Genomic DNA, 57,671 nt, shown 5'->3' on the forward strand with positions numbered 1-57,671 from the left:
GCCCGATTGGGAGTGCAAAAGTGCACCATCAATTCTATAATAGCAAGCACCAGCCGCAAATATTTTTAAAGATTTTTTCGGAGTAAACACTAACCTATTGATAACCAGAAATTACCACTGCGTAAATATTTTCAAGAATTTTTGAAATACTCCATCACATGCATCTTTAAAAGCGCTTCCTGCTTCAAAACGTCTCCTGGTGGCAGTGCGCGGTTCAATTTAAAATGTGGCCAGCCATCCTTGTCCGCGTACTCAAAAGCATAGTAGCCGGAAAGACTTAGCACCCGGCAAATACCAATATGCATCAGATCCTGTTTTTGCTCTTTTGTAAACCTTTTGGCGCCCTGCCCCAGCTCTTGCACGCCGATTAAAAACAGTACTCCATTCAAGTCTGCCGGCTTTTTACCCACCAGCATTTCCAGGTTTGTCAGCAGTTGCTCCCACTGCATGTCCAGCGGCTGGTCTTCATCTATATTCATTCTTGTAACTTTACCTTTATATAAGAATCCCAAAATTGCGAATTATACATAATAACCCTGCTTCCGCGATTTAATTCCTTTCAATCGTAGTTAGATAAGATCAACAACCAGCATACTGCCTGCGTCACGGGGAAAGTCATTGACTGCTTTTTCCTAACTTTGGCTTTTGCGCTATAAGAATAAGTACATTGGAAGAACATACCATTTCAAACCATAAGGATTACCTGTCGACATTAAATGAACCGCAAAGAGCCGCGGTTTTGCATGGCGAGGGGCCTCTAATGATCATTGCGGGCGCGGGTTCGGGGAAGACCCGGGTGCTAACTTACCGCATTGCGCATCTGATAGAGAATGGAGTAGACCCTTTTCGGATACTTTCGCTGACTTTTACCAATAAAGCTTCCGGAGAAATGCGCCATCGGATTGAAGCCGCGGTAGGAACCGAAGCCAGAAATATCTGGATGGGCACATTCCACTCGGTTTTTGCTAAAATATTGCGGATAGAAGCCCGATACCTCGGTTACACCAGCGATTTTTCCATCTACGATACCGACGATTCCAAATCATTGCTTCGCAGCATTATAAAGGAGTTTAATCTGGACGATAAAACTTACAAGGCCAATGTTGTTTTTAACCGGATTTCAGGCGCTAAAAACAGGCTGATCTCTGCGGATGACTACATTAACAACCCTGTCATCCAGGCAGATGACGACGCTGCGAAAATGAAAGAGATCGGAAGGTTGTATAAAACATACGCAACCCGGTGCTTTCAGGCGAATGCGATGGATTTCGACGACCTGCTTTTCAATACCAACATTCTCTTCCGCGATTTTCCCGACGTACTATATAAATATCAGCACAAGTTCAAGCATGTGATGGTCGATGAGTTTCAGGATACCAACGTTTCGCAGTACCTGATTACCCGCAAACTTTCTGCGGTTCACAGGAACATTGTCGTGGTGGGGGATGATGCCCAAAGTATCTACGCTTTCCGCGGTGCGAACATTGAGAACATTCTGAATTTTGAAAAAGATTTTCCCGATGTAAAAACCATCAAGCTGGAACAAAACTACCGGTCGACGAGCAACATTGTCAATGCTGCTAACTCGGTCATTGCCAGGAATAAAGCCCAGCTTGAAAAGACGACTTTTACCCAGAATGAAGAAGGCGCGCTGATCGATGTCATCAAGGCGGGCTCTGATAATGAGGAAGGAAGGCTGGTAGCGACGGCGATTTTTGAAGAAAAAATGCAGAAGGCGCTGCGAAATGAAAACTTCGCGATCCTCTACCGGACCAATGCGCAGTCCAGGTCTTTTGAAGAAGCGCTGCGGAAGCTGGGAATCAAGTACCGGATCATTGGCGGCCAGTCATTTTACCAGCGGAAAGAAATCAAGGATCTGCTTGCATATCTGCGGTTTACGGTGAATCAGCGGGATGAAGAAGCTTTCAAAAGGATCATTAACCTGCCGAAAAGAGGGATCGGCGATACGACCGTCGCGAAAATTGCGGTGGCGGCTTCTGAAAATAATCTTCCGATCTGGGAAGTGGTGGCCAACATTGGGCAATACGCGAGCGGCCGGACGATCGCCCCGATCGAGCAGTTTGCTACATTAATTAAAAGCTTCAAAATCCAGGTCGAAGAAGGAAAGGATGCCTACAAGATTTCGGCGCATATTGCCAAAACCTCCGGGATTTTGCGGGAATTGTATGAAGATAAAACCGTCGAAGGTTTGTCGCGGTATGAGAACGTGCAGGAATTATTAAATGGTATCAAGGAATTTGTTGACAGTGAGGCCAATGAGGACAAAACATTAAGCGCCTTTCTGCAATCGGTTTCGCTGCTGACCAATGCCGATGAGCCGGACGATAATAATGATCACGACCGGGTGACTATGATGACCATTCACTCCGCCAAAGGTCTGGAATTCAGGAATGTATTTATTGTAGGGCTGGAAGAAGACCTTTTCCCAAGCCAGATGATGCTCGAAAACAGGCAGGATCTGGAAGAAGAAAGAAGGTTATTTTATGTGGCGATTACCCGCGCCGAGAAAAAGCTGTCATTTTCCTACGCCGAGAGCCGCTATCAGTGGGGCCGGATCAAAATGTGTGAGCCGAGCCGGTTTTTGCTGGAAGTAGACAACCGCTTTCTGAATGTTTCGAAAATGGTGCAGAATGCCCTCGAACGCGACACAACGCCGCCAGTTACCTCATTTGCGAGAAACCTGATCCAGAGAAAACCTTCGGAACCGGCCCGCGCAGTCAGTCCGCAGTCGGCACATACGCCGTCTACTGATTTCGTCCCGAGCGATACTTTCGACCTGGCCGAAGGTGACAAAGTGGAACATTTGAAATTCGGTTTTGGAGAAGTGGTCAAAATGGATGTGAATGGTACGGACCGGAAAGCAACCGTCAAATTTAACCTCGTGGGAGAGAAAACATTGCTGCTCAGTTTTGCCAAACTGAGAATTCTTAAATAAATCTACGGGAATAGTTATAGTAAGTTGTTCAGCCGCTTTCTAGTTATTATTGCCCTGAAACTTCAACAAATAACACAAGTAAAAATTATGTTTTTAGATACCGATATTCTACAAATAAATGACCGGGGAAGTGACATTGACACTGTAAAAGAACAAGTTGGCTATTTTGAAAATGGTTTTCCGTTTTTGCAGCTTTCCAAAGCGGCTACGGTTGGCGATGGAATTATCAGGCTGACCGACGAAGAAATTACGCAGCTGATCAGTGATTTTGATAAAAAAGCGTCCGAAGGTGAAATTGCATTATTGAAATTTGTCCCCGCTTCCGGTGCCGCTACCCGCATGTTCAAGTCTCTTTTTGGGTTTCTGGATGCCGGAAAAAAAGACAAATCCGTAGAAGAATTTTTTGCGAGGCTGCGCGACTTTGCGTTTTATGATGACCTGAAAACATCGCTTGCAGCAGACGGAAATGACATTGAAACGGCCGATGAAGAAACGATTGTTTCGTATTTTCTGACAGGTAAAGGTCTGGGTTACGGCGAATTACCAAAAGGTTTGTTGAAATTCCACAACTACGAGGACCGCTCGCGGACGCCGCTGGAAGAACATTTGGTAGAAGGAGCGAAGTATGCCAATGCTGGCAGCAATGTTCAAATCCATTTTACAGTTTCGCCCGATCACCGTGATAAATTTGAAAAATTGGTCGTGGAAGTTTTACCGAGTTATCAGTCTGAATATGGCGTGCGGTACATTGTTTCTTTTTCGGAGCAAAAAAATTCGACGGATACGATCGCGGTAAATCCGGATAATACGCCTTTCCGGGAAAAAGACGGGAGCTTACTTTTCCGCCCGGCGGGTCACGGTGCGCTGCTGGAAAACCTGGGCCAGCTTGATGCCGATATTATTTTTATTAAAAACATCGATAATGTTGTCCCTGACAGGATTAAGGACGATACCATTACGTATAAAAAGGCTCTGGCGGGGATTGTTTTGAAATACCAAAAACAGGTTTTCGATTATTTGGAAAAACTGGAATCAGGCGCTGATGCAGCATTGCTGGCAGAACTGGACACATTCTTCAAAAATGAATTATGCGTAATTCCTCCTGCTGAATTCGAATCCTGGTCAGATGATGAAAAGAAAGCTTATTTTATTGAAAAACTCGACCGTCCGATCCGTGCCTGCGGGATGGTAAAAAACCAGGGCGAACCAGGTGGAGGACCTTTCTGGGCAGAGAATGCGGATAAATCTTCTTCTTTGCAGATCGTCGAATCGGCGCAGGTGGACGTAGACAACGAAGCCCAAAACACCATTTTCAAAGAATCAACCCACTTTAATCCCGTAGATCTGGTGTGCGGCGTGAAAAATAGCAAAGGTGAATTGTATGATCTGAAAAAATTCCGCGATCCTTTGACCGGTTTTATCACCGCAAAATCAAAAGACGGAAAAGATCTGAAAGCGCAGGAATTGCCAGGTTTGTGGAATGGTGCGATGGCTGATTGGAATACCTTATTTGTAGAAGTGCCGCTAATCACATTCAATCCGGTGAAAACGGTGAATGATCTTTTACGCGAGCAGCACCAATAGTTTTAAAAGTAAATCCAAATAAAAAACCGTCCGAAGTGATTCAGACGGTTTTTTATTTGGATTAATATTTTCGGATCATGGTATCGGCAGTACTTTGCTTTCTTTAAATGTGGACAGGATCACCATCGTCTGCGTACTTGCAACTTCTTCAATTTCATTGATTTTTTCCAGCATCAACTTCTGGTAAGTACTGATATCTTTTGAAATAACCCTTAAAAGAAAATCACCGGTACCAGTAATATGGTGGCATTCAATCACTTCTGGTATTGCATGGATCTTTTCAACAAAAGATTCAGTAACTGCTTTTCTGTGACCTACCAGTGAAATCTGAACGAAAGTACTTACGCCCAAACCAACTTTTTCTGGCTCTAACTGAGCGTGATAGCTTTTAATGATCCCCGACTGTTCCAGTTTTTTAACACGCTCCAATGTTGGCGCAGGAGACAGGCCTATTTCTTTGGAAAGTTGTGCATTCGTTATTTTCGCATTCGTTTGAAGGATTTCCAGTACTTTACGGTCTATCTGGTCTAACTTAATAATGGCCGACATTTCTCTATGACTAAGGTTTATACTAAGCCCATTTTAGGACGCTGCAAAACTAATTAGTTTCCCGAAGAATCGTATAATTTTATACTGGAAATTTGTCAAAAAATAGAATTATAGTAGGTTAAAAATGAATTTAGTAACTAAATATTAGGTCAGCGCTAGTTATAACGCATTAATAACAACTCGTTTAAACCGCGTAAGTTTCGATTTTCGACAAAAAATCCTGGTAAGTCATTGTGATTCCTTCCTCCAAATCAATGCTGTGTTTCCAGCCCAATGCATGCAGCTTGCTTACATCCATTAGTTTCCTAGGAGTACCATCTGGTTTGTCAGAATTCCAGTGAATTTCGCCTTCATATCCCACCACATTCTTGATCATTTCCGCCAAAGATTTGATGGAAACATCCGAGCCGACACCGACATTGAGGAAGCCTGGTTCGTCATAATTCAACATTAAATAGTAGCAGGCGGCGGCCAGATCATCGGCGTGCAAAAACTCGCGTAGGGGAGAACCTGTACCCCATAATTCAACAAAAGGCTTATTTTCTTCCTTGGCCTCGTGAAACTTGCGGATCATGGCAGGCAGTACGTGAGAGTTATTCAGATCATAATTATCATTGGGGCCGTACAGGTTGGTCGGCATCACCGAGATGAAGTTGCTGCCATATTGCGAGCGGTAGGCCTCACACATTTTGATACCCGCAATTTTAGCGATCGCGTAAGGTTCGTTGGTCGGTTCCAGAAGTCCGGTCAGCAACGCATCTTCCTGCAAAGGTTGCGGTGCCAGTTTTGGATAGATGCAGCTCGAACCCAGGAACATGAGCTTAGTGGCACCGTTTCTGTATGCGCTATCAATTACATTGTTCTGTATCAGCAGGTTATCATTCAGGAATTCGGCGCGATAAATGTTGTTGGCCATGATTCCGCCCACTTTTGCGGCTGCAAGAAAAATATATTCGGGCTTTTCAGCTTCGAAAAATGCCCTGACAGCAGCCTGGTTTCTCAGATCGAGTTCGGAGGAGGTTTTTAATATAAGATTAGTAAATCCTTCTTGCACCAATTTGCGGTGAATAGCAGAGCCCACCATCCCGCGATGCCCGGCGATATAAATTTTAGAACTTTTTTCCACTGGGTTTGTTTAATTTTGTGCTTTGATAATCAATATAGAAAAAACCAATTCGTTACAAAAGTAACAATCTTGCTCTGAAGAAAAATCCAATTCGAATGCAAAGAGTTATTCTCGTCTCGGGCTTTTTCTCCCTGTGCCTGGCAGCCGCAACTTCTGCACAGTCGGTCCAAAAGGACACGGCTCCGCCTGCCTGGCTTCCCAAAGAGATCGTCAAGAAAGATACCATCAACCGCTCCAAAGACTTGAAATCGTTTGTTTCAGGTCTCGATCCGGTGGTAGGCGCCTCATTACCAGGCTCGAATAATAAATCTACCAGCCTGTCCACACTATTCGGTGAAACCATTCCCGACCTGGGTTTGAGGGTGAAAGAATACAAAAGCCAGAAAAAAGACCGTAAAGCCAAAAAGGAAAGGACCCGACTTGCAAAAGTGCAATATAAGGACATTCCGATGGTGGCCATGTCGGTGAAATACGGCAGTGGCGACCGGGCGACGGTTGAATCATTTCACGTTTTGAAAGAATACAAACCGATGAGCCAGTATGTGCGGGCTACCGAGACACGCTGGTATGATAAAAAGGGTAAAAAGCTGAGCTCGGCGCTGGTCAAGGAAACACAGCATGCACTGCCGCTGCACGGTTCTTATAAAAAATACAGCGGTGAAAATCTGATTGAGGAAGGCTATTATTATATGGGTGTGAAGGATGGCCGCTGGGTGAAATATGACGCCAAATATAACCTGATCGATAAAACGGTTTGGGACAAAGGTTTTCCCGCGGAATCGCGTATAACCTACTACGATTCAGCACATACGCAGGTGAAAGAAGTGGTGCCGGTAATATTCGGTGAGGTGGAAGGGGAGTATCTGTCGTTTTACAAAGAAGGTCAGCTGATGACCAATGGTAAATACGACGAAGGCAAAAAAGTAGGACGCTGGGTAGATTATTATCAATTTCGCCGCCAGCGTAAAAAAGAAGTACAGTACCCAAAAACCGGCTGGGATGAAGATTTCGAGCCTTTTGTGTTGAGGGAGTGGGACGATAAAGGCAAGCTGCTGTACGATTACACCAAAGATCCCCGTGCCTCCGTGGAGGAAGAAGAAACCGAAAATTAACGGGGCACATTCATTTTTCTATGCATTTACCTCTCCTCCGGTCTGTCAGAAATAATCGCTGGCTTGTATTTATTTTTTGCATTATCCCGGTCTTGATCTACATCTGGGTTTTTAATGCTATCGCGCTGAATGTCAACTATGTCGCCTTCGACGACATTATGATTTTGGGGATCATACCGGAGTTCGACAATGCTACATTGCTCCGTCGCTGGCAGCTGCTCACCACACTTTTTCCCGAGCACCGCCTCGTGTTTTCCCGCTCGGTCATCCTTACATTACATACGATTTTCGGTCAGGTAAATCTGGTCTGGCCCATGATCATTGCCAACATTTGCTGGGCTTTGTGTGCGGTGGTTTTTTACAAAGCTTTTCGCAAATTGAAGATTTCACGCTGGTATTTTGTGCCGGTCATGTGGCTTTGGTTCAACATTCAGTCTTTTGAAAATATCTTCTGGGCAGTCAGCTCGCTTTGCAATTTCGGCGTGCTGCTCTTTGCTTTGACCGCACTTTATTTTGCGGTCTATCATCCGCAAAAACCCATTTATTCGCTTCTTTTCGCGGTTTTAGCCACATTTACTTATGGAAATGGTTTGATGGTTTTGCCGGTTGTCGGTTTGACTTACCTGCTCGCCGGTTACCGGAAACAGTTTGTGATCACATTGGTTACGACCGTCATCGTCGCCCTGATATACTTCATCGACTTTACGCCCATCACCCAAAACCTCGATTTTAAAAACCCTCAACAAGTCAAAGAAGGCTTTTTCGGTTTCTTCGGATTTGTAGGTTCCATCGCCACATTGACTGCTTATAACACGCCAACATTCAGGCTATATCTCGCATCTGCCGCAGGTATGCTGATGATTTTTGGTCTACTGGTTTTATTCCGGAAACAGTATCTGCCCGTCTGGAATTCGGTTTGGTTAAAAGCGAGGTATACCAACCAAAATGCTCTTTTCGCAGCTGCTATTGCCATTTTTGTCGCGATCACCGCCTTGATTTTAACCTATAAAAGGATCCCGACCGATACTTTCGAAGGCATGTTCAAAGGGCGCTACCGGATGTATTCCACGCTCTGGTGCCTGGCGCTTTATTTCGGGTTTCTCTCGGTGAGCAGTGAAAGTGTTATCAGAAAAGTATCGCCAGTAATATTACTGGTTGCGATTTTACTAAACTTCGTGATCCTGCAAACCAACTTTGCGGATGCCGTCAACAACCGCCGCTCCGCGATTGCTCAGGAGTTCAATGCACGTTATAACGCAGACTGGCTGGGCGTGAGGATGTTTTCGATGGACCAGAAATACTATGAAAAGATCAGGTCGTACTACAAATCTGCCGACCCCGTGGCGGAAGGCTGGAACCCTCAAATGATGTCTGAAACAATTCCTTGTGACAGCATTTACGCGCCAACCCTGATCTCAAAAGTAGGTCCGTACATTACCATTAATTTCGAAAACGACTTTTTTAAAGCAAAAAGAGACTATTCCGACGGCGCGTATATTTTATTGAAATCAGCGAACCATACCTATGTTTCTGCCCAAAATCAGCCTGCGGTGCCTTTAAAAACAACATTACGCAGGGGGATGTATTTTTCAAAAGGCGCATTTGGCAGTTTCCACGAAGCCAATGTAGAGCCGGGTACTTACAACATTTACCTCCTTGTACGTCGGGATGGAATGAATAGAATTTATTGTACCGGCAAAACCTGGGAGGAAAAATAGCGGGTCAGTATTTGTTGTGAATGTCAGTCAGAATGCGCTCCACTTCTTTTCTCACTTCGGAAGTCGGCTTCACAAAATTATTATTCATAAAACTGAACACCAGCGTCTTACCTTTTTTGGTAATCAAAAATCCGCTTAGGTTATAAATGTTGCTGAGGCTTCCGGTTTTTGCAAAAATAAAGGGCGTTTCTCCTTTAAACACATTTTTCAAAGTACCATTTTGGCCACCAGCCGGCAGGATTTTAAACAACCTTTCACGCGGTACCTTCACGTATATTTTTTGCAAAAGTGCAACCATTGTTCTGGGCGTGAACAAGTTATACCGGCTCAGTCCCGACCCGTCTTTCCAAACCGGCTTATCCGGTAAGTCGCTCAAATGATGCTCGATCATGTGAGAAATGGCTTTTTCAGTATTCAGCGGAAGTTTGTTCGCAGAGGCATAAAGCAACATTAATTGTTCAGCCAGCATATTGTCGCTGGCGTGCATCATCTTTGTATAGAGCGAGTCGGACGGAATACTATACACGGTTTGCACATCAATGTCCAGCGGAATGTTGATCAGCTTGATCTCTTTTTTCAAGGTGTCGCTCAGCAAATCCAGGGCGAGCTGGTTCGTCATGCGCACTGGTACTTCCTGCGTCAGTCCCTGCGGCACGCCCAGTTTTGAATGATGAAACACATTCTGCAATTCCTCCCGGGTTACACCAGAAGAGGCCGTATCCAGTAAAAGTGATTTTTTCCAGAATTTCGGACTTACATTGAACTCGTTGGAACCCAGACCATTAAACTGGACAATGTTGCCATAAACCGGCAGCGGCGTGACCTCCGGCTGGTAATAGTCATTGAAATCATCCCACGCCCAGCCTGGTCCAAAGCGCTTGTTTTCAAAGTTATAAGGTGTAAAAAACATGGGCTCCTTCCTGCTTTTCAGGAAATCCAGCACTTTACTGCGAGGTAAGTCAGGATGCAGCAGCGAGGGGTCGCCGGTGCCACGGAGAATCAGTAATTCGCCCCATTCGAGGTATTCCAGGCCGGGAATCGAATCGCCGAGGGCAGAAAGTCCGGCGTAAAAACTGAACAATTTGGTGTTGGAAGCAGGGACGAAATACTTGCTGTCCTGGTAAGAAGCCAGCGTTTTTTTGTCGCCGAGGCTGGATAATGCTACGCCGGTATGCTCCTGGCTGAGGACTGCGGAATTTTTGATTTCTTTTTTTAAATAGTGTGAAACTGAGCAACCTGACAAAGAAATGGTGATCAGCAGAGCAAGTAGCGTGCGCATGGAAGCTGTTTAAGATTGACCAAAAATCAAAGTAAGTAATATTTTATGAAGCTAAAACGCAGCGAAATCACATTAATTTGCAAAGGTTTTAAAACACACTGCAAAAAATAATTCTCGTGGTCGATCTGCATTCGGTCCTTCGGCAATATTGGGGCTACGACACATTCCGGCCTTTCCAGGAGGACGCGATCAAAACTGTTCTTAATGGTCATGATGCGCTGGTTTTACTGCCCACCGGCGGAGGGAAATCGGTGTGTTTTCAGGTGCCGGTGATGGCGTCGGAGGGCGTCTGCATAGTGGTTACCCCGCTCATAGCGCTCATGAAAGACCAGGTGGAGCAGCTCAAAAGACGCGGAATTTCGGCCACCGCGATACATTCCGGCATGAGTAAAACCGAAATTGATATTGCGCTGGACAACTGTATTCACGGTAACACCAAGTTTTTATACGTGTCGCCGGAGAGGCTCCGGACCGACATTATGATTGCCCGGGTGAAGCAAATGCAGGTTTGCCTGCTCGCCATCGACGAGGCGCATTGTATCTCCGCCTGGGGTTACGATTTCCGGCCTTCGTATCTTTTAATCGCCGATTTCAGAAAATTATTGCCGCGCGTTCCCGTGATGGCACTGACCGCCACTGCCACCGAAGAAGTACGCGCTGACATTCTGGATAAGCTGGAAATGAAGCATGTGCGGGTTTTCAAACAATCTTTTGCACGGCCTAATTTATCCTACTCCGCATTTCACGAAGACAGCAAGGACGCGAAACTTTTGCAGGTTTTGAAAAACGTCCCGGGTACCGCCATCATTTACGTCCGTACCCGAAAAAAAACAAAGGACCTAGCCGACTGGCTCTCCAGACAAGGTATTTCAGCCCAAAGTTACCACGCCGGCCTGCCTTTTAAAGAGCGCTCCGACCGGCAATCGGCCTGGATCAAAAACCAGGTGCGGGTAGTGGTGGCGACGAATGCATTTGGTATGGGTATCGACAAACCGGACGTCCGTGCCGTGATCCATTTTGACCTGCCAGATAACCTGGAAGCTTATTACCAGGAAGCGGGCCGGGCAGGGCGGGATGAGAAAAAGGCTTATGCAGTGGCGATTTTCAATAACATTGATCTTGAAGAACTGGTCAATAGTGTGGAGCGGAAATATCCGCCGGTGGAGACGTTGCGGCGGGTATATCAGTCGCTGGCCAACTATTATAAAATTGCGGTCGGCGCGGGTGAGATGAGCAGTTTTGATTTTGACATTCAGGCATTTACCGGAATTTTCGGGCTGGCGGTAAATGAAACACATTATGCCTTGAAGCTGCTGGAAGAGGAAGGTTTTGTGCAGCTGAGCGAGAATTTCAATGAGCCTTCGCGGATACATTTTCTGGTCGATAACCGCCAATTATACGATTTCCAGATACGCTACCAGGAAATGGATTCGTTTATCAAATTGGTTTTGCGGATGTATGGCGGCGAACTTTTTACCGAGTATGTCCGGGTTTCTGAAACCGAAATCGCACAGGTCTTTTATGCGCCCGAGCAGGAGATTATTCAAAAGCTGAAATTTCTGGCAGAGCGGGAAATCATTGTTTACGAGCCCAGAAGGGACAAACCGCAGCTAACATTTCTGACACCCAGGTTCGATGCGGCGCTTTTGCCGCTGAATATTTTTGAAATAGAAAAAAAGAAGGACCGCGACCTGAAAAAAGCGCAGGCAGTCGTCAGGTATGCGTCGCATACGCACATTTGCAGGACTTTGCTTTTGCTCGAATATTTCAATGAATTTGACGCAAAACCCTGTGGAGTGTGTGATAACTGTCTGAGAAACAAGAAAGTCGACGCGCAAAATGACCAGGTTCTTGCGGAGGAAATCGTTCAACATTTAAACAAAGAGCAGGCTATACCACCGCGGGCATTGAGAAAGATTTTTGAGCATGTCCCGGAACAGATTTTTTTGAAAACATTGCAGGATTTGATCGACGAAGAAATTATTCTTTACGATTCGTCCGGCAAACTCACCCCGATTAACAAAACTCAACATTGAAAAAAACAGCGCTCAACTTCGCACTATTCTTCCTTTTTATTTCAACATTAGCTCACAGTCAGGAGATTGCAGGGCTGGAATTCAGTAACTACGGCGGGCTTTACCGCGCTCCCTACAATCCCTCGGTCATCGGCGGGCCCAAGCACAAGTGGCAGATCAACATCGGTACGATCGGCGGGAGCATTAATTACCGATACTTCCGGTTTATCGGTGAAAATTCCCTTTTATACCCCTTATTGGCGCCACGTTCCACAAAAGAATTGTACGGCCGGTCACGCACGATGGGTTCTCTGACTTACAAGGACCCAATTTATTTGGCGAGCGAAATCCGCTGGCCGTCGGCAATGATTTCGCTGGGTAAATACCAGGGACTGGCGCTGGCATTTCGCACGAGAGGTTATGCCAAAGCGTCGAATGTGCCCGAAATGATCCAGAATCTGTATTTCTATCGGCTCGATACGGGCGGTACGCCGGTGGTGAGCAACCAGTCGTGGGGAAATTTCAATATGGTTCAGCAAAGTTATTCGGATGTCAGTTTGACTTATGGTGCGCAGCTGCTGGACTTCGACGCGCATAAATTAAGGATCGGGGCTACCGTGAAGCGTGTTTTCGGTGCGCGGATCGGGTATCTCACCGGCTCGGCGGGCAGTTATAGTTTGAGCCCGGTTTCGGCCGGATCGGAATCCAGTCAGTTGACTGTCAATGATCTTTCGTACGAAGTAGGTTACAGCGCCCCGACACGTAAAAATGGTCTGGGAAATCTTTTCAGTTCGGATAAAACCGGTGCTGGCTGGGCGTATGACCTGGGTTTTTCTTATGAGCTGGGTAAATATTGGGGTAAGGATAAAGAAGTATATGACGAAAGTCCGGAATATCTGATCCGGCTCGCGGCGTCGCTCACGGATGTGGGTAACATTAAGTACCAGACATCGGATTCAAGATTGGTCAGGGGCACGCAGGCTACCTCGGTCATCGGCCAAAAAGAGCTGGAAACCATCAGCGACCGCGGTCCGCAGGGTTTTATCAGTTTGTTACCTTCCGATATGGATACCACATTTAGCAAGAAGGTGCAGCTGGCGCAGGCCGTGCATTATGAGGCAGATATTCAACTGGTTAAAGGTTTTTTTCTGAATTTATCCAAAACACAACGGTATAAAAGCCGGGCTGCCGAGCCTTTGGATGTATACATGCCGAATACTTTCACGATCACGCCACGGTTTGAAGATGAGGATTCGGATTTTGCATTCCCGATCACATTTATTCAGGGAAATAACCGCCCTTCAATCGGTGCTATGGGACATTTCGGGCCGGTATTTCTGGGATTCAGCAGTGTAAACGGTTTGATGAAAAAAGGTGGTGCGCGGGGAAGTATGGTATATCTGGGTTTTACTGCCTGGAAATTGAACAGAAAAAAAGACAAGGATTAATATGAGGAAAAAGTCTACCCTGCTTTTCATCTGGCTTCTTTTGCCGCTCGGGCTGCTTGCCCAGCATGAGCATCAAAACCATATTGCTGCAAAAACCACCGGTATCGAACCACAGCCTTTACTTGCGCAAGCATTGCGTTTACAGGAGGCGCTGGCATTTTCTGGTAATGCGTTGTCGCCGGGTGATTCCAAAAAATTAAAGCAGCTGAGTGACAAGCCTTTGTCGAAAGAAACGGTCGCCGGGATCCAGGACATTCTGGATCCTTATTGTTTGAATGTAATCGATATTAATCCCGAGGGCCGCGTGAAAGTGGAGCGCGGCGCGGCGAAACCCACATTAATCCAGGGTGGGTGGACAAGTTTTCTGGTGCGGGTCAATAATGATGCTGGAATTACCGCCAAGCTGGAAGCTGAAAGTGCCAATTCCGGCAAGCCATATCATTCTCCGTCTTTTGATCCCAAAGTAAAAAAGGAAAATGAGGTGACCGCGGGGCAGATCGCGAACCGGTTTCTGGATATCAGAATGTATACCAACAAACCGATGCTGCCAAATTTGTCCGGCCTGAAACTAGAATATGCGATCGTGCAGATTTATTCCAAAGATGCCGGCCAGCGCGAGGCGGAGATAGCTTATAACATTGGAAAGGGCTCGCAGGACATTGGTTTTCGGAATGCTACCCACATTTTATTTGAAGCAAAACCAGCGGTAACTGTTAATTTTCACATAAAAGATCAAGATGGCTCACCTGCGATGGCTTCATTTGTCATCACCGATGGTCACGAGCAAGCCGCAGGAAGATTCAAGAAAATCTACCCGCTCCCGTCCCGCCGACTGGCCGCCAGCGACGAGTATCCCGACTTTTTCTTCCAGCCGCAGATTTACAGAAGAGACGGCGAGCACGTGCAGCTTCCTTCCGGAAAATACAAAATCACATTCACCCGCGGCCCGGAATACATTCCACAGGAAAAAGAAATCAATGTTCCTGCTGGTGCCCAAAGTTTCGATGTAACATTTGAACTGAAACGCTGGATCCAGTTGACAAAACTGGGCTGGTTCAGCGCCGATCACCACATTCATGCGGCAGGTTGCAGTCACTATGATAGCCCGACCGAGGGCGTCGACCCGAAAGATATGTACCGTCAGGCGCTGGGCGAAGATTTGAATATGGCTGCTAACCTGGCCTGGGGACCGAGCTGGTACCATCAGAAAACTTTTTTTACCGGAAAAGACCTTCCGCTTTCCACCCAAAAAAATGTGATGCGCAATGATGTGGAAGTTTCCGGATTTCCTTCGTCCCACGCCGGGCACATTGTTTTGCTGAGGATCAAGGAGGATGATTATCCCGGTACGACCGAAATTGAGCAGTGGCCGAGCTGGACGGCGCCAATACTTGCATGGGCAAAGTCGCAGGATGGCATTGTCGGTTATGCGCACTCGGGCTGGGGCTTAGAGCCGCAAACGCAGGTGGATAAGCTGCCCAACTACATTGTCCCGAAAATGGATGGAATCGGCGCCAACGAATACATTGTGACGGTGACTCAAAATCTGGTTGATTTTTTCAGCGCGGGAGATACACCCGCGCCCTGGGAGCTGAATATGTATTACCACACATTGAACTGCGGTTTCAGGCCGAGGCTCAGCGGCGAAACAGACTTCCCGTGCATTACTGACGCGCGGGTAGGGCAGGCGAGGAGCTACTTCAAGCCGGAAGGCGCGATGACGTATGACAATTATGTGCAGGCGATCAAAAAAGGCCGGAGCTATGTGTCCGATGGAAAATCGCATATCATGGATTTTACGGTCAATGGTCAGGAAGCGGGCGTAGGAGAGAGTGAATTGTCTTTGAAAAACGGCCAAAGTGCATCAGTAACCGCAAAAGTCGCTGCTTATCTGCCTGCTCAGCAGGATACTACCGGCGAGAAAATTGCCAAAACTTCGATTGTTTTTATGCCTTATTGGGACATTGAGCGTGCGCGGATCGCCAAGTCGAGGAAAGTGCGGGTTGAGCTGATCGTCAACGGAGAAGCCGTGGATACGACGGAAGTTACCGCAAATGGTGAGGTTACGGATGTCAAATTCAATTATCAGTTTAAAAAATCGGGCTGGGCAGCAATGCGTGTTTTTCCTAGCTCACATTCCAATCCGGTTTTTGTAAAAATTGATAATAAGCCGGTGAATGAAAAAAAGAGCGCAGAATGGTGCCTGGCAACTTTGGAACAATGTTGGAAAATGAAGGAGCCGAACATCCGGCCGGAAGAAAAGAAAGCTGCGGAAGCAGCTTATGATAGCGCCAGAAAAGTGTACAAGGCGCTGATTGATGGTTCGGTCGCTGGAAAGTAGGGATTAAAGTCAGGTTCTTTTTCTTTCAAAAAGCCCGCCGATCCTGCTGAACATTCGTTTTTCAAACTCCCAGAAAAACGAAAATTTTCCCCAAATCCAGCCCCATGCGAGCAGAATACCCTGATATAGCGGAAGGATAATAACAATGTTGACAGTCCACCGCAGCCAGGCGGGCGAATTATTCGTGAGGCCAATCAGCTCAAAAAGAAGGCGTTTGACATATAAAACTGAAAAACCGGTACAGGCAAAAACGGCCAGGATGATTACCACATCCCAGGCATTTTTAACATTCCAGCGCTCTTTCAGTTTCTGGATCATACATGCTATTCGTGCAGGAAACCGAGGTTTTCGGGCTTGATAATGTCCGCATCCAAAGATAAAAATTCTTCCCAGAAAGGATCGTTCGGGACGCCAGCTTTACAGATCAGCGGCTCTTTCTTGACAGGATGCTCAAAATAAAGTCGACGGGCGTGCAGATTAATGTTACCATCAGGATTCCCTTTTGGATAACCATATTTGACATCGCCGCGGATCGGACAATTCATAGAAGCCAGCTGCACGCGAATCTGGTGCGGGCGGCCGGTGACCGGCATTACTTCCAGCAAATGATGTTTGTTGATCTCTCCCAGCCAGCGGTAACTTAGCTCTGCGCGCTGTGCACCCTCTTTTTCATAGTCATAAGCTGTGGTCACATTCCGCTTTTCATCTTTCAGGAGCCAATGTACCAGCTTACCTTTTTTCTCCGCCGGCCTGTTTTTCACCACCGCCCAGTAGGTCTTTTGTACATCACGTCTGCGGAAAATTTCATTCATCCGTTCCAATGCCTTGGAGGTCCGCGCAAAAACAACCAGCCCACTCACAGGACGGTCAAGCCGATGCACAGTGCCTAGAAACACGGCTCCAGGCTTGTCGTAAGTTTCCTTAATATATTCTTTCGTGATGTCCAGCAGACATTTATCTCCCGTAATATCGCCCTGAACCAGCACACCCGGCTCTTTATTGACGATAATCAGGTGGTTGTCTTCATAGATCACATGAAGTGATTTCTTTGCCATTTGATTAGTTCTTTACTTTTAAAAAGGTCAATACGACTCCTGCTCATTTGGGAACGACTTGCCTTTCACATCTTTGATATAATTGGAAATGGCATCTGTCATGATACCATTCAGGTCGGCATAATGACGTAAAAACCTCGGTTTGAATGCCTTATTAATGCCCAGCAGATCGTGCAGTACCAATATCTGCCCGTCTGCATATTGTCCGGCGCCAATCCCGATCGTCGGGATTGCCACACTTTCGGACACTTTTTTCGTCAAAGCCGCAGGTATTTTTTCCAAAACCATGGAAAAACAACCCACTTCTTCCAGCATTTTGGCGTCGTCCAGCAACTTCTGCGCCTCTGCTTCCTGCTTGGCGCGGACAGTATAAGTACCAAATTTATAAATCGATTGCGGCGTAAGTCCCAAATGTCCCATCACCGGCACGCCCGCGCTCAAAATCCGCGTAATTGAATCCTTGATTTCCAGCCCGCCTTCCAGCTTCACGGCATGTGCGCCGGATTCTTTCATAATCCGGATCGCCGAATTAAGTGCCTCACGGGAATTTCCCTGGTAAGAACCAAAAGGCAGATCCACCACTACAAGTGCCCTTTTTACAGCCCGCACCACCGAAGTAGCGTGATAAATCATCTGGTCAATCGTGATCGGAAGCGTGGTTTCATGCCCTGCCATCACATTAGAAGCCGAGTCGCCAACCAGGATAAGCTCCACGCCGGCAGCGTCAACAATGCCCGCCATAGAATAATCATAAGCAGTGAGACAAGAAATCTTCTCCCCACGATTCTTCATTTCCTGAATGATATGGGTAGTAACGCGTTTAATATCAGGGGTGTGGATGGACATGGGGTTGGGTGGTTGAGTTATCGATGCATCAGCCAATTCTCCGGATTCAGCCGGGAGGTGTTTTTCCAGATTTGGAATTGGAGTTCGGAGGTACCGTCGCTGTCGGTGGCCACGCGGCCTATGTTTTCGCGGGCTTTAACCTTCTGGCCGGCACGTACGGTGACGCCATTCATTTTTGCGTAAATGGTCATATAGTTACCGTGCTGGATCGCGACGACATTGCCCATGCCCGGCATTTCGGTCACATCGAGCACTACGCCATCATATACAGAACGAACCGGCGACCCGGCAGTAGTCTGAATGTCGACGCCCAGGTTGTCTACCATCACACCTTTCAAAACTGCGTGCGGTCTTTGACCAAAGTGTCCTGAAACAAAACCATTTACCGGCCAGGGTAATCTTGATTGGGAAGCTGTAAATGAAGACGCCAATGTGGTTTCTTCCTCACTCATCCCGCTGGAAATGACCGGCTCCTCTTCTTCTTTCGGCGCTTCCACCACTTTCGCCTCGCCTTTTTTCTCTCTCTCCGCATTTTCGCGGGCAAGTCTTTCGCGTTCTGCTTTTCTGCGGGCTTCGCGCTCTTCACGTTCCTTGCGCTCACGTTCCAGACGCTCACGTCTTTCGCGCTCCGCAATCCGGCGAATGTTGGCTTCCAGCAAATCGGTAGCGCGCTTGTTCTCAGCAATTTGCTTCCGGAGCTCCACTTCTTTTTGTGAAAGCTCCTGAATCACTTCATTTTGCTTGGTTTTCAAACCTTCCAGTTTGGTGTTTTCGGTTACCCGGGTATCCAAAACTGTTTTTTGCTGACTTTTCTTACTGGTAATGCGCTGGCGTTCAGCTGCAATCTGATTTTGCAGCACTTCTATTTCCTTTACCTGGTCCTCACGGGCATCGGTATACTGTTTGAGATACTTATATCTTAAAACAAATTGATTGAATGTTCCGGAAGAGAAAAGAAAAACGAGCTGATTGAAATAGGTATTTCGTTTGGATGCCTCGTAAATCATGCGGCCGTATTCTTTTTTAAGCTTATTCAGACTGCTGTCAAGCGCCATCCGCTTTTTTTCCAGCACCCTCAATTCCTTATCCAACAAAGCCAGATCGTCGGTGAGCAGGTCGATTTGCTTTTTGTAGGTGTTAATTTGCTGGTTTAGTGCTTTTAATTGACCCAAATTGACATTTTTCTGCGAGGAAGTTTGCTTTAAAATGTTTTGTATTTCCCTGATTTTGCTCTGGTTTTCGCTCTTTTCACGTTCGAGCTGCTCGCGGGATTTTTGGGCGAATGCACCGACGCACCCCAGCAGAATGAATGTAAAAACTAAAAATAAACGGCGGTAACCAGGGGTAAGAAAGGGCATATTAATTGGTTCTTGCGGCCAAAATACAACTCACGGCGGGCAAAGTTAATCAGACTTTCTGTATTTTACCTTTTACGCTTGTAGCCCGATGGTACTTTAAACGGAAATCCGGGATTCTCATTCACCAGCTCCACTTTGTTGTGTTTGATCCGCATATTGGTTTCATTCACCTGCTGGTCTTTCGCCGATTTCACATTCAAATGAATCATGCTGGTAAATGGAAATAGGAAGCTGCTGACGTCTTTGAAATCCTCGTAATCGAGCGTAAAGGTATTTTGGGTAGGTACTTCGGTAGCTTGCAGGCGGGACAGTTTCAGGGTACTTTCCGAGATGTAATTGTCTACTTCCAGCCTGTCTTTCACCTGTTTAAGAATATAAAAATCCTTTTGTTTCACAAATCGGCTGTCGGGTTGCTGCTCGAAAGGCAGGTTACCAATGATAACGGCCTGCAATAATTCGAAGTTGAGGTCGAAATTGTATTGTTTGCTTAGTTGGGCGTAGTTAAAGACAAAATAATCGCGGTGAATTTTGTCCATAAAAATGATGGAATCCCGCGTAATGATGCCCCGGGCCACTTCCAGGCCCACACCCGTCACGGAAATCCAGATCGTACTGTCCTGTTTCATGCGGATATTGACATTGGTATTGTCGAAATCCTGGTTTTTACTTTTAAAAGAAACCTTCGATTTGGCAACCAGATACTTGAAATCCAGCTCTTTGATCTTAACCGGCGCCACTGCTTCCTCGTCTGCGGCCGGTTTGGTAGAGTCCAATGCGGTGGAACTTTCGGCCACGACGGCAATGGTAGAATCGATGGATGGATTTTTTGAAAGACTTTTTGAAGAACGTTGTTTATGACAGGCTGTCAACCAAATGAAACAAATGGCCAACATTCCGATCGTCAATCTATTGCTCATGTAGTGCACCCGTAGCTATTTTTTTGTCAAGAAGTTCGGTGGTTTCACCCATCCTTTTGGCCTTTTTCCATTGAGCAACCGCATTATCCCGTTCTCCCAGCTTGAAAAGCACATCCCCGTAATGCTCAACAATCGTGCCACTCACGGCATTACTGTCCAGCATCGCTTTTTCGAGATATTCCTTGGCCCTCTTGTAATCCTTGCGAATGTAGAGCACCCAGGCGTACGTGTCCAGGTAGGTGGAGTTGTTTTGATGCTGCTTCACCAGCTTTTCCGACATTTTCAATGCTAAATCCAGCTTCTCTTTCCGCATGGACAAAAAGTAACTGTAATTGTTCAGCACATAATCATTATCGGGATTCGCTTTGAGGGCGAGCTCGTACGCGCTGTCCGATTTTTCATTGTCTCCCAGGAAGTTATACGCATCGCCCAGCTGCGCATTGATCATCGGGATCAGGTCGGGCTTATCGCCAACCAGTTTCAGGCTTTCTTCAAAAGAGGAAATTGCCTGTTTATAATTCTTTTTCGCCAGCTGTGCCGTTCCATTTGAATACCAGAAAATACCTTGATTCGGAAATAGCTCCAAGGCTTTTTCCGAATGTACCAGCATGCTATCAATGCGGTTCAGGTCTCCGTCGAGTTGCAGGATAGCGCCCCACATCCGGAAATCGGAGCCATCGATTTTTGCGGCTTTTACATACAAATCCAGCGCTTCTGCTTTCTTATTTTGTTTTACCAGCAGGTCAGCGTAAATAGTAAGTGCCTGCATTTCATTGGGATGCGTCTCCGAAAGCTGCTTAGCCAGAACCACCGCCTCGCTAAATTCGGCATCCGTTTTCAGCATGCTCAGATAACCTGTCAAAACCCTGATCTTAGGATCCGCGTCCAGATTTGGATTGGCAAAAACCAGCTTTAATTCCTGGTTACATTTTTGCACATCACCATTTCTACGGTAAATATCAGCCAGCAGAACATGCGCTTGCGCCTCGTCCGGATTGATTTTCAATGCTTCTTCCAGCGGAGCCACCGCTTCCACCACGCGATCATTGGCGATCAGCAGCTCAGCCATTTCCACGCGGTAACTTACCTCCGTAGGCTCGGCGGCAATCAGTTTTTTGGCCTCGGCTAATGCTTTGTCCAGGTTGTTTTGCCTCAAATACAGCTGCTGCTTCTGGTGGGTCACCTCTTCGGTCACGCCCATCGCTTTTTCCAGCCTGTCGTAAGATTCTATTGCTTTATCAAATTGATCATTAAAGACATACACCGCAGCCAGCTCAACTGCGTACTGAATGTTCTCCGGATTTTTGGTCACCAAAACCTGGTAAATCTGTGCTGCTTCGGGGTATTTTCTGCGTTTTGCGTAAAGTTCAGCGAGTTGCTGGGCGTAGAATGTATTGTCTTTGGCGAGATCATAAGCCTTTTTGGAAGCAGCAATCGCATCGTCAAATTTTTCGAGCTTGATCAGTGCTGTGGCGACGAGATAGTGGCTGGCGGCATCCTGCGGGCTGGCCTCTACCAGTTTCTGGAAAACAGGCAGCGCTCGCTCAAACTCGTCCTTCATCATAAACTTCATCCCTTCCGCCACCAGCGTTTCCTCTTCCAGGCGGAAAGTCGTCGCCTCACTTTTGGCAGGCTGCTTCTCCCGCTCTTTGCTGCGACGCTGCGCACTGGCGGGAAATGCTAAGAGCATCGCGGCCAGACAAGTCAGAAGGGTTAGTTTTAAATATTCGGTCTTCATGTTTTAATCTTTTGCCATCAGATACTGAGACTTGACCGGCTATATCTGTGTAAATACCAAAGTTACCATTTTTTGTCTGTGCGACTTGCCCAAACGCATACGTAAATAAGAATACTAACGTGGAAATTAAAGGATTCTTACAATAATTTTCAATCAACCCGGTACTGCTTTTTCCCAAAGCCCGGAAGGCCCGCGGGGCTTAAAACTTCCGCCCTGATTTCCACCTCTGTCGCGGCGTCGGTATTGTAATAGCTAAGCCGGGCTTTTCCGTTTTTATCTGTTGTTAACATCGGTGACCAAAAAATAGTTGAGCGGTAGTCCGGGATTTCGCCTTGTTGCGCAGGTGATTGATAAACAGGCGAGTAAAACTCCCGGGGCACATTAAATCCGGCAATTTTGGTTACCAGTACACCAGGCACAATGTCCTGCGAATAATCGTAATTCTGGTTTCCCCTTTTAGTCAAAATTGAAATCACCCCGTTTCCGCCGCGGCTCCCGAAAATCGCCGCCGCCGGACCTTTGAGCACATCGATGGATTCAATGTCGAACACATTGATGGCCGTCGCCAGATTTTTATCCCCGGTCATCCCATCCACCACAAACAAAGGTTCACCCCGGTTTCCGCGGATCGAGACGGTCGCATTCATACCCGAACCCGTCACCATCACCCCGGCCACGCGTCCGGCCAGCATATCCAGCACCGTCATCGCCGACGAGGCCATTTGCGGCGTCACTTTTAATGTCGCGTCCGCATGCCCGTAAATTTTCCTGGAATCACGCTCTTCCTGTTTCTTCGCTTTGATGGTGACTTCCTTCAATAACCGTTCCCTGCTCTCACGGATCTTTCGTGTAAACTCCTGATCCTGAGCCGCGCGCCTCAGATATTCATCCAGCTTTTGTGCTTCCACCGTCACCGGATAATAGGGGATTTTCACCAGCGAAATGGTGGGCGCTTTAAATGGAGTCAGTATAAAAGAAAGGTTCTGGTTGCCCTTTTTATTCATGCCTTGCAAACGAAGCTGCAGAGAATCCGCGAAAACGAGGTTATAAATCGCAAAGCGGCCGTTTTCATCGCTTTCCGTAGTCAGGAATGTGCTGAGGCTGTCATTGCTTACAAAAGCCGAGAGCGTGATTTTTTCCGTCGGCTTTTTATTATTTCGCCGCACTTCACCGGCGAGGGTTATACCTTGTTCTACAAACCGTTTGGGCTCAGGCAGCGAATCTTTCAGCACATCTTCCCAGCGAAACCGCGTCCAGCCCTGCGTCATCATCAGGTAATCCATGTGTATTTTCCGCTCCGTTTTTTCTTTGTCAAAATAATGGGCAGGCTGTTCAATGTTGCCTTTCAGGTCTGAGGAAAGAAGTAAGTAGGAGGTAATGTTCTGATCTGCGGGTTGCTGCAAAATCTGATTCCCGTCAGTAACCGCTACTGAAAGATGCGTTTGAACCGGCTTGCCTGCCGAGTCCGTCACCGTAATCTCAATGTCCGATTTTTCGCGGGGCTTATAGTTTGTTTTGGAAGGCGCTATGTTCACGTTCAGGCTGCGGCCGTGGTCGATGAAAACCAGCCGCTCGCACACCGGTTTATTTTCTTCATTAAACAATGTCAGATGTGTGATCCCATCGGGCAGCTCGGTCGTGGGCAAATTCATCATAAGTCCGCGATTGGAGATTTTTCCTTTGGCTACAAAAGCGACAATGCCCCTGGAATGTCCCACCACATTGACCGGAATTTCGGTCTTGCCCGGAATTTTGGCATAAGCAATCACCCTCATTTTCAGTGGATTTGATAAGTTATCCACGATCATGGTGTACCCGCTTTGCTTCACTTCCGGGAATGTCAGCGGTGTAAGCGCGCCATTTTCACTCCGCATAAAAGCAGAATAAACCTGGCCTTCCTCCGCCTGAAACTGAAACCGCCCCATGCCCAGAAATTCACTCCGAAAAGAAGCGACGGTATCTTTTTTCTGATTCAGCACAAAACCATTTACATCCTCGCCCAAACCGCTGGCATTCACCGCTTTAAAAGCAATGCGGGTACTAACACCGGAAATGAGCTCGCCGCCTTCGGGGAAAAATTGGAAGTCGATCTTGGGTGAACCTGCCACCGGCGATTTTTCATTTTGGCCAAAAACATAAATGGGTTTGTGGAAAAAGAATTCCTCCGAAAAATTGGTCATCCAGTTGGTATAAGCGCGGACGGTGTAGGCACCATTTGGGATAGAATCGGCCAATACAATATCACCGTGGCCGATGCCGCCCAGGAGCTGGACGTTTTTTGTACCAAAACTTTTGCCCGTCCGCTGATCGATCAGGTCCACATATAACAAGTTGCTCGCGCTGTCGGCCGTATGTAACGCACCTTCCACGAGATAGGCTTTGAACCACAGGGTATCACCGGTGACATAATACGGCTTGTCGAGGTGCAGGTAAGCTTTTTCGGCCGGGAAAACGTGCCGGTAGGTTTGCAGCTTGGTGGAAATGTATTCGGTAAAATCGACATCAAGCCACTGAAATGATACCAGCAGCGCAGAAATCAGTGCAAAACCCGATCTTTTGAATAATGTGCTAACCCGCATTTCTGAGTTCCGTTTGAATGTTTGTAGCGATATGCAATTTTCTTACATAAAGAATCCCGGTTACCGATTTACCCGCCTTACCACCAAAAAAACCGGGTAACTAATTACCATAAACAGCAGGGCAAACTGGCTGCTGGGCAAATCCTGAATGATGGCGCCGATCAGAAACGCGATGGATAAAATCAACATTAATATGGGCAAAAGCGGATACGCAGGTACTTTCCACGGACGTGGCAGATCAGGCTCTTTTTTTCGTAAGGCCAGCAGCGAGGCAAATCCCGAAGCATAACCCAGGACGAAAAAGAAGGTGGCAATGTCGGAAAGTTTCTCGCAGGCATCTTTGCCGATCAGGATCAATGTCACTGCTACACAAGCAGTTATCAGCATCGCCACCGCCGGCGTACCACCATGGTTGACGCGGGTACCGGCATTGATAAACAGCCCGTCGCGACTCATGGAGTACAAAACCCGGGGGTTGAATAACATTTGCGCATTGACAATTCCGAGGATAGAAATCATGAGAAAAAGTGTCACGATCTTACCCGAACCTTCCCCGAAAATCAGCCGGATTGCGTCGGCGGCGGCAAGTTTGGATTGGGCCAGTTCGGTCATCGGCAGCACATGCAGGATCGCCAAGTTGCATAGTAAGTAAATGGCAATGATTAGCAGCACGCCGCCTATCATAGATTTCGGGAGATTTTTGGAAGGATCGCGGTCTTCTTCGGAAAAGTAGGCGGCGGTATGCCAGCCATCATAAGTATAAAAAATGGCTTGAAGTGAAAAAACCACGGGGGCGATCCAGCTTCCGGTTTCGATGATCTTGCTGGTAGTGAGGGCAGTTTGCTCGGGCGTCACTTCACTTCCGTAGATGTAGCAGATCGCGACGAATAGGAAAAGCCCGATGCCTTTTAAGACACTCATAATGTTCTGAAAGCTACTCGCCAGGGCCAGCCCAATCCAATGTATTCCGGTGAGAATGATGAGGATAGCAGCCGCAACGTAAGCTTCATGACCAGCCAGCGGCGGGATCAGCAATGCCAGATATTCGCTCATGGTATACACCCCGAAACCTAGCGCCGAGCAGGTACCAAGCCAGCTGTTGATACCGACTACAAATCCCGCGTAATTACCAAAAGCCCGCTGCGCGTAAACATACCAGGCGCCTGCTTTTGGCACCGAAGTACCCAACTCGATTGTACATAATGTGCCCAGAAATGCGTACAAGCTCACTGCAACCCACAATGTCATGATCAGCCAGGGTTCGCCGAGCTGCGCGGCGATAGGTCCTGGTTTTCGCAAAATCCCGGTACCGATGGTACCGCCAACTGTGACCGCAATACCGAAGCCGACACCCAGAATTTTCAGCAGTTCATTTTTTTTCGCGGTGGGTTGTTCCATTCAGGAGTGGGAAATGTACTTTCCGAAAATAGGAAAAGTTTTTCTTTTTGTAACCCCTATATTAGCTAGCGGATATTTCTCGTAAAATATTGTTACGGCTGGGCATGTTTTGGACAAAGAATATTTGGATTATACATGTAGTTGGCTGGATTTTATTCCTTAGCCTTCCGCTCACCATCATGTCGCGCGAGCCAGAGGATTCGCAGCTGCTGATGGTACTTACCTCCATCTTTTTCTGGCTGTTTTTCCTGATCTACGCCTTCATTTTCTATTTCAATCTGCACGTGCTGATCCCGCAGATTTTTCTGAAAAAGAAATACCTTTTATACACAGCCCTTTTCGTCGGAGGTTTTGTACTGACTTATGTGTCCCAGCCTTTTGAAAATCTGATTTTCCAGAAATTCAGCCGCAGCAGCATGCAGTATCGGCCCGAACCTGGCCGACCGCCGGGCTTGGAACCGCGATTTGAACAAAATCCTCCGCCACGACCTGAGCAGCCCAGCGCATTTCGGAGGCCGGCACCCCGTGTGGATTTTGTGAGCCTGATCCTTTTTGTGGTAGTGTGGGTGGTTGCGATGGCGCTGAGTTTTTCACAGCAGTGGAGGCTTTCCGAGAAGCGGGTGATTTTGTCGGAGGCGGACAAGGCGCAGGCCGAATTGTCGTTTTTTAAAGCACAGATCAACCCGCATTTTCTTTTTAATACTTTGAATAACATCTACTCGCTGGCGGTTACCGGCAGTGAACATACGGCGCCGAGTATTCTGAAATTGTCGAGAATGATGCGGTACATTACCGATGAGGCGAGCGGAAATTACGTACCGCTGGATGAAGAAGTGCGCTCGCTGGAAGACTACATTGACCTGCAAAAATTGCGGTTGAGTAATAAAACGCGGGTGATTTTTGAAGCGGGTGAACTGACGATGCATGTTAAAATTGCACCGCTGATTTTGATGACGTTCGTGGAAAATGCATTTAAATATGGCGTCAGCAACCGGAATGAGTCGGAAATTAACATTCGGATCAAATCTTCTGAGAAGGACATTTCATTTTTTTGTCAAAATCAAGTTTTTGAGAAAAAGACAGATTTACAGCGTACCGGAATCGGGATCGCGAATACCCGCAAGAGGCTGGATTTTTTGTATCCCGATCAGTATGAACTGGACATTCGGGAGGCGGACGGATTTTTTACGGTAAACTTAAAACTTACCAAAGTATGAAATGTATAGCCGTTGACGACGAGCCGCTTGCATTAAAAATCTTGGAAACCTACATCGCCTCGTTTCCAACATTGGATCTGATCAAAACCTTTGACGACGCAATCGAAGCCGTCGGTTTTTTAAACAGCAAAGTTGTCGATCTGCTTTTTATCGACATTAATATGCCCGATCTCTCCGGCCTGGACCTGGTTTCGCAGCTGGACGAAAAGCCGATGGTCATTTTTACGACAGCCTATAAAAATTTTGCACACGAAGGTTTTGAGCTCGAAGCGATCGATTATCTGCTGAAACCGATTGCGTTTGAGCGTTTTGAGAAAGCGGTACAAAAAGCGGAGGAGAAATTTCAGTTTAAAAAGTCGCAGCAGGGCTCCGGTAAAGATTCGATCGTCGTGAGGTCGGAGTATAAAATGGTGAAGATCCTGCTGGACGACATTGAGTACATTGAGGGGATGGAGGATTACATTAAAATCCATTTGAAAAATCAGGGACATTCTGCGACGAGGCATCCGGTTATGACCTTAATGTCTTTGAAAGGGATTTTGGAGACTTTACCTCAAAACCAGTTCAGCCGGATACACCGCAGCTACATTGTGCCCGATGCGCTGGTGATTTCTATCCAAAACAAAAAAGTAAGGCTTGCCACCCAAAAAGAACTGCCTGTAAGTGACAGCTACCTGGGCTTTATTGAAAAGTGGAAAAACCGGTAATTCACCGGGACATTCGCCGGATTGACCGACACACTCGCCGCTTTCCGCAACAAACCGGGATGTAAATGCGATTTGGTATTTACAATCATGAACTGTTGCAAATATGGAACGTAAAGAATTTTTAAGAAGAGGATTTTCTGCATTGGGTCTCGCGGCGATCGTCCCGATGATCAGCTGTTCAAGCGATACCGTAGACCCAGAAACCACGGACACAACAACCGGCAGCACCTCGGGCTCTACGACCGGAACAACCACCGGAACCTGCACCTCAACCCCGTCGGAAACCGAAGGTCCGTTCCCGACCCACTCGCCTTCAAGTTATGTAATTACAGACATTACCTCCGACCGGCAAGGAACAAAACTGACTGTAAAAATTACGATTCAAAACAAAAACAACAGTTGTGCCGGTCTGGCCGGGGCGCTGGTGGATATCTGGCATTGCGACGCGGCCGGCAATTATTCGGAGTACGGCGGCTCAGGGATGCAATCGACGAATTACACTTCCGCGCACTTTCTGAGAGGCCGGCAAACTACGGATGCAAACGGACTCGTCACATTTTCAAGCATTTACCCCGGCTGGTACTCGGGCCGCGCCACGCACATTCACGTGCATATTTACAATGCCAGCGGCAAATCGCTGCTCGTGACGCAGATTGCATTTCCCGAGGATATCAGCAAAGTGGTGTATGCCCAGGGCGTCTACGCAAGTCACGGCCAAGCCGATACCACCAATGCGCGGGACAATGTGTTCAGCGACGGCTATGCATTGGAGCTGGCAACGGTAACTGGCAGCACGTCAGCCGGGTATGAGCTGACGCACGCGATTGTGGTAAGTGCCTAGTAAAAAGCCAAAACTTATGCTGACCGAAATCGACGCGCAAATTTTCCTGGAAAGCCAGCGGGGCTGTTTTCAAACAGACGGCTTCCGCAGCTTCCGGACATTTAATTTTGAGGAATACGAAGCTGAGGGCCGGGAGCCGTTTGGAAAGTTGCTGACATTCAATGACGAAACATTGCTTCCGGGACAAAGTCACATCTTTTCGGTGGCAGAAACTTGCAGGATCATTTTACTCCCGCTGGTAGGAGGTATTGAGGTTGCACTGGGCGATTCAGCAGCGTTACAATTCGTAGATTCGGGCGAGGTGCTGAGTTTTTGCGCGTTGCCAGGGGAACATTACAACATTTCCAATCCGTACGCGGAGGAAGCGATCAACTACCTGCAAATCAGGATTGAATGTAATGAAACCGATCAGCTACATAGGCTTACCAAATTTGATCTTTCGAACAAAAATTTCCTTCTACCTGCTCATAGCGGCCGAGAGCGTGAGGCGAGTGTTTACATTGGCAAATATGACGGCAGGGAAGAGGGTGTTTTTATTCCAGACGCTCCAAATCGCCGTATTTTCGCTTTCATCGTCGAAGGTGCCTTCGAGTTCCAGAACAGATTATTAGAAAAACGCGACGGGTTATCTATCCGCAACGCAAATGAAATCGAGTTCGAAGCGCTTTCTAATGATGCGGTGATTTTGGTTTTGGAGGTGTAGCAGTTTGTGAGGATTAATCCCTGCCTTATAGATTTGACCTTTACAGACCAATTTGAATTTGACCTAAAAACAAAGAAGCAGAAGCCGTTTCCAGCTTCTGCTTTTAATATGAGTTTCCGGGAGTTTTACAGAACTGCTTCTGCCAAAACCAGCACCTGGTTGTGAAGTACTTCAACAACCCCACCGTCGATCAGGTAAGTTTGCTTTGCAGCGCCTGTATCCACGACTACGTCGCCTTTTTTCAATGTACTTACCAGCGGTGCGTGGCGGTTAAGAACCTGAAATTGTCCCTCTGTACCCGGCAATGTTACCGCATTTGCCTCACCAGCAAACACTTTTTTATCTGGGGTAATAATTTCTAAATGCATTTTTTTAGCTGTTAGCTTTTAGCAATGAGCTGTTAGCTGCTTCTTTACAAACTAACGGCTTGATATATAGCAATTAGCGAGTTGCTTCTGCCAGCATTTTTTCTCCTTTTGCCTGCGCATCTTCGATGGTTCCAACGAGGTTGAAAGCCATTTCAGGAAGGTGATCGTAAGCACCGTCCATGATCAGGTTAAAGCCTTTGATGGTATCATTGATATCCACCAATGTTCCTTTTAGACCTGTAAACTGCTCGGCAACAAAGAATGGCTGAGAAAGGAAACGTTCTACACGACGGGCGCGGGATACAACCAGCTTGTCTTCGTCAGAAAGTTCTTCCATACCCAAAATCGCAATGATATCCTGCAATTCTTTGTAACGCTGAAGAATGTTTTTCACACGCTGCGCGCAGTCGTAATGTTCTGCACCCAAAGTTTCAGCATTCAAAATACGTGAAGCTGAATCGAGTGGATCCACAGCAGGGTAGATACCTTTTTCAGAAACTTTACGGCTTAGTACGGTAGTAGCGTCCAAGTGGGCGAATGTAGTCGCCGGAGCCGGGTCAGTCAAGTCATCCGCAGGTACGTAAACCGCTTGTACAGATGTGATTGAACCACGTTTTGTAGAGGTGATACGCTCCTGCATCTGGCCCATTTCTGTTGCCAGGGTAGGCTGGTAACCTACCGCAGATGGCATACGTCCCAAAAGGGCCGATACCTCAGATCCCGCTTGTGTAAAGCGGAAGATATTGTCAATAAAGAAAAGAATATCACGACCTTGTCCTTCGCCATCTCCGTCACGGAAATACTCAGCCATTGTCAATCCTGAAAGTGCCACACGTGCACGTGCGCCAGGAGGTTCGTTCATTTGTCCAAAAACGAAGGTTGCCTGTGAGTCTTTCAAAGTGTTATAATCCACTTTTGAAATGTCCCAACCGCCTTCTTCCATGCTGTGCTTGAACTCTTCGCCGTATTTAATGATACCGGCTTCGATCATTTCACGCATTAAGTCATTTCCCTCACGGGTACGCTCTCCAACACCTGCGAATACCGAAAGACCGGCATAAGCTTTTGCAATGTTGTTGATCAATTCCTGGATCAATACGGTTTTACCAACACCGGCACCACCGAATAATCCAATTTTACCTCCCTTTACATAAGGCGCCAGCAAATCGATCACCTTTATACCTGTGAAAAGTACTTCGGTAGCCGTAGCAAGTTCTTCAAATTTAGGAGCTGAGCGGTGAATAGAAATACCGTTGGTAGAATCAAGCGGGGTCAATCCGTCGATCGCTTCACCGATCACATTGAATAGACGGCCTTTAATTCCTTCGCCAATCGGCATTCTGATGGGTGAGCCCAGTGGCCTTACGTCCATGCCGCGCTGCATACCTTCGGTACTGTCCATCGCGATCGTACGAACACGGTCCTCGCCCAAATGCTGCTGGGTTTCCAGGACAACTTTCTGACCGTTTGGTTTGATGACTTCTAACGCATCAAGGATAGCGGGAATGTTGGTGCTGTCCTCAAACGATACGTCTACAACTGGTCCAATTACCTGCGTAATTTTTCCTATGTTTGTCGCGTTTGCCATTATATAATTTGGATTATCTCAGGTGAGGTTATTTTCAGACCGCAAAAGTATGGGATAATTTGGTTAGTACCAATAGTTAGCAGGCTGAAATATTGGATATTTTTTAGAAAAGCGGTATGTTTTTTGCAATTTGTAAAAAAGGTTAAATTTGAATTTGCACAATACATCGGGAATTATGAATAATCCGCTTTTGGAACGTATCACTTTTAATCCCAATCAATGCGGAGGCAAGCCCTGTATCCGAAATATGCGGGTGCGGGTAACGGACGTGCTGGAACTGCTGGCCAACGGATTAACCGCAGAACAGATTGTTAGCGAAGAACTGCCCGATCTGGAAATGGAAGATATCACCGCTTGCCTCCTCTATGCAGTTATAAAGCTGAATCACCCAGTTTTGCAGGCGGCTTAATGATTATTCTCGACGCCCAGCTTCCACCGGCTCTTGCTCCCTGGATTTTTTCCAATTTTCAAATAATTTGCTATTCAGCCGCTTTTCTCAATCTTTCTAATGCTGAGGACCGCGAGATTTTCTTTCATGCAAGAGAAAAAAATGCGATTGTGATAACCAAAGATGACGACTTTGTCACGCTCTTAAACCGGCACGGCAGTCCTCCGAAAGTGATCTGGTTAACTTGCGGAAATACCTCAAAAGGCCGGTTGATGGAAATTTTGACCGCCAATCTGAAACAGAGCCTCGAACTTCTCGAAATAGCTGACCTGGTGGAAATCACCGGTCGTTGATATGTATCTAACATTATTATGAAGGAATTTTTTTTCTGGAAGGTTTGGTCTCCCTCTGAACGCAGGATGACCGTTGGTGCCTTGATATTGCTGTTTTTCTCGATCCTGTTTTTTGCTTTTTATGTGCGGGATCCTTTGCAGAATGTGATCAACTGGAATGTCGTCAGCGAAATGTCGGACATTTCGACGGCGGTGGATGTTTTGCGTTTGGGTAACTGGCAGTACGGGGTTTCGATTCCTTCGCATCTGGTGACGGAGAGCTTTATGGCCTCCGTGATGGAGCTTGATTTTGTCGCCGTAAACCTGTTTTGGGTTTTTGCGCTGGCGGGATTAACGTTGATTTTGACGGCTTTAACAACGATGCCGCGTTTCTGGTATCTAGCCGGAATGATCGGTTTTATACTTTTTCTCGCGTTTTCAAGGATGGAGACGCTGGGTGTTTTCGGTGAAGGCCGCTTTTTGTTTTTGTTGGTAGTCATCCTTTACAGCGCAGTCACTTATTATTTTCACGCATTTCGCGCGGATCTGGGAATTGCTGCGAGGGTAGGAGGCATCGCCGCAGTTTCTATATTGATCGCACTTTTGATTGCATTCGGGTCGAAATCAGCGGTTCCGGCTTTGGCTGCTGCGGCTTATTCTTTTCCACTTTGGTTATTTCTTACAGTTATTTTTTTGCTGATCAGCGCCACCGAAATTATGGCGGGGCTGGTTTGGCTGAGCAGCAGCGGATCATTTAGCAAAGGCAAATCGGGGCTGGTTAACTTTATTGTTATCAGCGTATTGTATCTTCTTCTACTCCTTTTAATTTATTTAAAAAACACCCGCCAGATCGACTGGAATTTAACATTAATCAGCCCGGTATTTCTGGCATTGGCTTCGGGAGTTTTAGGCCTTTGGGGTTTTCGCAGGCGGGCCGATTCTACCGGAACGATCATTCCTTTTCGCAGCACCGGCTTTTGGCTTTATCTGGGAATGTTCCTGGTCGCTGCTGCATTTACTGGATTTATTGCCGCCACTGCCAATGATCCGGTTTTAGAAACATTGGAAGATGTCGTTGTTCAGGGCCAGCTCGCGATGAGCGTCTTATTCTTTTTCTATATTCTGGTCAATTTTTTTCCGCTTTTTCAGCAAAAACTGGCGGTATATAAAGTGTTGTACAAACCGATGCGATTCGGATTGACACAAACCCGGCTTTTTGGTTTTGCAGGCGTGGTCATTCTATTTTCAGTTCAAAGATTACTTCCAGTCAATCAGGCAATTGCCGGATATTTTAATGGCTTGGGTGACTTGCATACGGTGACGGAGGAATTTACTTTGGCGGAGCAATATTACAAGCTCGCTTTGCAGCAGGAATTTCAAAATCATAAATCCAATTACGCCCTCGCCTCCCTAGCGCTGAAACAAGGCGACCGAAATGCAGCGGCTTATTATTTCCGGCGGGCGCTTTTGAAAAATCCGTCACCGCAAGCCTATGTAGGTTTGGGTGGTATTCTGACGCAGGAAAATCTGTTTTTCGACGCGGTGTACAGTTTACAGGAAGGACTTCAAAAATTTCCTGAAAATGGCGAGTTGCTGAATAATCTAGGCATGCTGTATTCCAAAACGAATGTTGCAGACTCGGCCTATTATTATCTGGATAAAGCAGAACGAAACTCGGTGCTGCCAGAAATTCCTGCGACGAATCTGCTGGCAATCCTTGCAAAAAGTACCAATCAGACTTTACTGGATTCGCTGGCTTCCGTCAGTAAAAAGCGTGATTATCTTTCCTGGAAGGCAAATTGGCTCGCTGTCCAAAACCTGACGCAAAAATTTACAAAGGAAACATTCGACTCAAAGGCTATTCCGGCAGATTCTATGCTGAGTGTTTCAGCATTGTCTTACCTTTTAAACTACGCCACAAATCAGGCCCAATTTGATGAATCGCCAGCAACCTTTTTACCCAAACTCGCCGTCAAAAATCCGATACTTTCACAAGATTTGACATTTGCGGCGCTCTATCCGGAGTTTTATAGTGGTAGTAAATTAAAGGCTTTGGAAACAATGTCAGCCTGGGCCGCGGAGGATGATCAAAAGAGTGATTTATACAATAAAGTGCTGGGACATTGGCTGTTGCAGTTAGGTTTGTATGATAAAGCCCTGGAACCCTTGTCGCTGGTCGAAGGCATTGAAGGTACGATCGGAATGGCCGTCGCAAATGCTTTGTCCGACAAAAAAGAAGTGGCAGTTATATTGCTGGAAAAAGTGCGTGAAAAGGAGCCTAATGCGCCGATTGAGCAATTAAAGACAACATTGTTTTCAGGAATAAAACCTAAATCGCCTGCCGATTCCTTGCTTCAAATTGCAGCTAAGACGCCTTCGGACAAAAATTTCAATAATGCTGTTTTGGCAAATCCTTTTAAGTCGGACGTAGTTTATGCTGCCTCTGAATTTTACAGAAACAAAAAGCAAACTGCCAAGGCTTACCAGATTGTGCTGAATGCGCTGAGGCTGAATGAATTTTCGCCGGAAATCTGGGCGGAATATGCTTATCTAAGCCTGGATCAGGGTTTGGTGGGTCAGGGCGACGAGGGTGAAGCAAAAGTAAAGCAATATGCATCACCAGCCGACTATCAGCAATTTATCAGCCGCTATCAGCCTATGCGGGCACTTATCGAAAAACAAAGAGCAGAATTTCAGTGATTTGATATTTTAGTTTGCACCTAAATGCTCAAAATCAATGGCACTCGTATGGAAGTCTAACTTTACGCATTCAGAAATCAGGATTTTTAGAGGTAAGGTTGTCGCCGGCCTGCTGAAAATGAACATTTGGAAAAGCTCAGGTTATGGCGAGCTGGATGGTCATCTTTTGAGATTCAAGGTAAGAGGATTCTGGCAACGGCGGGTCGAAATGACTGACATTGACGGACAAAGGATTTTAGGCGAAATTAAGCTTCGCTTCTTTAATGGTTTGGCGACCATCGGCTACGAAAACCAGGAATATCAGTGGAAATACAAATCCTGGCCGCGCAGAAACTGGGCTGTCAGAAATGAAAACGACATTGCCGAATTCAAGGTGAAAGGTTTTTGGCAAACAGAAGGTGAAATCGAAAATAACGAAATCCCGGCAGCGGTGATTCTTGCATCCTTATTTATACACTTCCATTTCAGAAAAGTAGCCGCCGCGACGCACTGATAAATATTTATTCTCCACCCGAAAATTCCTTTAAATGAAAATTATCGAAACAAGTGACATTGCAAAAAAGTATGTCATGGGCAGCGAGGTCATACAAGCTTTGAAATCCGTGACCATTTCGGTGAACAGAGGGGAGTATGTCGCATTTATGGGGCCGTCGGGTTCGGGAAAATCGACTTTGATGAACATTATCGGCTGTCTGGACACGCCTACTACCGGAAGATACATCTTAAATAATAAGGATGTAAGTGACATGACCGAAAGCGAGCTGGCCGAGATCCGGAACAAGGAAATCGGTTTTGTTTTTCAAACTTTCAACCTTCTGCCAAGAATGTCGTCGCTGGATAATGTAGCCCTGCCGCTGATTTACGCGGGTTTGAGTAAGTCGGACAGGACGGAGAAAGCCATGTTATCACTAAGAAATGTGGGACTTGAAAATAGGGCAGGGCATAAGCCAAACGAACTTTCAGGTGGGCAGCGGCAGCGCGTCGCGATCGCCAGGGCGCTGGTAAATGATCCCAGCATCCTGCTCGCCGATGAGCCGACGGGTAACCTGGATACCAAAACTTCCTACGAAATCATGGACCTTTTCGACCAGCTTTACAGCAAAGGAAACACGATCGTGATGGTAACCCACGAAGAAGACATCGCACATTATGCCCACCGCATAGTCCGCCTCCGCGACGGCCTGGTCGAATCGGACACCATTAATCCCAACCCTACGAAGGTTAGTGCGTTGGTTTAAAAACAAATAGTTAATGTTACCTTTGTGAGCTCGGGCTGAGAGATAGCTGGGTTGGTCCGGATGAGTTGCTGAAAAATGGCAAATCATTCGGATTATTTTTATTTGAACAGGTATGAAAATCAATTTCAAAGACCTCATATTATTTGAAGATGAGGATTTTTTATTAGTCAATAAACCGCCGCACCTGGCGACGCTGGACGAAAGAACTGCCGACAGGGGCGGAAGCGTGCTGCGGCTGGCGAAGGAGTATAATGCTGACCTGCAGGCGGCACACAGGCTGGACAAGGAAACATCTGGCGCTCTTGCATTTGCAAAAAATCCGGCCGCGTACCGGCACCTGGCTATGCAATTTGAACACCGCGAAGTCACGAAAAGATACCACGCGGTGTCCAACGGGATCCATAACCTCGACAGCATTTCGGTATACCTTCCGATTTTACCTTTAAAAAATGGTACTGCAGTTAAAATAGACAAGGCGGAGGGCAAGGTTGCGGAGACGATTTTCAATACGCTGCAAGTGTACAGAGGATACACTTTGGTGGAATGTATACCCATAACCGGCCGGATGCACCAGATCCGTATCCACCTTTCTTGTCTCAAAGCGCCGATCGTCAATGATCCGCAATATGGTGGCGAACCGATATTTCTTTCCAGCCTTAAACGGAAATTCAATTTAAAGAAAGAAACAGAGGAACAGCCTCTTATTCAAAGGGTTGCACTCCATGCACATTCACTTTCATTTGCGCTGATGAACGGAGATCCGGTGCGGATCGAAGCGCCGTACCCGAAAGATTTTGAGGTACTTGTGAAGCAATTGAACAAATTCGGCATGTAATAGCATAATTTTTTAGCGCGGTGAAGGAGAGTTTGAGTAGGTTTAAATCCGTCATTCATCCTAACTATGCTATAACTATGCAATTACAGACAGGGAAAAATTCCACTTTGCTGCTCGCGGGACTGCTTTGCCTTTCCGTTTTTTACAAGGCAAATGCGCAATCGGGGCGCAAAAATGATGTGATTGTAAAAAGGGATAGCTCCCGGATTCAGGCGCTGATCACGCAGATGACCTATGAAAAAATCAATTACCGTGACCTGGGGACCGCGGATAGCGCCAAAACTTACATTTACCTCGATCAGGTTGCCAGGGTTTTATTGAAAAACGGCAAAAACATCAATGTCAGGGATTCTATTCCAGCAGGTAAAACTCCGCCCGACAGCGTAGGACAATATGCCGATTTGAATAATTTGCCCACCAATGCTTTTGAAAAAAGTGTTGTCATGGCGAACTCCGACCAGTTGCGCGATAAGTATCAGTACCACAAAGACAAGTCTATCGACGGCAAAACCGGTGCGATCGTTTTTACTTCGGTTGCGGTGGTCTCGCTGGTATCCGGCCTTATCATTTCTTCTACCGGCGATAGTCCGGATAATAAAACTATCGGTAACTCGCTGGCGATTGCCGGCCCGGTTGTCGGGATTGTTTTAGGAGGGATTGGTTTTAAAAACTACAAAATACACCGGGCAAAAGCTGAAAAAGTGAAAGCTGAACTGGAAAGGCGGAACCAGCCGCTGACTACATTTCGGTTTATGCCGAGGTTTGATCCGCTTAATAAATCGGCCCATCTCACATTGAGCATGTCATTTTGATAAGGTGAAATTTATTGCTTCATTAGTGTACATTCAAAATTACTACACTAATGAAAGTAAGTTTACCAAAGCTGAAAAATCAGCTCCTAGCCATGTTAATCGGAATTTTGCTTGCCCAAACCGCATGGGCGCAAAATCCCAGGAAAGCCGACATTATCATCCTGCGGGATGAAACCAAACTGGAAGTACTCATCCAGGAAGTGACCGATAATGCGATCAAATACAAAAAGTTAAGCGATCCGGAAGGGCCGGTTTTTAATGTCCGCAAAGACGAGGTAGTCTCTATTCAATATGGAAACGGGGAGGTAGAAACATTTGAAGCGGTGCTGGAAGTGCCGAGTTACTATGCTCCATCTCAAACTCAAAAAACCCCGAAACCGGAAAACAATCCTTATAACAACGTTACCACAGTACGTCCGAAAACCGGCAACAAATTCCTGGATGAAATAAGATCTTCAACACCTGATCATTTACGGGCAACTTACAAATACTATAAGGCCAAATCAAAATCCGGAATGATCATGGGGATCGCGGGTACTTCGGCCGGAATTTTGGTGGCCGCCATCGGCACAGGCATTGTAGTAGGAGTAGAGACGGACGCAAATGGAAATTTTGCGACTTACCAGGACCAGCAGCGGGCTCTCAGGGGTGCGTGGATGATGTTGGGAGGTTTTGCGGGAGCAGTTACCTTCGGCACCGTGGGCTTTGTGAAAGGCGGCAGAAATGGCTCAAAGGCGAGCAGAATAAGAAGAGAACTTCTGCAAAGAAATGAGCCGATTACATTCCAGCTCGGGCCGGGTTTTAACCCGATCAATGGCGCGGGATATCTGACGTTGAAAATGAAATTTTAAGAAGTAGAGAGCATAAAAAAAGGCCTGGAATCGCTCCCAGGCCTTTTTAGTGTGTTGTGAATATCAGAATTTAAATGCGATACCCGCTTTCAAAGCTGCTGCATTGTAACCAACTTCTGCAAAAACGCCCAAATTAGGTTTGAAGTAATATCTTGCGCCTGCAAATGCGCCAAAGAATACGCCGCTTCCATATGCATCGTATCCAACACCGTCATAAGAAGAGCTTGCGATACGGTAGCCTAGTGCAGGGCCTGCGTAAAGATCAAGATTATCTATTTTAAGGAAGTGTTTTCCATAGTGGTATGAACCTCTGGCTGCAATGTTGATGAAGTTGTAGCTCCATCCGTAGTTGTAAATTCCGCCGCCGTAGCCCCAGTGCATAAAGTCAAACTGGCCACCGACGCTGATGAAATCATGCACACCGCCTTCAAATGAAGCGCCCAGACCGATACCGCCGCCGCCATAAGTACCGCCTAAGTTGATACCTGCATTCAGTAATTTATCTCCTTTTTCAAATTGGGCAAAAGCCTTGTCAGAAATCACGCTCAAAACGGATACGACCAAAAGTGTAAATAGAATCTTTTTCATTGTAATAGATTAAGTTATTGTGTTAAAATAATAATGGCACAAATTAAAGCCATTTCTTTTAATGCTTCAAAACTTGTGCCATTTATACTTATTATACGGGTGCTTCCGGTTTATATCCGGTTCTGCGCACTTTTTTGTCCTATATCAGATGTGTTTCCGCAATTTGTCCTTGAACACTTTTTTAAATTTGTCGAGTTTTGGGGCAATCACAAATGCACAGTATCCCTGGTCCGGGTTGTTTGCGAAGTAATTTTGGTGATAGTCCTCCGCAACATAAAATTTCTGCGCTTTACTAATTTCCGTCACGATCGGTTTTTCATAGGCGCCCGATTTGTCCAGTTCTGCCTTCGCCTGTTCGGCCAGCGCTTTCTGCTCGTCATTGCGGTAAAAAATCGCCGAACGATATTGGGTACCAACGTCATTTCCCTGACGATTTAGCGAAGTTGGGTCATGGCTTCTGAAAAATGCTTCGAGCAAATCGGCATAGCTGATCACTTTTGGATCATAGGTAACTTCCACGCATTCAGCGTGTCCTGTCGTGCCGGTGCAAACATCCTTGTAACTAGGATTGGCAACCGTGCCCCCGGAATAGCCGGAAACAACTTTTTTAACGCCGTCCAAAGATTCCATGACGGCCTCGGTACACCAAAAACATCCGGTTGCAAATGTGGCAACCTGCGTTCCGGCGGTATCAACTTTATTCTCATCCAGCGCGGTCGTTGCTGATTCGTTGTCCATATTTTTCTTATGTTTTTTATCCGACTGTGCGCACGAAACGATAACCAGGCAGCACAAAAAAAGGAATGTGAAAATGGGGATGGTGGTTCTCATTGTAGTCTCGATCAATTATCTTCCAAGGTTTAACGAATAGCTGAGAAAGAAAGTTTTGTCAGGCGTATTCATGCTTATTTACGAAATTTGCGGCCGAAAAGATCTACCATGACTTACCTTCATTTCAAAGCACTTCATATCATTTTCGTCGTCAGCTGGTTTGCCGGACTGTTCTACATGCCCCGGCTTTTTGTGTACCACACCGAGGCCAAAGACAAGCCGAATCCAGAGCGGGAAATCCTTTTTGCGCAGTTTACCAAAATGGAAAAATTGCTCTGGAATGCGATCATGACACCCGCAAGCTGGCTGGCCCTGTTGTGCGGGACGGTGATGATCTACCTGAACCCCGCATGGCTCGATCAAGGCTGGATGCAATTAAAACTGCTTTTTGTAGTCGGACTGATCGCCTATCATTCATTTATGCGGATTATTCTCCTGGAAATCCGTAGGGAAAAATTTCGCTTCTCATCTTTCCAGTTGCGGCTTTTCAATGAAATAGCGACGATTTTCTTGTTCTCGATCGTTTTTTTAGTAGTGCTGAAAAATACAGTCGACTGGATCTGGGGCGTGCTGGGGCTGATTGCTTTCGCGATTTTGATCATGACGGCGGTGAGAATTGTCCGGCGTATCAGGGAGAAGAAATCGGCCTAATTTTGTCCCGTAAAACCAAAAAACGCTGCCCCTTTGCAGGAACAGCGTTTTGTGCCGAAGGCGGGACTCGAACCCGCACAGGGCAACCCCCACACGCCTCTGAAACGTGCGTGTCTACCAATTTCACCACTTCGGCATTTGAAATTTGGTTGGCAAAAATAGGAAAGACTTTTCAGGTTTTCAAAGCCTGGAAAGCATTAAAAACTTTAAATTTCAATATTTTCGTAAAGCGCTGGGATATACACATTTGCAAAGCCAGCTTTTTCCAGTTTCAGCTTAAAAGATACCTGGGTTTCGTATTCTCCGTGGACCAGGAAAACTTTTTTCACGCGCTCCGGCGTCTGGCACGACAGAAAATCCAGCATTTCATTGTAGTCGCCGTGACCTGAAAATGATTCCATCGACCTGACTTGGCAGCGCACTTCAAATTGTTCCCCAAAAATATTCACGTGCTTGTCGCCCCGCTTCAATGCACCAGCCAGCGTATTTCCGGAAGCATAACCTACGAGCAAAATCGTGGCTGACGTATTGCCGATGTTGTTTTTAATGTGATGCTTGATCCGCCCGGCCTCGGCCATCCCCGATGCGGAAATGATAATGCAGGGCTCTTTTTTATCATTCAGCGCGATCGATTCCTCCACTTTTGAAATATAATGCAGGTACGGAAATGCAAATGCGTCCCCGTCTTTTTCAATGTAGCTCAGTATCTCAGGATTAAAACATTCGTCGTGTTCCTTCATGATCGCCGTGGCGCGGATGGCGAGCGGACTGTCGATGTAAACCGGAATATGCGGCAGCTTTCCGGAGCTGTAAAGCTGATCGAGCGCGTAAATCAGCTCTTGCGTCCGGTCAATCGCAAATGCCGGAATGATGAGCTTGCCTTGATTTTCAACACAGGTTTCCTGTACAATTTGCAGTAGGTGCGCGTGCATATCACCCTCTTTTTCGTGCAACCGATCGCCGTAAGTGGATTCGCTGATGATAATGTCGGCCTGCGGGAAAGTATCAGGTTTTTTCAGGATCCGATCTTCTGGTCGCCCGATATCGCCGGTGAATGTTACTTGTTTGAATGTTCCTTTGTCGGGAATGGTTAGATGTACCGCCGCGCTTCCCAGCAAATGTGCGGCATCTGTGAGTACTACCGCCACTTCTTTTTCTTCTCCCAAATAAAAAGTTTGTCCATATTTTACCGGTTCAAAAAGCGTCAGCGCGTGCGCGGCATCTTCGGAATTATAGAGCTCTTCCACGAGCGGTCTGTTCTGCTTTTGCCTCCTTCGGTTTATTCTTTCCAAATCAATTTCCTGAATGTGTGCGCTGTCCATGAGCATCACCCGACAAAGATCTGCCGTGGCGGAAGTACAATAAATCGGTCCTTTAAAACCCTGCTTGACAAGCCTTGGCACCAAACCGGTATGATCAATGTGGGCGTGCGATAGGATCAGGAAGTCGATTTCAGCAGGTTTAAAACCAAATGTTTCGTTGAATTCATCGGTTTGGATTCCCTGAAACAATCCGCAGTCGAGGAGGATTTTGGTGCCTTTTTCGGTGGTAATCAAATGTTTGCTGCCGGTAACGGTCCTGGCTGCGCCAAAAAACTGGATATGCATGATAAGAGGTTTAGTTATTGAGTGAGAAAGTGCGGGAAGTTACCCGAGCACGTAAATTGAATCAAGATTGCGTCCGATGCCTTCATAGTCAAGACCATACCCGACAACGAATTTATTAGCAATCTCAAAACCTTTGTAACGCATATCGACCGGCGTTTTCAATGCTTCCGGCTTATGCAGCAATGTCGCAATCTCGACCGTCTTGGGCGACATTTTTCCAATTTCTTTTAATAACTGGCTCATCGTCAATCCGGTATCGACAATGTCCTCTATAATGATCACATCCCGGTTTTCCAATGTTTTATCAATCCCGATGATCTCGGTAACCGTACCTGTAGATTCGGTTTGCGAGTAGGAGGAGAGGCGGATAAATGTGATCTCGCAGGTAAGCGGAATTCTTTTCACAAGCTCGCTGGCAAACAAAAAAGCGCCATTTAAAACCACCAGAAAAACCGGGCAGCTCTGCTCATAATCTTTGCTGATGCGTGCAGCCAGCGCAGTTATCCGGTTTTCAATGTCTTCTTTAGAAATAAAGGGGACAAATGTTTTGTCGAGAATGTTAATCATTTTTGTGGTGTCATTGTAATGCGGTCAATATTAATGCTTTTTTCAAAAACCGGGCCGGTGACAAACGTAAAATAAAAATCACACGTTTAAAGGACAGATTTACCCGAGCTATGAAAAAGTTAATTAACACCATCACACTCTGCATTTTAACCGTCATAAATTGTCAAGTCGCTTCTGCGCAGTTGTATTCTTCGGCCGATCTGGACAAGAATTACGACATGATCCTCAAAAATCCGAGCGTTCAGATCGAGTCGACGGAGGCGATCAATATGCTTTATAACTTTAAATTCGCGGAGGCGGATGCGGAGTTCAGGTGGCTTAAATATCGGTACCCTAAACACCCGATGCCTCATTTTTTGATGGGCCTCGCGGAGTGGTGGAAAATTGTGCCAAATACTGAAAACGAATCGCACGACGATGCTTTTCTGGCACAGATGGATTCGACCATTAATCTCGCCGAAGATCTTTACGACAAAGAAAAAAATAAAGTGGAGCCCGCATTTTTCCTGGCTGCGGCTTACGCATTCAAAGGAAGATTGTACGCTGAGCGCGAAAGCTGGACCAAAGCGGCATTTGCAGGAAAAAAATCGCTGAAATATTTTGAGCAGTGCAAAGGAAATGGCGACCTCACGCCCGAGCTGCTTTTTGGCGACGGTCTCTATAATTATTACGCCGAGTGGGTCCCGAAAGAATATCCGATTTTGAAGCCCATCCTTTCACTTTTTCCAAAAGGTAACAGAAAACTTGGCGAGCAGCAGCTCGAAAAAGTGGGCAATAATGCATTCTACACGCGGGTAGAGGCGCGCTACTTTCTATTGCAGATTTACAGCATGGAAAATGAGTACAGCAAGGCCTACGAAATGGCCAAGTACATGTGGCAGACCTATCCAAACAACCCTTATTTCGAGCGATACTTTTGCCGCACAGCATTTGTGACAGGCAAAATGGGCGAAGCTGAAAAAGCGGCGCAGAACATCATTGACAAGATCAGCCAGGGAATGCCAGGCTATGAGGGAGTTAGCGGTAGAAATGCGGCTTACGTTTTGGCATACTATAACATGAATTACCACCGCAACTACGACCTAGCCAGCACTTATTATAAAAAGGCGATTGATTATTCCGTGCAAACCAAGTCGACAAATGCAGGTTACTATATCTCTTCGTTGATCGGCCTGGGCCGGATCGCTGAGCAAAATAAAGACTACGACGAGGCGCTCCGCTACTACAAAATGGCGGATGATAAGGCGGACAAAAAGACCAGCCAGGACAAGGAGGCAAAAGGGGCAATTGCCAATTTGAAAAAAATCAAGCGCGAGCAGCGCAGGAAAAGGTAAGTCGCCTGTATCATGTTCAGTAACTCCTGCGAGTGCTTAGAAGTATTTTCAATGTACCTGGAAATACTAGGTAAATGCGGCAATAGAAGTATCTTTTAAGTTGATTTGACAATTTCCGTTGCCTCATTTACGTCTGCCGTAAGTTCATTTTATTCCTTCCCAATTAAGCGTAATACACATATTTGGTTTTGCTAAACGAGGCTTCGCAACCTCAATAACCAATAACTAATATGAATAAGTATTACAGAACAGCAGCATCTTTGGCGTTGCTTGGATTCTTAATGGACCAAGCAAATGCACAGGTCAATATCGGTACCTCTGCCGGTAAGGTTGGCGATAGTCGGGTATTTGTCGGTGACTTCGCCGGAAATTTTAACAATGCCTCCGGTAACACGTTTGTTGGTAAAAGCGCGGGACAATTTAATTACTCTGGAAGCAGCAACACTTATCTTGGATTTCAAAGTGGATGGAAGGGGAATTTTGGGAGTGCCAACGTGTACATTGGTTCGCTTTCCGGAACGGATAATGATGGTAACTCGAATGTATTTATTGGTTCACAAAGTGGAGAAAAGTTCAAAGGCCAGTCTAATGTAATCCTTGGTGATCAATCCAGCCAAATTGGTAGCGGCGATTTCAATGTAATCATGGGAAGACGATCTGGAAATCACATGAGCGGTAACTATAATGTTGTTATAGGAAACGTTGCGGGAGGCACGCTCAACGCGAACGTGTCCCAAAACAACACTTTTGTAGGTAATTATGCAGGAGCCTCTAACGTGAACAGCCACGACAATTCTTACTTCGGCAACGACTGCGGCTCTAACAATTCAACTGGAAGCTTTAATGCTTTTTTCGGTTCGGCCACCGGGAACTATAATATTGGAGGAAGTTCAAACTCATTCTTTGGTGCTAGCGCTGGTAAATCTACTTCCTCTGGAAGCTATAATGTTTTTCTGGGTAAAGAGTCTGGTTCAGATAATTCAGAGGGAAGTTATAATACCTACATAGGCTACAAAGCCGGAGGCTCCCCGTTTCTTCAACGCTCGGTTGCAATCGGCGCTGAAGCCTATGTGGGCAAGGCCAATTGTATCGTCTTAGGTAAGGTTGGCGCAAATGTTGGCATAGGCGTCTCTGCTCCGGATTATCAATTCCAGATGAGCACTGAAATGGCAGCAAAATGGGGCTCCCCAAGCTGGAAAGTGGCCTCTGACGAAAGACTTAAAAAGGATGTTTCAAATTTTACAGAAGGTTTAGAGACACTTTCGAAAATCAGACCAGTTTGGTTTACGTATAATGGAAAGGGAGGCGCCGCTACGACCAATAAATTTGTAGGGATCATTGCGCAGGAAATGCAGAAAATTGCGCCATACACGATCGGCTCGTTTACATATCAGGATTCGCTGGGAAATAAGATAGAATATCTGGATTATGACGCGAATGCGGTCACTTATATCCTGATCAATTCTGTAAAAGAACAACAAAAGGTGATTGAAGAAAAAGAGGCAAAAATTCAGGAAATTACCTCACGCCTGGAACAACTGGAACGTGCTGTCTCCGCACTAAAACCTTTAAATTCAAATCCACAAGCAAAATTTGATACCGAGCCAATTGGCAATGCTGCAATTGGCCAGAACGCGCCAAACGGATTTTCACAGAATACTTCTATTCCATATTTCATCCCCGCATCGGTGAAAAACGCGGTCATTGATATTTATTCAAGAGATGGCGTCAAGGTGGGTTCATATCCTATTGACAAGCGTGGCGAGGGAACATTATCGATCTCTGCGCAAACTTTTAATGCAAGCGGCGTCTTCATTTATGATTTGGTAACCGACGGGAAAAGTAACGGTACCAAGAAAATGATGGTCAACAAATAGAAAAATAGCGGGCCATAAACGGCCCGCTATTTTCATTTTATTATTTCTTCAACTCCGCATAATGTTTGAAAAACAGCGGAATCGTCTCAATTCCCTTATAGTAATTGAAAAGCCCGTAGCTTTCATTGGGCGAATGCAGGGCGTCAATGTCAAGCCCGAAGCCCATCAGAATACTTTTGCAGCCCAGCTCCTGCTCGAACAATGCCACGATCGGGATACTTCCGCCGCCGCGGGTAGGGATCGGTTTTTTGCCGAATGATTCTTCCATCGCCAGTTCCGCCGCTTTATATTCCAAAGAATCCGTCGGGGTAACATAGGGCAGACCGCCGTGGTGCGGGGTTACTTTCACTTTTACCGACGCCGGGGCAATCGATTCGAAATGTTTGGTAAACAGTTCTAAAATAGCATCGTCCGTCTGATGGGGAACCAGTCGCATCGAAATTTTAGCATTCGCTTTTGAAGGTAAAACCGTTTTTGCACCTTCCCCGATATAACCTCCCCAGATTCCGTTCACGTCCAGGGTCGGGCGTACCGAAGTTCTTTCAATGGTCGTGTAATCTTTTTCACCCAGTACGTCATCGATTCCAAGATCCTTTTTGTACTCGTCCAAATCAAAAGGTGCTGCATTTAAAGCATCACGTTGTTCCGGAGTAAGATCTTCAACATCATTATAAAATCCCGGGATTGTAATGTGGCCGTTTTCATCTTTCAAAGAAGCGATCATTTCGCAAAGCACGTTGATCGGGTTCGCCACGCCACCGCCGTAAACGCCTGAGTGTAAGTCACGATTGGCCCCTACAACTTCCACTTCTACGTACGTTAATCCACGCAACCCGGTTTCGATTGATGGCACATCATTGGCGATAATGCTGGTGTCGGAAATGAGGATCGTGTCGCATTTCAGCATTTCCTTGTTGGCATTTACAAATGTTCCGAGGTTGGAAGAACCGATTTCCTCTTCTCCTTCAATCATAATTTTAACATTGCACGTCAAAGAATCAGTCGCCAGCATGGTTTCCAATGCTTTGATGTGCATATAAAATTGACCTTTATCATCACAAGCTCCCCTAGCGTAGATCCGCTCATTTTTGATCACCGGTTCAAATGGCGGCGAATTCCATAATTCATAAGGATCGGCAGGCTGCACATCATAGTGGCCGTAAATCAGGACTGTCGGTAGTGCAGGATCGATGATTTTTTCACCATAAACCACCGGATGACCGGCTGTCTCATAAATTTCCGCCCGGTCGGCACCTGCTTTTTGAATGCTTTCTTTTACAAATTCCGCTGCTTTGAGCATATCACCCTTAAATTTTGAATCGGCGCTGACGGACGGGATGCGCAGTAAATCAAGGAGTTCATTTAAAAATCGGTCGCGGTTTTCTTCAATGTATGATTGCATATTTTAATGTCATTTGTTCAAATTGGAAAAGCCAAGATAAAAAAATAACCCCTAAGGTCTGGCCTCAGGGGTTTGTAAAAATCTTTTTTCAATGATCAATGCCTATGCGACGATTTGGATCTCGCAAAAACATTCACGCGGTTTTCGTTTCCATTCATGAGGCGGATAATGTTCTTCTTGTGGGTAAGTACCACGAGAATGAACATCGTAAACCCAAAAACAATCAGCAGCGGCTCGGGATGCCCGAAAACGCCCAGCCAGGAAAGTACCGGAAATGCCAATGTTGCCAGGATCGAGCTCAGGGAAACATATTGCGAGGCGATCAATGTCAGTATAAAAATGGTGATGCAAACCAGTGCGAGCTCAGGATGAATCGCGAGTACCATACCCAATAATGTCGCGATGCCTTTTCCACCTTTGAAATTCACAAAAACAGGGAAAATGTGACCGATAATTGCCACGATGCCGAAGAGTATCTTATAAACAAGCAATTCGGTTTCTCCAATTTCGCTCATGTAAAAAAGCATGGATGCGAGGCAGGTAGCCGTCCAGCCTTTGAGTACATCTATGAGCATTACAATTGTTCCGGCCCTTTTTCCCAGTACCCTGAAAGTGTTGGTAGCACCGGCATTGCCGCTTCCCTGCTTACGAACATCAATCCCAAAATAACCTATTCCGTACCAAACTGAACTTGGGATTGATCCCAACAAATACGCTGCAACAATTGAAACTATTACTAAGACAATACCCATTTTGTACTATTCAATGATTATTTTAAATTCCAATAAGTTATTTTCAAAAATACGATAGTTAAGGGATTTTACAAGCTTAGGAGCTGCAAAACTACGATTCTAGAAGCAATTTTTCAAATTGTAGCATAAAGTATTGCGAATCTTGTAGAATGTATTAGAAACCTTCGGTTGGCTCGGCTTTTTTCTTTTTTTCTTCTGCCGGCGCACTTACCGACTTCTTCTTGGCAGTCGTTTTCACAAGTTTCGCTTTCTTGACTGCTGGCTGATAAAAATCGTCGAAACGGCTTACAAACATATCTTTTTCTTCCTGCCCGATCGAAACCAGCGACATATCTTTCGACTTTACGTTTTTGGATTTAGCGGTGATTTGATCATTGAAATCAATTTGCGAAGAAACCACGCCCAGCTCGCCTTGTTTGAGATCAAAATAATACCAGATATCCGGGGAAGCCTGCAAAAAGAGACTAAATTCATCGCCTTCCACGCCTCTGCGGATTTCCAGTAAGCCCTCCATTTGCGCGTTTACATTGTTCCTGCCAAAATGCGCCACGCCAATTGGTCCCTGCGAAAAGTAAGCAGCGTGCGTCGCCGACCAGCGCAGATCAACGTTCGACAGTACCATCGGAACATCCAGAATAGGCGACGCATCAAATAGTGGTTTGTAACCTGCCGCAGTCAGTTTTGCATAGGCATCCGTCGCTTTGGAGCCGATCAGCGCCGAAAGTTTCTGCATCGATTGCTCGAAGTCGTCCTCTGCAGCAGTACTATTCTGCTCCGCCAGGTTCGTCTCCACAATCTTCGCTGCCAGCGGCTGCGCAATCGGTTCGAGCGCAGGCAGTTTCATCAGCAGCATCGTATTGAACTTGAATTTGGAACTATCAACCTTTACCTCAGCACTTCCCACACTTTGCAGCCAGTTTGAACCAATCAGTTTAAACGGCCCCGAGAAACTTGCTAACCCGGTTTTGTCATCAAAACGCAAAGCATTTGCCTCGTCAACCAGTCCATCGGCGCCCGGCGGTGGCGTAACTTTGAATGCTTTAGCATCTTCGTCGTAATTCAATGCACCCTGCGCCAGGTAAAGATCCTCGTCCCCGTCCGATTCTTTGGGAGACAAAAAGCTCATATACATCCCGCGCGCTTCATTATAATGCAAACCCACGGAAAGCGGGATTTCATGCTCATTTTTAAGGTCTTTGTTGATCGGAATCGCAATCGTCTCTCCCGGCGATTCTTTGTAAACAATCCACGAGCTTTGGAAATCTTTCCGAAATTTGATCACCGGTTTTACAAATCCGTCCAGCTGTAATGAAGGTTCGTAGGCGATGAGGTTAATACCGCCTTTAAATTGAATGCGCGGCGAAAGGATCAGGTTTTCCGTTTCTTTTACATCCGCTCGCGCCGTGGTATAGTACTTGATCGGTGCACTGTTGTTCTGGTTGTTACGCGATTTTTTGGTAGGCTCGGCCGATCCCAATTCCCGCAACTCAAAATTCTGCATCTTAATGTTGAAGGTATCTTTCCTGGCGGTAATGTACTGGTAAGTCGCGGAGCCTTCGAAATGGTTGCGGGAGTCGATGCGAATGTCGGCATCACGCATTCTGTGCGAAACATTCAAAGTATCAATTTCAATGCGCGCTTTTTTGAGCGGCGAAATTTTACCTTTCGCATCCACACTGATCACACCTTTGTCGGGAATGATCTTTACGTCCGCAGTTTGGATAAAAGGAACACCTTTAATGTTAAGTGACACTTTTTCAATATCATACAGAGCTTCCGCGCCGCTGAAAGTAAGTCCTTCCTGGTCGGGATCCATGGAAGTATAGGTGGAAGTTTCACCGATTCCCTTCATCAAAATCGTCTTTTTGGTCATATCCCACTTGGCGCTACCGATCAATGTCTGGTAAGAAGCCGTAGGAATCTGCATGCCCGACGAATCATTTCCAAAGCCAGTTTCATCCGTCAAAAAGTTGGCGATACCGGTTTTAAAATTGAAATCAATGTTAACATTGTTACCTGTCAGCAGCTTTTTAGTAGACTTCACGTCGCTACTATTAATTGCAAACGAAGATTTATTTGCCAGAAAACCATCCTTATTAAACTTGATCTCCGCTGAAGAAAGCTCAGAATCCGCACGTTTCAGCTTACCATTTCCGTAAAGCCCGCTCGACCGGAGGAGCAAGCTTCCTTCCAGGTTGGTGGTACCATTATGAAAAGTGAAAGATTTCCCCGTCGTGTTGATCAGCATACTATCGGTATTGGGGTACCATTTCAAGGCATAATCTTTCAGCGCCACCGCTGGGAAATAACCCTTGCCGATCGTCGCTTCCTTAATGCTGGCCAGTTCACCCGACGCCATGAGCGAGTCGGAGGCCAGTAGGACATTTTTCGCGGTCATCGTGGCAGACAAATATTTCAGGACAGCTTTTGAATGCAGGCCGGAGTTATCCATCGTCAATGTGTCCGTAAACTTCGCGAGCGCCTTTCCGTTGTAAATTTTCATGTCGGTCACCGGCGGCTTGTAGTCAAAACCGAGTGAGTTATCCGACATACTTTTTAATGTAGTCTGGATTGGCGGAATGATGCCATTTGAAGTAAAATTTCCTTCAAAAATCACATCCCGCTTGTCGAGACCGTCCATATCAAGTTTTGGAATGTGGAAGAAAACTTCGCGGGGATACTTCACATCGCCACGCTCGTCCTGATCGAAAAACACAGTCATACCACTTTCCACCACCAGTCGCGGTGATTTCTTGATGCCTTTCTGATTACCTGATTTGTTTTTTGGATCGCTCAGATAAAACGTACCGCCCTTGTCATATTTCACGTGGCCGCCCACTTCGCCTTTTTGTCCTTTTGCAAATTTTTCCCGCGGCGTAAATGTGATTGAATCGGACGGGGCAACATTGACGAAGAACTGGTTATAGTCAAACTTGATGTTCTGGCCGCGGAACTGGTAGTTGGAAGCCACCATTTGACCATTCAATGTGAAGTTTCGGTTTTTGCCGATCACCAATTTCTTGTCCGAAGGAGTCGCATGGATTTTCAGGGAATCGCTCACAACGAAACTCGACACGCCCAAAACGGTCAGTAATGTATCTGGCAAATAAATGGTTGCATTTGCAACTTCCTCATTCGCTGTGTATTGCGATACTACCTGGAAGTTGTCGTAATCCGCTTTATCAATATTCGCCAGCACAAAAAGTGCGCCTTTTTTGCTCAGGGCAAATTCGTCTGTTGTTTTATTATAAATGAAATAATTTTCCAAAGTCAGCCGCTGCAATGCATTGCGGATGATCGTCGGATTCTGCTTGAAATGTTTAGCCAGTTCCTCGGCCAGAAATGCGGTCTTTTTGGTCGCCTGGGCGTAACTGGCCGCCATATTCAGAGGCTGCGTACCATATTCTTTTGCAATGTCCCGGAAGCGTTCTTTTTTGAAAAAATCCTGGGATTCCAGCCTTACAGGTACTACCTGCTTGCCATCAATCCGGAGAAACTCTACTTTTTCATTTGGAAACCGCCACCGCATCGCCTGCGACCAAATGTTCATTTTGTGGTAAGAATCCTGGTAGGGGAGAGGCGCATAATCGGTTTTCTCCACGCGGCCCAATTTCACCAAACCTTCGTCGTCATTATACTTGAATGTTACTCCCGGATGGTACAGAGAGTCGCTGCCGAGCGGCATGGAATAGGATGCGAAATCGGCCGAGATAACAGAATCTTTCAGGACGAATTTCTTACTTAATGCCTTGAATGCCAGCTTATCTTTATACTTCACCTTAATTGTCGAAGGCTGGTCACTGAGCGACGAACTATACATTTGCGTCCCGATCAATGCAAAGCCGCCTTTGTAGTCAATGTTCTTCCTGGATTCTTTCAACCGCGCATCGATGCCATTTGAAACAAACCTTGGATAAGACGCTTGCTGACCTTTTGCACGCTTGGCTCCGCGGTATTCCAATCTTCCTTTGATGGGCGCGGCCAGTTGTTGATCGTCGTGAAGCGTGACATTCTCGGCAACGATTTTGGGTTGGGAAATATTAAATGAATAATTGTCCAGGTCAGCCGAGATAGAAGAATCTCCGGCCGCCTGCCAGTTGAATTTTCCATTTTTACCAACAAAAATCCCGCTTTGCAGCGCAACACTTCCGTTTGCCGGACCAAAAACCACGGAGTCGCTGGCCGTCACCATTGCGAAAGTAGCATTCTGCAAATCCAGCAAAGCGCCGGCAATAACCGGCAGCGGATTCGATTTTGGAGCGATCACATAATTGGAATCTACCGGCGTATCCCATCCATCATTCGCCGCCGCAACTACCGGATCAGCATTTACGCGCTCAATGTTGGTGGTATCAAAACGGTATTTATAACTTCCGCCGAGCAGATAAAGTGAGTTGTAATTAGCCGCGTAAAGCTTTTTGGTTTCATTCAATGTGCGGATGGTTTCAAAAACTTTTTGCAAAATTTTCCCATCATATTTCTCGCCCGAACTTGCAGCCAGACTTAGAAAACCATCCAGATTTTCAGGGGAGTTTTTGGCGTAAAAATGCGCATTGCGGCTGATGAGGTATAATACCGGTCCGGCTTTCTGGCCTTTCGCCACCTGCGTTTTAACGATTGCCGTAAATTTCATCTGCTGCGCAGTATTGAAACCGGTCATCCAGACGCTGTCCAGCTGCGCCGCGGTCCGCATATATTGGGCATTGCGGCTACCATCCATCACCTTTTTAAACTGCGACATAAATTGCGTCGGCTCGTCGGCAAGTTTGATGTTTTGCGCTGAAATGTGCTTTCCAGCGACGGTAAGGCAAAAAAGGAGTATCGTAAAGCGGATTATTTTCATATTGTTCTATTTCTCAAATACAACGCAAGCCCACTGATTTCGCGTGTTTGATCTCAATTTCTTCAAGCCATTTTGTGATGCACAGGCCTCAATATCAGCCTGGTCGGTTTCGTAAAATCCGCTGGTTACCAGCCAGCCGCCGGGTTTCAGATGCTGCACGTATTTGGGTATCTCGGCCAAAAGAATGTTCCGGTTAATGTTGGCCAGCACCCCTCCGAAAATTTTATCCTGACCCACTTTGTCAATTGTCCCCTGAAAAACTTCCGTTTCCGCCGTCAGCTCATTCATTTCAAAATTCTCGACTGTATTTTCGACCGCCCACTCGTCAATGTCAAAACCTTCCAGACTTGTTGCGCCCAATTTGGCGGCCAGAATCGCCAGGATACCAGTCCCGCAACCCACATCCATCACAGATATACCTACGTGCGGCAGGCTTAGTTGCTCGTTCATGACTAGCCACGTAGTTTCGTGGTGCCCCGTGCCAAACGACATTTTGGGTTGAATCAACAGATCATAAGTAAAAGAAGGGTCGGGTGCATGAAAAGTTGCTCTCACCCGGATTTGATTGCCGACTTCGATCGGCTCGTAGCTTTTTTCCCACTCCTCGTTCCAATTTCTTCTTTCTAACGATTTCCAGGTAAGTGCTATTGTCGTTAATTCCAGGTATTTGGCTGTCAGTTCATCGAGTTTTTCCTGATCAAAATCCTCCTCTTGAATGTACGCCAGCAACCCTTCATCCGTCTCCACAAAAGACTCATACCCCAGCTCCCCCAACTCTGCCATGATAATTTCTGAAAAATCGGGTTCTACTGTTATGTTTAGTTCGATGTAGTTCATTGTTGTTATTCTGATTGGTAATGTTATTTGGGATAATGACCATTTAGCATTTCGAAAATTTTTTTCGCTGCTTCGTTAAATGTAGTATAACAATATTTATAGCTAGGACTAAACGCATCATCGACGGAATTTTTTAACTCATCCACTCCAAAGCCTGTAGACTTTGTATAGTCAATAACTAAATGATAATTCTCTAACCGAATATCCATAGATAGCGCTCCTGAAGGAAAGGTGTCTGTCTTTACCGATGAACCGGGAAACTTATGCCGAATTTCGTCACCAAAGTTTTTAAATTCTTTATTTAGGGATATCATTGTCATATGCAGAATGAATTTACAATCCAGTTAGAGCATTTGTTTCTTCTCACGGGCAAAAAAATTAATCCCGTTATTTTAAAATTTGATTTTAAAATAACGGGATTAATTCGGGATAAAATACCCTTATGGCTTCCGCCGCTTCGCGGCGAGATCATGTGCAGTATCATAATATGACCGCAAATTGGTCCAGTCGAAGACGTCTGAAATGTTTTCGACGCGGTTGCGCTGCATGATGCGGTCGCGGCGCTGCATGCGGACGAATTTGAAAAGGATATCGGCAAGCTGGTCGGCGGCTTGGGAGAATGTTTGGGATTTTCGGTTGATGACGTAAATGCCGCGGTTTTCGTAATCACGCATGATTTGCATAATGTAATCTCCGAAACCTGATAAATCGCTGGTGACAGTCGGTACGCCACGCACGACGCATTCCAGCGGCGTGTAGCCCCAGGGTTCGTAGTAACTTGGGAAAACGCCCAGGTGGCATCCTCGTACAAATTGCCCGTAATCCAACCCAAAAAGAGGGTTTGTTGAGGAAATAAAATCGGGGTGGTAAACGATTTTTACGCGGTCACGCTCATTATTGATGAGGTTGGCGCGCTTGCAAAAATCGGTAATACCGTCTTCTTCCTTCAAATCGTGGGTTACAAATGCGGGCGTTTTGTCCGTTTTCCAGCTCTGGATAGTACGGCGCAATCTGAGCCGCCAGTATTCATCCACAAAATTGTTCAGGTCCGGCATTTTATGATCGGTGCCCGAAGCCGCTGCCAAAAACAGCTTTTCCCCCACTTCCTTTTCAATCGCGCGGCAAGTTTCCTGCAACTCATTCAAAACTGCCCTGGACTGCAGCACATCCGGATTTACAGAATAATAAGGTTGTTTCGTGACGATAAACATGACCACCGTCATATCCATATTGGCCTGCACCATTTTCCAGTTCAGCCGCGCAAGTGCCTCTAATGTAAGGTCGTAGCCTTTATTACTGTACTCGTAGCGCCCCGAAGTGAAGAAGTAAAGTGTTTTGTCAAGATCAAAAGAATAGCTGGGAAAGAAGTGGCCCAGCACAAATTCGTGAATACGTTCCTTATGTTTTAAATGCAGGTTTTGGAATTCGTGAACTGCCTGAAAACGAACCACATTCAATCCGTTTGGTGTCACCAGGTCGGGCATGCGGCCGAGGAAAACTTCACATTCCCGGGCAGTGACATCACTTACCGTCGTCAAAACGTGGGCGCTCAGCGCGGCCTGCCTTTCTACCGAACATTGCGCCAGGATACCGTAATTTTTGGCTTCCTGCTCCCAGTCGAAAAATGGGAGCTTATTATAAAATCCTGAGACATTCTGTGCAAGATACCGGCCCAGCATAGTCGCGTGGGTGGTAAATGTCATCGCGACTTTTACATTGTCCCTTTTGAGCTCGGGAAGACCGCTGCTCGCCATCCACTCGTGGAATTGGGCGGAGATATCTTCTCGTTTGGCATTCTCCTCGGCATATTCTTTCAGGAATATCCGCACCATTTCTCCAAAGCAAAGTGTCTGATTTACAAGTGGCTCTACATTAATAGTCGGGATTCTGCTCTTTTCCCAAAGGTTAAATTTGATCGTATCCTGCTGATGGGCGATGCTGGCGAGGTCAAAGAGAATAACGCGGGGCTTGCCGGTTACGAGCCAGTAGCCATAGTAAACATTGTAGCCCATATCCCGCATTCTCTTCACGATCCTGCCGGCGGGAGAATCTTCAAGATCCGTGATCAATTCAAACTCAGACGACGCTTTTTTCTCGAAATAGGGGCCTAATAAAAAGTAGTTTTCATCCCACTTTTCAACCATGGCAGGAACCTTGGTTCTGATGACAGTGTATATTCCTCCAACTTGATTACAAACCTCCCATGCAATTTCAAACAGGACGTTTTTCTTAGTGGTTTTAACAAAAGGTTCCAAAATGGGATGTATGTTTAAGCGTTACTGGCGGGATTTATTAAGATTGTTTATTTCTGATAAATCACAAAAATCCTTGTAATTACACAATAAATATGCAGAAAAATAATTCACAATAACAATAGTCTTTCATCTGCTCCGGCCCGATCCGGGATGATAGAAAACTGCTTTTCTGGCTCAAAATATAATAAAGTCAAGATTTGTCCAGAATGTCGGCAGATCGTAAGTACCGCGGGATCAGACCTCGTTTACATGAATTTAAGTCGGTTCTCGGCTAACTTTGTTTCAAATTACGTTACTTTGATTGGATTAACATTTTGCATTGGTTAGATAGTGAAAAAATTTAAAATAGTTGCGCTTTCCTTTATTATCGTTACGTTTTTACTGGAAAGTTGCATTGCTCAAACTGCCGAAACCGAAGTAATACTACCCCCAAAAAGAGAGTTTAGGGCTGTTTGGATCGCAACTGTTGATAATATCGACTGGCCTAGCAGCAAAAATCTCATACCAGAAGAACAGCAGGAAGAGTTTTCAAATCTGCTCGATTTCCATAAAAGAGTCGGGATGAATGCCGTGTTCGTGCAAGTTCGCGCGGCAGGCGATGCATTTTATGCCAAAAGCCCGGAACCGTGGTCGGAGTGGCTTACCGGTAAGCAAGGCCGCCGCCCCGAGCCGATGTGGGACCCGCTCGACTTTATGATTGTCGAAGCGCACAAGCGCGGCCTCGAATTCCACGCCTGGCTCAACCTCAACCGGCTTGTTCACAAATCTTCTACCAGCGTATCTTCCGAAAATATAAGTCGCACCCATCCCGAATGGATCCTCAGCTACGACGGCTACAAGCTTTTTGATTTTGGTTTGCCCGAAGTCCGGCAGTTTATTACAGATATGACGGTTAATGTTGCCCGCAACTACGACGTAGACGGCATTCACTTTGACGATTATTTCTATCCTTACGCATCTCCGGGCCAGGTAATCCAGGACGATGCAACATTTAAAAAATACCCCGACGGGTTTACCAATAAAGCAGACTGGCGCCGGCATAATGTGGATCTTTTGGTAAAACAAATCCATGATGGTCTGGCGGCAGTAAAACCGAGGCTTAAATTCGGCATCAGTCCTTTTGGTGTCTGGCGAAATAAAGACCGTGATGCCGAGGGATCAAAAACGTACGGCGCGCTTGCTTCTTATGACGACCTTTTCGCGGACAGCCGGAAGTGGGTGAGAGAAGGCTGGGTCGATTACATTGCGCCGCAAGTGTATTTTTCCTCCGGGTTTTCAAGGGTACCTTATAAAAACTTGGTCGATTGGTGGACAGAAAATGCTTTTGACCGGCATTTATATATAGGAATGGGCGCCTACCGGGTAGGCTATAAAGACAGGGACACACATTGGTCCAACCCAACGGAGATACCCAACCAAATCCGGTATTTCCGGCAAAATGAGACAGACGGGGCGATATTTTTCAGCTCACGCTCTTTGAAAGGAAACAGTTTGGGATTTGTTGATTCGCTTCGCAGAGACTTGTTCC

Annotated in this window: 47 protein-coding genes and 1 tRNA gene (1 of these 48 running past the window's edge); 23 read left to right on the plus strand and 25 right to left on the minus strand. The window is 46.3% G+C overall.

Annotated features, from left to right (window positions below; genetic code table 11):
* Positions 1-131: 131 nt before the first annotated feature.
* Positions 132-479, minus strand: a complete 348-nt coding sequence (locus FEN17_RS23815) for a hypothetical protein (RefSeq protein ID WP_138367929.1) — start codon at positions 477-479, stop codon at positions 132-134.
* A gap of 188 nt (positions 480-667) precedes the next feature.
* Here FEN17_RS23815 and FEN17_RS23820 point away from each other — a divergent pair, with 188 nt between their 5' ends.
* Together FEN17_RS23820 and FEN17_RS23825 are read left to right on the plus strand one after the other, a co-directional pair.
* Positions 668-2,956 (plus strand): ATP-dependent helicase, encoded by a 2,289-nt coding sequence (locus FEN17_RS23820; RefSeq protein WP_138367930.1) that lies wholly within the window; start codon positions 668-670, stop codon positions 2,954-2,956.
* 87 nt (positions 2,957-3,043) lie between these two features.
* The gene (locus FEN17_RS23825; protein ID WP_138367931.1) at positions 3,044-4,540 is read left to right on the plus strand and encodes a DUF4301 family protein; all 1,497 of its coding nucleotides are present in this window, start codon (positions 3,044-3,046) and stop codon (positions 4,538-4,540) included.
* A gap of 75 nt (positions 4,541-4,615) precedes the next feature.
* Here FEN17_RS23825 and FEN17_RS23830 read toward each other — a convergent pair whose 3' ends face one another.
* The gene (locus tag FEN17_RS23830) at positions 4,616-5,089 is read right to left on the minus strand and encodes an Lrp/AsnC family transcriptional regulator (protein WP_015813234.1); all 474 of its coding nucleotides are present in this window, start codon (positions 5,087-5,089) and stop codon (positions 4,616-4,618) included.
* Positions 5,090-5,273: 184 nt separating this feature from the next.
* On the minus strand, positions 5,274-6,215 hold the full coding sequence (locus FEN17_RS23835) for a GDP-L-fucose synthase family protein (RefSeq protein WP_138367932.1): 942 nt from the start codon (positions 6,213-6,215) through the stop codon (positions 5,274-5,276).
* A gap of 95 nt (positions 6,216-6,310) precedes the next feature.
* Here FEN17_RS23835 and FEN17_RS23840 point away from each other — a divergent pair, with 95 nt between their 5' ends.
* Together FEN17_RS23840 and FEN17_RS23845 are read left to right on the plus strand one after the other, a co-directional pair.
* Entirely contained in the window at positions 6,311-7,327 is a 1,017-nt protein-coding gene (locus FEN17_RS23840) for a toxin-antitoxin system YwqK family antitoxin (protein ID WP_138367933.1), read from the plus strand.
* Between the two features lie 20 nt (positions 7,328-7,347).
* Complete coding sequence (locus tag FEN17_RS23845; RefSeq protein WP_138367934.1) at positions 7,348-9,045, plus strand: hypothetical protein; 1,698 nt, start codon at positions 7,348-7,350, stop codon at positions 9,043-9,045.
* 4 nt (positions 9,046-9,049) lie between these two features.
* Here FEN17_RS23845 and dacB read toward each other — a convergent pair whose 3' ends face one another.
* Positions 9,050-10,324 carry a D-alanyl-D-alanine carboxypeptidase/D-alanyl-D-alanine endopeptidase gene (gene dacB / locus FEN17_RS23850; protein WP_138367935.1) on the minus strand — a complete coding sequence of 425 codons (1,275 nt, stop codon included), beginning with the start codon at positions 10,322-10,324 and terminating at the stop codon, positions 9,050-9,052.
* A gap of 116 nt (positions 10,325-10,440) precedes the next feature.
* Here dacB and FEN17_RS23855 point away from each other — a divergent pair, with 116 nt between their 5' ends.
* The 3 genes from FEN17_RS23855 to FEN17_RS23865 are packed head-to-tail and all read left to right on the plus strand — an operon-like array spanning position 10,441 to position 16,128.
* Positions 10,441-12,360, plus strand: coding sequence for a RecQ family ATP-dependent DNA helicase (locus FEN17_RS23855; RefSeq protein WP_138367936.1), 1,920 nt, complete (start codon positions 10,441-10,443; stop codon positions 12,358-12,360).
* Positions 12,357-13,787, plus strand: coding sequence for a DUF5723 family protein (locus FEN17_RS23860; RefSeq protein WP_229208973.1), 1,431 nt, complete (start codon positions 12,357-12,359; stop codon positions 13,785-13,787). The genes FEN17_RS23855 and FEN17_RS23860 overlap by 4 nt, the downstream gene beginning before the upstream one ends.
* Before the next feature lies 1 nt (position 13,788).
* The gene (locus FEN17_RS23865; RefSeq protein WP_171037994.1) at positions 13,789-16,128 is read left to right on the plus strand and encodes a CehA/McbA family metallohydrolase; all 2,340 of its coding nucleotides are present in this window, start codon (positions 13,789-13,791) and stop codon (positions 16,126-16,128) included.
* A gap of 9 nt (positions 16,129-16,137) precedes the next feature.
* Here FEN17_RS23865 and FEN17_RS23870 read toward each other — a convergent pair whose 3' ends face one another.
* The 8 genes from FEN17_RS23870 to FEN17_RS23905 all read right to left on the minus strand — a co-directional run bounded on the left by FEN17_RS23870 (position 16,138) and on the right by FEN17_RS23905 (position 26,019).
* Positions 16,138-16,446 carry a DUF6787 family protein gene (locus FEN17_RS23870; protein ID WP_138367937.1) on the minus strand — a complete coding sequence of 103 codons (309 nt, stop codon included), beginning with the start codon at positions 16,444-16,446 and terminating at the stop codon, positions 16,138-16,140.
* A 5-nt stretch (positions 16,447-16,451) separates the two neighbouring features.
* Complete coding sequence (locus FEN17_RS23875) at positions 16,452-17,183, minus strand: RluA family pseudouridine synthase (RefSeq protein WP_138367938.1); 732 nt, start codon at positions 17,181-17,183, stop codon at positions 16,452-16,454.
* Between the two features lie 27 nt (positions 17,184-17,210).
* Positions 17,211-18,029: a 3-methyl-2-oxobutanoate hydroxymethyltransferase gene (gene panB, locus FEN17_RS23880; protein WP_138367939.1), complete on the minus strand. Its 819-nt coding sequence runs from the start codon at positions 18,027-18,029 to the stop codon at positions 17,211-17,213.
* Positions 18,030-18,046: 17 nt separating this feature from the next.
* A complete protein-coding gene (locus tag FEN17_RS23885) occupies positions 18,047-19,387 on the minus strand; it encodes a murein hydrolase activator EnvC family protein (protein ID WP_138367940.1) in 1,341 nt (446 codons plus the stop codon).
* A 65-nt stretch (positions 19,388-19,452) separates the two neighbouring features.
* Positions 19,453-20,304 (minus strand): lipoprotein insertase outer membrane protein LolB1, encoded by an 852-nt coding sequence (gene lolB1 / locus FEN17_RS23890; RefSeq protein ID WP_138367941.1) that lies wholly within the window; start codon positions 20,302-20,304, stop codon positions 19,453-19,455.
* Positions 20,294-22,042: a tetratricopeptide repeat protein gene (locus FEN17_RS23895; RefSeq protein ID WP_229208974.1), complete on the minus strand. Its 1,749-nt coding sequence runs from the start codon at positions 22,040-22,042 to the stop codon at positions 20,294-20,296. The genes lolB1 and FEN17_RS23895 overlap by 11 nt, the downstream gene beginning before the upstream one ends.
* A 149-nt stretch (positions 22,043-22,191) precedes the next feature.
* Positions 22,192-24,621 carry a TonB-dependent receptor plug domain-containing protein gene (locus FEN17_RS23900; RefSeq protein WP_138367942.1) on the minus strand — a complete coding sequence of 810 codons (2,430 nt, stop codon included), beginning with the start codon at positions 24,619-24,621 and terminating at the stop codon, positions 22,192-22,194.
* A 60-nt stretch (positions 24,622-24,681) separates the two neighbouring features.
* The gene (locus tag FEN17_RS23905; protein WP_138367943.1) at positions 24,682-26,019 is read right to left on the minus strand and encodes an APC family permease; all 1,338 of its coding nucleotides are present in this window, start codon (positions 26,017-26,019) and stop codon (positions 24,682-24,684) included.
* 179 nt (positions 26,020-26,198) lie between these two features.
* Between FEN17_RS23905 and FEN17_RS23910 the strand changes: the two genes are divergently transcribed.
* The 4 genes from FEN17_RS23910 (at position 26,199) to FEN17_RS23925 (ending at position 29,487) form a co-directional block, all read left to right on the plus strand.
* A complete protein-coding gene (locus FEN17_RS23910) occupies positions 26,199-27,236 on the plus strand; it encodes a sensor histidine kinase (protein ID WP_171037995.1) in 1,038 nt (345 codons plus the stop codon).
* Complete coding sequence (locus FEN17_RS23915; protein WP_138367945.1) at positions 27,233-27,943, plus strand: LytR/AlgR family response regulator transcription factor; 711 nt, start codon at positions 27,233-27,235, stop codon at positions 27,941-27,943. Before FEN17_RS23910 ends, FEN17_RS23915 begins: the two co-directional genes overlap by 4 nt.
* Before the next feature lie 103 nt (positions 27,944-28,046).
* The gene (locus tag FEN17_RS23920; RefSeq protein ID WP_138367946.1) at positions 28,047-28,784 is read left to right on the plus strand and encodes a dioxygenase family protein; all 738 of its coding nucleotides are present in this window, start codon (positions 28,047-28,049) and stop codon (positions 28,782-28,784) included.
* A 16-nt stretch (positions 28,785-28,800) separates the two neighbouring features.
* Positions 28,801-29,487: a pirin family protein gene (locus tag FEN17_RS23925; protein ID WP_138367947.1), complete on the plus strand. Its 687-nt coding sequence runs from the start codon at positions 28,801-28,803 to the stop codon at positions 29,485-29,487.
* Positions 29,488-29,612: 125 nt separating this feature from the next.
* Here FEN17_RS23925 and atpC read toward each other — a convergent pair whose 3' ends face one another.
* Together atpC and atpD are read right to left on the minus strand one after the other, a co-directional pair.
* Complete coding sequence (atpC, locus tag FEN17_RS23930) at positions 29,613-29,855, minus strand: ATP synthase F1 subunit epsilon (protein WP_138367948.1); 243 nt, start codon at positions 29,853-29,855, stop codon at positions 29,613-29,615.
* Positions 29,856-29,928: 73 nt separating this feature from the next.
* Positions 29,929-31,443: a F0F1 ATP synthase subunit beta gene (gene atpD, locus FEN17_RS23935; protein WP_138367949.1), complete on the minus strand. Its 1,515-nt coding sequence runs from the start codon at positions 31,441-31,443 to the stop codon at positions 29,929-29,931.
* A gap of 175 nt (positions 31,444-31,618) precedes the next feature.
* Here atpD and FEN17_RS23940 point away from each other — a divergent pair, with 175 nt between their 5' ends.
* The 8 genes from FEN17_RS23940 to FEN17_RS23975 all read left to right on the plus strand — a co-directional run bounded on the left by FEN17_RS23940 (position 31,619) and on the right by FEN17_RS23975 (position 38,599).
* On the plus strand, positions 31,619-31,852 hold the full coding sequence (locus FEN17_RS23940; RefSeq protein ID WP_138367950.1) for a DUF433 domain-containing protein: 234 nt from the start codon (positions 31,619-31,621) through the stop codon (positions 31,850-31,852).
* Positions 31,852-32,184, plus strand: a complete 333-nt coding sequence (locus FEN17_RS23945) for a DUF5615 family PIN-like protein (protein ID WP_138367951.1) — start codon at positions 31,852-31,854, stop codon at positions 32,182-32,184. Before FEN17_RS23940 ends, FEN17_RS23945 begins: the two co-directional genes overlap by 1 nt.
* An 18-nt stretch (positions 32,185-32,202) precedes the next feature.
* On the plus strand, positions 32,203-34,863 hold the full coding sequence (locus FEN17_RS23950; RefSeq protein ID WP_138367952.1) for a tetratricopeptide repeat protein: 2,661 nt from the start codon (positions 32,203-32,205) through the stop codon (positions 34,861-34,863).
* 37 nt (positions 34,864-34,900) lie between these two features.
* Positions 34,901-35,356 (plus strand): hypothetical protein, encoded by a 456-nt coding sequence (locus FEN17_RS23955; RefSeq protein ID WP_138367953.1) that lies wholly within the window; start codon positions 34,901-34,903, stop codon positions 35,354-35,356.
* A 34-nt stretch (positions 35,357-35,390) separates the two neighbouring features.
* Complete coding sequence (locus FEN17_RS23960; protein WP_138367954.1) at positions 35,391-36,101, plus strand: ABC transporter ATP-binding protein; 711 nt, start codon at positions 35,391-35,393, stop codon at positions 36,099-36,101.
* A 112-nt stretch (positions 36,102-36,213) separates the two neighbouring features.
* Complete coding sequence (locus tag FEN17_RS23965; protein ID WP_138367955.1) at positions 36,214-36,936, plus strand: RluA family pseudouridine synthase; 723 nt, start codon at positions 36,214-36,216, stop codon at positions 36,934-36,936.
* A 77-nt stretch (positions 36,937-37,013) separates the two neighbouring features.
* Complete coding sequence (locus tag FEN17_RS23970; protein ID WP_229208975.1) at positions 37,014-37,748, plus strand: hypothetical protein; 735 nt, start codon at positions 37,014-37,016, stop codon at positions 37,746-37,748.
* A 50-nt stretch (positions 37,749-37,798) separates the two neighbouring features.
* Positions 37,799-38,599 (plus strand): hypothetical protein, encoded by an 801-nt coding sequence (locus tag FEN17_RS23975; protein ID WP_138367956.1) that lies wholly within the window; start codon positions 37,799-37,801, stop codon positions 38,597-38,599.
* Between the two features lie 63 nt (positions 38,600-38,662).
* On the opposite strand, the gene FEN17_RS23980 is transcribed toward FEN17_RS23975, so the two are convergent.
* Both FEN17_RS23980 and msrA read right to left on the minus strand, forming a co-directional pair.
* The gene (locus tag FEN17_RS23980) at positions 38,663-39,187 is read right to left on the minus strand and encodes a hypothetical protein (RefSeq protein ID WP_138367957.1); all 525 of its coding nucleotides are present in this window, start codon (positions 39,185-39,187) and stop codon (positions 38,663-38,665) included.
* A gap of 144 nt (positions 39,188-39,331) precedes the next feature.
* Complete coding sequence (msrA, locus tag FEN17_RS23985) at positions 39,332-40,018, minus strand: peptide-methionine (S)-S-oxide reductase MsrA (protein WP_171037996.1); 687 nt, start codon at positions 40,016-40,018, stop codon at positions 39,332-39,334.
* A 108-nt stretch (positions 40,019-40,126) separates the two neighbouring features.
* Between msrA and FEN17_RS23990 the strand changes: the two genes are divergently transcribed.
* The gene (locus tag FEN17_RS23990) at positions 40,127-40,669 is read left to right on the plus strand and encodes a CopD family protein (RefSeq protein ID WP_138367958.1); all 543 of its coding nucleotides are present in this window, start codon (positions 40,127-40,129) and stop codon (positions 40,667-40,669) included.
* A gap of 52 nt (positions 40,670-40,721) precedes the next feature.
* Here the strand turns inward: FEN17_RS23990 and FEN17_RS23995 are convergent.
* The 3 genes from FEN17_RS23995 to hpt form a co-directional block, all read right to left on the minus strand.
* A tRNA-Leu gene (locus tag FEN17_RS23995) sits at positions 40,722-40,805 on the minus strand.
* Between the two features lie 70 nt (positions 40,806-40,875).
* On the minus strand, positions 40,876-42,276 hold the full coding sequence (locus tag FEN17_RS24000) for an MBL fold metallo-hydrolase RNA specificity domain-containing protein (protein ID WP_138367959.1): 1,401 nt from the start codon (positions 42,274-42,276) through the stop codon (positions 40,876-40,878).
* Between the two features lie 39 nt (positions 42,277-42,315).
* A complete protein-coding gene (gene hpt / locus FEN17_RS24005) occupies positions 42,316-42,843 on the minus strand; it encodes a hypoxanthine phosphoribosyltransferase (RefSeq protein WP_138367960.1) in 528 nt (175 codons plus the stop codon).
* A 110-nt stretch (positions 42,844-42,953) separates the two neighbouring features.
* On the opposite strand from hpt, the gene FEN17_RS24010 reads away from it, so the two are divergent.
* Together FEN17_RS24010 and FEN17_RS24015 are read left to right on the plus strand one after the other, a co-directional pair.
* Positions 42,954-44,177, plus strand: a complete 1,224-nt coding sequence (locus FEN17_RS24010) for a tetratricopeptide repeat protein (protein WP_138367961.1) — start codon at positions 42,954-42,956, stop codon at positions 44,175-44,177.
* Positions 44,178-44,407: 230 nt separating this feature from the next.
* Positions 44,408-46,054 (plus strand): tail fiber domain-containing protein, encoded by a 1,647-nt coding sequence (locus tag FEN17_RS24015; protein ID WP_138367962.1) that lies wholly within the window; start codon positions 44,408-44,410, stop codon positions 46,052-46,054.
* 40 nt (positions 46,055-46,094) lie between these two features.
* Here the strand turns inward: FEN17_RS24015 and FEN17_RS24020 are convergent, their stop codons facing one another.
* The 6 genes from FEN17_RS24020 to FEN17_RS24045 form a co-directional block, all read right to left on the minus strand.
* Positions 46,095-47,456, minus strand: a complete 1,362-nt coding sequence (locus FEN17_RS24020; protein WP_138367963.1) for a dipeptidase — start codon at positions 47,454-47,456, stop codon at positions 46,095-46,097.
* A gap of 95 nt (positions 47,457-47,551) precedes the next feature.
* Positions 47,552-48,208 carry a glycerol-3-phosphate 1-O-acyltransferase PlsY gene (gene plsY, locus FEN17_RS24025; RefSeq protein WP_138367964.1) on the minus strand — a complete coding sequence of 219 codons (657 nt, stop codon included), beginning with the start codon at positions 48,206-48,208 and terminating at the stop codon, positions 47,552-47,554.
* Positions 48,209-48,362: 154 nt separating this feature from the next.
* On the minus strand, positions 48,363-53,051 hold the full coding sequence (locus FEN17_RS24030) for a hypothetical protein (protein ID WP_138367965.1): 4,689 nt from the start codon (positions 53,049-53,051) through the stop codon (positions 48,363-48,365).
* A 6-nt stretch (positions 53,052-53,057) separates the two neighbouring features.
* The gene (prmA, locus tag FEN17_RS24035) at positions 53,058-53,888 is read right to left on the minus strand and encodes a 50S ribosomal protein L11 methyltransferase (protein WP_138367966.1); all 831 of its coding nucleotides are present in this window, start codon (positions 53,886-53,888) and stop codon (positions 53,058-53,060) included.
* Positions 53,889-53,911: 23 nt separating this feature from the next.
* A complete protein-coding gene (locus FEN17_RS24040) occupies positions 53,912-54,202 on the minus strand; it encodes a hypothetical protein (RefSeq protein ID WP_138367967.1) in 291 nt (96 codons plus the stop codon).
* Positions 54,203-54,328: 126 nt separating this feature from the next.
* Entirely contained in the window at positions 54,329-56,143 is a 1,815-nt protein-coding gene (locus FEN17_RS24045; protein WP_138367968.1) for a glycosyltransferase, read from the minus strand.
* 330 nt (positions 56,144-56,473) lie between these two features.
* Here FEN17_RS24045 and FEN17_RS24050 point away from each other — a divergent pair, with 330 nt between their 5' ends.
* Positions 56,474-57,671, plus strand: partial view of a glycoside hydrolase family 10-like protein gene (locus FEN17_RS24050; protein ID WP_138367969.1) — the 5' portion only. 371 nt of this gene lie beyond the right edge of the window; 1,198 of the gene's 1,569 nt are visible here — the first part of the coding sequence; its start codon is at positions 56,474-56,476; its stop codon lies beyond the right edge, outside the window.

The sequence above is a fragment of the Dyadobacter luticola genome, assembly GCF_005860805.1.
Lineage (GTDB): Bacteria > Bacteroidota > Bacteroidia > Cytophagales > Spirosomataceae > Dyadobacter > Dyadobacter luticola.

Bases quoted from the DNA above. Each gene is read 5' to 3' on its own strand.
- FEN17_RS23815 (WP_138367929.1), bottom strand. From the start codon at position 479: ATGAATATAGATGAAGACCAGCCGCTGGACATGCAGTGGGAGCAACTG.
- FEN17_RS23825 (WP_138367931.1), top strand. From the start codon at position 3,044: ATGTTTTTAGATACCGATATTCTACAAATAAATGACCGGGGAAGTGAC.
- FEN17_RS23830 (WP_015813234.1), bottom strand. From the start codon at position 5,089: ATGTCGGCCATTATTAAGTTAGACCAGATAGACCGTAAAGTACTGGAA.
- FEN17_RS23840 (WP_138367933.1), top strand. From the start codon at position 6,311: ATGCAAAGAGTTATTCTCGTCTCGGGCTTTTTCTCCCTGTGCCTGGCA.
- FEN17_RS23845 (WP_138367934.1), top strand. From the start codon at position 7,348: ATGCATTTACCTCTCCTCCGGTCTGTCAGAAATAATCGCTGGCTTGTA.
- dacB (WP_138367935.1), bottom strand. From the start codon at position 10,324: ATGCGCACGCTACTTGCTCTGCTGATCACCATTTCTTTGTCAGGTTGC.
- FEN17_RS23865 (WP_171037994.1), top strand. From the start codon at position 13,789: ATGAGGAAAAAGTCTACCCTGCTTTTCATCTGGCTTCTTTTGCCGCTC.
- FEN17_RS23870 (WP_138367937.1), bottom strand. From the start codon at position 16,446: ATGATCCAGAAACTGAAAGAGCGCTGGAATGTTAAAAATGCCTGGGAT.
- FEN17_RS23875 (WP_138367938.1), bottom strand. From the start codon at position 17,183: ATGGCAAAGAAATCACTTCATGTGATCTATGAAGACAACCACCTGATT.
- panB (WP_138367939.1), bottom strand. From the start codon at position 18,029: ATGTCCATCCACACCCCTGATATTAAACGCGTTACTACCCATATCATT.
- FEN17_RS23885 (WP_138367940.1), bottom strand. From the start codon at position 19,387: ATGCCCTTTCTTACCCCTGGTTACCGCCGTTTATTTTTAGTTTTTACA.
- lolB1 (WP_138367941.1), bottom strand. From the start codon at position 20,304: ATGAGCAATAGATTGACGATCGGAATGTTGGCCATTTGTTTCATTTGG.
- FEN17_RS23895 (WP_229208974.1), bottom strand. From the start codon at position 22,042: ATGAAGACCGAATATTTAAAACTAACCCTTCTGACTTGTCTGGCCGCG.
- FEN17_RS23900 (WP_138367942.1), bottom strand. From the start codon at position 24,621: ATGCGGGTTAGCACATTATTCAAAAGATCGGGTTTTGCACTGATTTCT.
- FEN17_RS23905 (WP_138367943.1), bottom strand. From the start codon at position 26,019: ATGGAACAACCCACCGCGAAAAAAAATGAACTGCTGAAAATTCTGGGT.
- FEN17_RS23910 (WP_171037995.1), top strand. From the start codon at position 26,199: ATGTCGCGCGAGCCAGAGGATTCGCAGCTGCTGATGGTACTTACCTCC.
- FEN17_RS23915 (WP_138367945.1), top strand. From the start codon at position 27,233: ATGAAATGTATAGCCGTTGACGACGAGCCGCTTGCATTAAAAATCTTG.
- FEN17_RS23920 (WP_138367946.1), top strand. From the start codon at position 28,047: ATGGAACGTAAAGAATTTTTAAGAAGAGGATTTTCTGCATTGGGTCTC.
- FEN17_RS23925 (WP_138367947.1), top strand. From the start codon at position 28,801: ATGCTGACCGAAATCGACGCGCAAATTTTCCTGGAAAGCCAGCGGGGC.
- atpC (WP_138367948.1), bottom strand. From the start codon at position 29,855: ATGCATTTAGAAATTATTACCCCAGATAAAAAAGTGTTTGCTGGTGAG.
- atpD (WP_138367949.1), bottom strand. From the start codon at position 31,443: ATGGCAAACGCGACAAACATAGGAAAAATTACGCAGGTAATTGGACCA.
- FEN17_RS23940 (WP_138367950.1), top strand. From the start codon at position 31,619: ATGAATAATCCGCTTTTGGAACGTATCACTTTTAATCCCAATCAATGC.
- FEN17_RS23945 (WP_138367951.1), top strand. From the start codon at position 31,852: ATGATTATTCTCGACGCCCAGCTTCCACCGGCTCTTGCTCCCTGGATT.
- FEN17_RS23950 (WP_138367952.1), top strand. From the start codon at position 32,203: ATGAAGGAATTTTTTTTCTGGAAGGTTTGGTCTCCCTCTGAACGCAGG.
- FEN17_RS23955 (WP_138367953.1), top strand. From the start codon at position 34,901: ATGGCACTCGTATGGAAGTCTAACTTTACGCATTCAGAAATCAGGATT.
- FEN17_RS23960 (WP_138367954.1), top strand. From the start codon at position 35,391: ATGAAAATTATCGAAACAAGTGACATTGCAAAAAAGTATGTCATGGGC.
- FEN17_RS23965 (WP_138367955.1), top strand. From the start codon at position 36,214: ATGAAAATCAATTTCAAAGACCTCATATTATTTGAAGATGAGGATTTT.
- FEN17_RS23970 (WP_229208975.1), top strand. From the start codon at position 37,014: ATGCAATTACAGACAGGGAAAAATTCCACTTTGCTGCTCGCGGGACTG.
- FEN17_RS23975 (WP_138367956.1), top strand. From the start codon at position 37,799: ATGAAAGTAAGTTTACCAAAGCTGAAAAATCAGCTCCTAGCCATGTTA.
- FEN17_RS23980 (WP_138367957.1), bottom strand. From the start codon at position 39,187: ATGAAAAAGATTCTATTTACACTTTTGGTCGTATCCGTTTTGAGCGTG.
- msrA (WP_171037996.1), bottom strand. From the start codon at position 40,018: ATGAGAACCACCATCCCCATTTTCACATTCCTTTTTTTGTGCTGCCTG.
- FEN17_RS23990 (WP_138367958.1), top strand. From the start codon at position 40,127: ATGACTTACCTTCATTTCAAAGCACTTCATATCATTTTCGTCGTCAGC.
- FEN17_RS24000 (WP_138367959.1), bottom strand. From the start codon at position 42,276: ATGCATATCCAGTTTTTTGGCGCAGCCAGGACCGTTACCGGCAGCAAA.
- hpt (WP_138367960.1), bottom strand. From the start codon at position 42,843: ATGATTAACATTCTCGACAAAACATTTGTCCCCTTTATTTCTAAAGAA.
- FEN17_RS24010 (WP_138367961.1), top strand. From the start codon at position 42,954: ATGAAAAAGTTAATTAACACCATCACACTCTGCATTTTAACCGTCATA.
- FEN17_RS24015 (WP_138367962.1), top strand. From the start codon at position 44,408: ATGAATAAGTATTACAGAACAGCAGCATCTTTGGCGTTGCTTGGATTC.
- FEN17_RS24020 (WP_138367963.1), bottom strand. From the start codon at position 47,456: ATGCAATCATACATTGAAGAAAACCGCGACCGATTTTTAAATGAACTC.
- plsY (WP_138367964.1), bottom strand. From the start codon at position 48,208: ATGGGTATTGTCTTAGTAATAGTTTCAATTGTTGCAGCGTATTTGTTG.
- FEN17_RS24030 (WP_138367965.1), bottom strand. From the start codon at position 53,051: ATGAAAATAATCCGCTTTACGATACTCCTTTTTTGCCTTACCGTCGCT.
- prmA (WP_138367966.1), bottom strand. From the start codon at position 53,888: ATGAACTACATCGAACTAAACATAACAGTAGAACCCGATTTTTCAGAA.
- FEN17_RS24040 (WP_138367967.1), bottom strand. From the start codon at position 54,202: ATGATATCCCTAAATAAAGAATTTAAAAACTTTGGTGACGAAATTCGG.